We start from the raw sequence: 57,671 nt of genomic DNA, 5'->3' as shown, positions 1-57,671 counted from the left end.
GGCCAGCAGCGCGCGGGACAGGCCCTCCTCGGCCTTCTCGGGCGTGTCGGCGGTGCCCAGCGCCCCCGTGACGGTCTGCGCGAGCAGCGCCAGTTGCGCCGCGAAGCGCGCGGTGAGTTCCCCGCTTCCCAGGCTGCGGCGCTGCCCCTCGGCGCGGGCGCGCACGCCGTTCAGGCGGCCGTACAGCGCCGAGACGCCCTCGACGACCTGGGTGCGCTGCACCGGGTCCTCGGCGGGCAGCGAGCCGAGCAGGTCGGACAGGACGTCCAGTTCGGTCGCCAGGGTGCCCAGCGCCTCCAGCGCGGCGGCGAGGTCGCGGGTGGTGCCCGCCGCCTCCACCTGCGTGTTCAACGTGTCGAGCTGCGCGTGGAAGGGGGCCAGGGCGGCCGGGTCGGCCAGGTAGCTGCCGGTCGCGCCGCCCACCCGCGCGTGCGCCGCCTGCACCTCGCCGAGCAGGGCGTCCACGGCCCCCACGTCGATGGAGCGGGTCTCGCGCACCGTCAGCAGGCGGGCGCGCAGCGCCGTCAGTTCGGCCAGGGCGGTCACGAACTCCGGCAGGCTGCGCCACCCCTCCGGGTCGAGGGTCGTCAGGCGGCGGCGGACCGCCCCCTGCACGTCCGCGAGGGTCTGCGCCGCCTGGGCGCGCAGGGCCTGCACCTTCTCGAACTCGTCGAGGACCGCCTCGGCGGCGGCGGTCACGTCGCGCAGCAGCGTACGCGCGCCGCCCGTGTACTCGTCGTCGAGCCAGTGGTGCGTGTCCGGCAGGCGGCGGGCCTGTTCGGCCAGCGCGGCGTACTGGGCGGCCGTGACCTCCGGCGTCTGCGCGGCCCTTGCCAGGGCGAGCAGGTTCGACACGCCCCGCACGAGTTCCGCGTTCCCCAGTCGGCCCAGGAACGACGTGCCGGGCGGGCGCTGCGCGGCGAACACGTCGCTCGTGAAGGGCGTCTGCCACACCTGCACCGCATGCACCTGGGTGGGTTCGGCCTCGGCCTGGAACAGCACCATGCGCCCGTCGGGCAGCGCGGCGTCCCCGTGGGCGCTGATGGGCGTCTGCACCTCGCGGCGGATCAGGTTGTACACCAGCAGGGCGCTGCGGCCCGAGTCCTGATCGTAGAAGACGAACAGCACGTCCTCACCGTTCGGGCTGCGCACGACCCGCTCGAGGACCATGCCGGGCGTGAAGCCCTCGAAGGCGCGGTGCTCGCCGCCCGGCAGGTAATACCCGCCGGGGAAGACGATCCCGTGCTCCTCGGGCAGCTGCACGCAGCCGCGCGTGAGGGCGTCCTCGCGCGTGACCCGCCCGGTCAGCGTGTCGAAGATCAGGCCGCGCCACGTCTTCTCGCGGTACGGCAGCACGCGCAGCAGGATCAGGCGGCCCACCCGCGCGAACTCGAAGGTCGCGTCGTCCAGACCCTGGGTGCGCTCCTCGACGGGCTCGCTGTAGATGCCTTCACCGGTCTCGGTGTTGTTCTCCACCTTCACGGTCAGCGTGCCGCCCGCCGTCTCCACGAACAGCGTGTCCAGGATGTTCAGGTGCGGGAAGCGCCCGCTGACCTCCTGATCGCGCCCGGCGCGGGTCCACTCGAAATCGAAGGGCGGCAGCGGGTTGAGGTCCCGTTCGCCGCGCGCATCGAGGTAACGCGCGCCGTCCGGCGTGAGGTCCCAGCGGAACACCCGCCGGTCGGTCAGGCGCTCCCCGATCTGGAAGGCCGCCAGCAGCCGCCCGGCGCGGATCTCCAGTTGCAGCAGCCGCGCGTGCCGGTAGTAGGCGTACAGTTCCTCGAAGTCCCGCACGAACGCCGGATCGGTCAGGAACGACCCCTCGACCGGCACGGGCTGCACGTCGAACGCGCCGCCCTCGTGCGTCAGTCGGTACAGCGCGAACACGTCCGCCAGTTCCGTGCGGGCCTTCAGGCCCTGCGTGACGTTGAAGCCGAACAGCATCACGTCCCCGACCTGCACGAGATCCCGGCCCAGGCTGGCCTGCGCGGTGCGGATGTGCGCGCGGCCCAGCAGACTCAGGCGGCTGTCGCCGTACTCCGCGATCCGCGCGGCGTTCAGCTCCTCGGCGGCCGCACGGACCTGCGCGCCCAGCGCGTCCAGGCGGCGGCGCAGCACCTCGAAACTGCCGCCCGTCTCGGTGCCGGGCGTGCCCGCTCCGGCCAGTGGTTCCTGCGTCATCCTCTCCCCCATTCACTCCGGCGCGCGCGTGCGCCACTCGTCCCCACCCGACCACTCCACTCCAGGGAAGGCGCGAGGAGGCTGCATCCGGCCACTACTGCGGTCCGTCAGTGGAGAGGCAGGCCTCTGGCCCGCCCCCCGATCATCCGCCTCAGTTCGGGCGGTTCTCCCGCTGGACATTCACGCCGAAGCGGCCCAGGACGCTCTGGAACAGCGGGCTCTTCTGCGTGAAGCCCTCGACGGCCTTGCCGAGACTCAGCGCCTTGGTGAGCGCCTCGAACATGCCGCCCTCGCCGCCCACGAGGTCGATCTTCGCGTTCTTCAGGGCAGCGGCGATCACCTCGGCGTTCTCGCGGCTGATCTCCTTCCCGGCCTCGATGGACGCCAGGGCCTGCTGGAGACTGGTTTCCAGCGCCATGCGGTATTCCTCGTGGCTGCGGGCGTCGGCGCTCATGCGGTCCATCGCGCCGAACTTGGCGGTCAGGCCCTCGGCCTCGGCGTTCATGCGGTCGCGGGTGGCACTCGCCTCGGCGGCGCCCAGCGCCTCGGTGGCGGTGGCTTTCGCCTGACCGAGGCGGGTTTCGCCCTCGGCCTGCGCGCCCAGCCGCTCGGCGAGCACGCGGGCCTCGTTCTGCCCGAGTTTGAGGTTCGCGTCGGCCTTGACCTCGATCACGCGGGCCTCGGCCACGCCGGTCTTCTCCAGGGCGCTGGCGTTCGCTTCCTGCACCATCACCTGCGCGAGGCCCGGCGCGGCCTGCTCGACCTTGACGGCGTCCGCGAGGATCTTCTTCGCCTCGGCCTGCCGGGACGCGGCGTCGAATTCCGCCTGCGCGATGGTGGTCAGCTCACTGGCGCGGTGGCGGGCGGCGGTCTCGGCGGCCTCGGCGGCCTTGACCTCCTGCACGAGCTGTTCCTGCGCCTGCGCCTCGGCCTGCATGACGCGCACCTGCTTGGCGCGTTCGGCGGCGCTCACCTCGCGCACCTCGTTAATGCGCTCCTCCTCGACGGCGACCGTCTTGTCGATGGCGATGCGCTCACGGGTGATGTTCGCGACGTCCATGACGCCCTGCTCGACGTTCTTGTCGCGTTCGATCTCCTGGAGTTTCACCTCGCGGTCGGTGGTGACGGCCTCCATCTTCGCGGCGCGGGCGACGCGCTCGGCCTCGATGGCGATGGCGCGCAACCTCGCCTGCTCGGCGATCTCAACCTGCCGCTGGCGTTCCTGCTCGCGGATCTCGACCTGCTCGGTCGTCTGGATGCGGGCCTGTTCGGAGATGAGGCGCTGCTCCTCGCGCACGCGCTGCGTCTCGGCGTTCTCGCGGGCCTGGATGGTCTCGATCTCGCGTTTCTGCCGCGCCTCGGCCTCGGCCTGCTGGCGCTCGAGGGCCAGGGTGGCCTCGCGGGTCTCGACGTTCTTCTTCGTGACGGCGAGGTGCTCGTTCTGCGAGAGTTCGTTCGTGACGATGTTCTGCGCGGCGGTCAGCTGCGTGATCTTGCGGATGCCCTCGGCGTCCATGATGTTGTTCTGGTCGAGCATGCTCTTGGGCGTCTGCTCGAGGTAGTCGATGGCGACGTCCTCGAGCACGTAGCCGTTCAGATCGCGGCCGATCACGGCGACCACGGCGTCTCGGAACTCCTCGCGCTTCTCGAACAGTTCGATGAAGTCGAACTTCTTGCCGACCGTCTTCAGCGCCTCGCTGAACTTGGCGTTGAACAGTTCGTCCACGGCGTTCAGGTCGCTCGCGCGGCTCGCGCCGATGGACTTGGCGACCTTCAGGACGTCCTCGGTGGTCTCGTTGACGCGCAGGTAGTACGCGACCGTGATGTCCGCGCGGATGTTGTCCCGGCAGATCAGTCCCTCCTTGCCGCGCCGGTCGACCTGCAGGGTGATCAGGCTGATGCGCATGATCTCGGCCTTGTACAACACGGGCACCACGAGCGCGCCGGTGAAGCGCACCTTGGGCCGGGCGGAGAGGTCGTTCACGATCAGCGCGGTGCCCTGCTCGACCTTCACGTAGAAGGCCCGCACGAGCGAGATGAGGATCATCAGGGCGATCAGGACGATCACGACGCCGATCAGGAAGGGCAGAACTACGGACAGGTCGGGCATACGGCCTCCAGGCAGGACAGGGGGAATTCGGGGATCAGGTGTCGGTCGGGTCGGCGCGGCGGACGGTAAAGACGTGAGTGGCCGGGTCGTGCGCCACGAGGATCACGCGTTCGCCGCGCCGCAGGGGCTCGCCGTCGGTGCGGGCGTCGAGGAGCAGGCCCGCGCCGCCGTCGGGCACGCTCACGCGACCGGTCGAGGCGAGGGTGCCGGATTCGACGACCGCCACGCGGCCCAGCAGCTGGGCGCGGGCCAGGGCGTCCTGCCCCTGCGCGAGGCGCCGCAGCGGGCGTGCCACCGCCCAGCCCGCCAGCACCCCCAGCCCCAGCGAACCGAGCAGCAATGCCACGGCTGCCACGCCACGCCCCGTGGGTGCGATCAGCGGCAGGAGCAGCAGCTGGCCCAGGTAGCAGCTCAGCCAGCCCGTCAGGGTCAGCGCCAGCGCGACGGGCAGCAGCGGCACGCCGTTCAGCCCGACGCGCACGAGCAGACTGTCGAGCAGGCCTTCGCCACCGCCGGAGATCCCGTCGATGGCGCCCAGCAGGGCCAGCAGCGCCGCCGCCGCGATCAGCGTCAGCAGGGCCGTCCAGGGCGCGGTCGGGAACGACAGCACCACGTGCAGGAACTCGGTCACGCCGGTGGGCCAGGGGGAGCCATGCCGGGCACCCTAGCGTCCGGCGCGGCGCGGCGTTGCCTCATCTGAGCACCGGCCAGGGGTGGGTCCATGGCCAGAGAAGGCCAGAACTTCAGGAACCGCCACCGTGAGATGCTCATGCAGCTCAGTACGGTCTCATGCCGCCAGAGGTTCCCGGTCTGGCAGGACTACGGCGTTCCGCGGAGTCGGATGATCTGCGATACCTGCCAGACGGACAGGCTGGCGCGGCTGGCCATGTCACGCTGAGACATTCTGAAGTGCTGGTGCATGGCGAGCACCAGGGCGATCTGGTCATCGGTGGGACCCACGAAAATGGGATTGACGACCCACTGGAGGTTGACGGCGGCGTTGTCCGACCGGTCTCCGTTTCGGTGCCGGACATGTCTGGCGCCCTCTGGCCGCTCCACGAACAGTGTGGCGATCAGGATGTGGACGGCGTAACGTCTGCCGTCGCAGGTGACGGTCCCCAGGCCACTGGGGTTCAGCACGGGCTTGAGGAACCGTCCCTTGACGAACGCCGTCCGATCGCCGGAAACCTGAATGGTTCGGTCAAGGCTACGAACCCGACCGTGATCGCTCGCTTCGTATCTGTTTTCCGCGTCCGGCACAGCTTTCCAGATCTCCGGGGCTGGCATGCTTCGAATTTTGCACTTTTATGTTACGTTCACTCTGTACAGAAGATCTCAGTCTCGATCGACAGACGGTCTGGGCTAGACTGGCGGGGTGGACGCCCGCGAGCACGACCTGCACCTGCTGCACATCACCGGCGACGAACGGCGCTCCTTCGAGGAGAAACGGTGGATCTTCATCTGCCTGACCCTGGTGCCCTTCATCAGCTTCACCGCCACCTACGCCCTGCAGCTCACACAACCCGTGCAGGAACCCTACGTGATCTACGGCTATCCCATCATCATGCCGCTCATGATCGGATCGATCCTGTGGAACCTGCTGGGCGGGTACAGCCGTCTCGCCGAACGTGTCACGGTGGTCATCCTGGTCGTGACGGCCTTCCTGCACAACCTGTCGTTCGCCCTGCAACCGACCCTGCCCGAATCACCGTCTTTCGTGGGGACCGCGTCGTACTGGACACTGGTGCTGGACGCCACCGTCATCATGCTGCTGCTGCCCGCGCGACAGGCGGCGACCCTGATCATGACACTCTACGCCGTGTGCGTCGCGTTGCCCTGGGTGCTGAACTTCGACGCCTTCCGCCCCTACCTGCTGGCGATGATCCGCGCACAGACCGTGACCTTCTCCGTACTGCTGGCCACGCTATGCCTCGCCTGGTACCGGCAGAGGTACGTGGAGCGCGCCCAGGAGGCCCTGATGCTACGTCAACTGGCCACCACGGACCTGTTCAACCTGAGCAGCGCGGCCCCCGCCCAGCCCGGCGGCACCCGGCGCGTCGCACCGCAGGACTGATACGGATTCCGTTTGTTTCGCCAACAATCCGGAACGTCACCGGATTGTTGGCTCCACGTCCGGAACCCGCTTCTCTCCTGCTCGCTTCGCTCGGACTGAACGGGCTTTGCAGCCCATTCAATCGGAGTCCGTATCAATCCGGGCGGATGCGACTGGGAGCAGGAGCGGGCTGCTGGACGTCAATCGGCCGTTCGGTAGAGAGCGGAGAACAGGGGGCCGCTCCTGATTCCCGGGCCACACCGGAACGCCGTCGTCAGTCCTGGGCGAGGGGCAGGCACAGCTGGAAGACCGTCCACGGGTGGTCGGACTCCGTGCGGGCATACGTCACGGTGCCTCCATACTGTTCCGCGATGCGCTGCGTCAGGTAAAGCCCGAAGCCCGTGCCGCTGCCACGCGTGGACGACCGGAACCGCCGGAACAGCTGCGGCACCTGCGACTCGGGCACGCCCGGCCCCTGATCAAGTACCTCGATCAGAGCCGACATTCTCTCCGGGCGGAGCGTCACCCTCACGAACGTGTGCGGCGGACTGAATTTCATGGCGTTTTCCAGCAGGTTCTGCACCGCGCGCCGCAGGTCGTAGGTGTGGCCGATGACCGTGCAGGGGGTCAGGTTCAGTTCGAAGTGAATGCCGCGCTCCCGGCCGCGCAGTTGCACGTCGCTCACGACGCTGCGGATCACGCTGCCGAGTTCCACGGCGCTGCCTGCCTCACCGGTCAGGTCGCCGCTCTCGTACTCGGCGAGCAGCATCAGCTGGTCGGAGACGGTCAGCAGGTCGCGGTTGCCCTGCTGGGAGTGCCGCAGGAACTCTGCCAGGGGGTCGCTCAGCGGACCGTACAGGCCGCTCAGGGCCGCCTCGGCATGCAGGATGTTCGCGGTGATGGGCGTACGCAGGTCGTGCGAGAACGCGTACACGAGGTCGCGCAGCACCTCGCGTTGCAGGTGGACCTGCTCGGTCAGGGCGGCCCGCTCGAGTTGCAGTTGCAGGACGTGCGTGGCGTCCAGGATGAACGCGGGCGGTGCGGACGGCCGGACGAGTTGCACGAGCGCCTCGCCGTGCGTCGGCAGGGTCAGGCGGACGTAGATGTTCCCGCGCGTGTCCTGCCACAGCGGGGCGGTGTTCGCGCTGACCGGAGTGGGCAGGCGTGGAATGCGCCGCTGATTGACCCGGCCGGCCGGGAGCGGCCGGACGTGCGGGGAGCGGGCCAGCCAGTCGCGGATGGAATCCACGCGGTGCAGCTGATGACCGCGCGCGCCGCTCAGGGCTGCGAGCAGGTGCGCGGCCCGTTCGGCTGGCGGGGCGTTCACGTCCGTGTCGGGCAGCCCCAGCGGCTCGTCGGTGGTGTGGTCCGCACGCCGGGCAAGCCACGTGGCGGTGACGCCACCCATGACCGTCAGGGCAGTGACGGCCAGGTGAAGCAGGACCACTTCAGTGTCGTTGCCGCTGCGAAGCACGTTGATCAGGCCCGTCACGACGCTGACGGCGATGGCGGCGGCGGTGAGGCGGGCGGTGAGGCGGTCAGACGCGGCGATGAGGGAAACGAACAGCAGGATGGGCAGGCCGGCGCTCAGCGGCGCGGAGAACGGCGTGAGGACGTCGCCCACCAGGATGACCGCCAGGGTCACGAGACTGGCGCGCCAGACAGGGCCGCGCGCAGGCTGCTGGAGGCGGCGCACCACTTCGGGCGTCGGGGCGGCGCGCATCAGATCAGACCGGCCCGGAAGGCCTTGATGGCCGCCTGGGTGCGGTCCGTGGCCTGGAGCTTCTCGAGGATCTCACCGATGTGTTTCTTGACCAGACCGACGCTGATCCCGAGCGTGGCCGCGATGTCCTTGTTGGCCTGCCCGTCTGCCACGAGGCGCAGAATGGCCATGTCCCGCTCGGTCAGGGGGGCCAGGGGCGCGCTGCCCTGCACGGTATGCAGCAGGTGCCGCGCACTTTCCGGGTCGAAGAACACGGCGCCCGACGCGGCCGAACGGATCGCCTGGAACATCACCTCCGGCGGCGCGGACTTCAGGCAGTAGGCCACGGCACCCGACGCGAGCGCCGCGAACAGCTGGTCGCGCCGGTTGGACGCCGTGAACATCACCACCTGCGCGTCCGGCCGGACCCGGCGCACCTCCTGGGCCGCCTGGATGCCGTCCATGCCGGGCAGGTTGATGTCCATCAGGACGACGTCCACCTCAAAATGCCCCAGTTGCTCGAGGCCCTCCTCGGCGGTGCGTCCTTCCGCAACCACCTGAAAGTCCGGCTGGGCGGACAGCAGCATGCGCAGGCCAAAGCGGGTCAGGTCGTGATCCTCGACGAGTTGAAGGCGGATGGTGCGGTCGGTGGTGTCCATCAGGTGGTCCTTTCCTGGGCTGAGCAGGAAAGCGTTCCGTACTCGGGCGGGTAGAGCGGGGAAAACATCAGACCCCGAGTGTAGAGTCCGGGCGTGTCGGGGAGCGAACCGTCGGGCGGGCCGACAGGAAACCGCGCGGGGGACCGGTGGCGCCGTGGGGCGGACGGTGCTGCCCGCAGCGTCGTTGCAGTCCGGCCGGACCGCGCCCGCCCGGCAGCAGCGCCCTGAGCGGGGTTCCGGCCGGGCGTGTGCGCGTCCGTTCTGCGCCGGCAGCGCGTCCGGGCATAACGCCGTCACAGTAATCCGGCAGCGTGAGGATCAGGCCCTCGCCGGCTGCGGGCACGCCACCCAGCACCAGGAAACGGACGTCCGGCCACCCGGCCAGCGTGTTCGGCAGGGCCGCTGTCAGGGCGTGTGCGGCGCCCGTCAGGATGACCGTCAGGGTCCGGGGCGCAGCCGAGCGGCACGCCCGGGTCAGCTGGTCCTCCAGTTCCTGCGCGGGCCCCTGTCCCCCCACGCCGGGCGGCACGTGCAGGCTCAGGACGCGCTGCCCGTCCGCTTCCAGCAGCGCCCGCACGCAGTCCAGGGACGGTCGCCACTGCGCCGCGTCACCGGCCAGCCAGGTCACGCCGCCTTCCAGCCAGCCGGCCAGCAACGCCTGCACCAGCGGCTCGCGCGTGGGCAGCGTTCCGTCCCACAGATCGGCCAGTTCCTCGCTCAGCGAGCCGTGAAGCGCCGTCCCGGCCCGGCACAGCGACAGGAAGCGCGCCAGCGTGCCCGCCGACGGCAGGGGCGCGTCCGGCAGGTGCCACGCCCGGTCCAGCAGCTCATCCCGGTCGGTGACGAGCGCCGCCTCGCGCAGCAGGGTTTCCTGGGTCTGTGCGGCCAGTTCCTCGCGGCGGCCCAGCACCCAGTCCTCCAGCTCGGGGCTCACGCCAGACAACTCCACTCCCCGCAGGAACCCGGCGCCAGCACCGCAGGCTCCGCCGGTCCGGTGATCGCTCGGATGCTCGGCACTCAGGCAATCCCCGTCCGTGATGACGGTCACGCCCCAGCCCCTGAGTTTACACAGGCTGACGCGCAGGTTGTTCCTGGGATCGCTCGAATCCGGCCAGAGCAGCCGGGCGAGCCGGTCACGCGGCGTGGCGCCCTCGATCAGCAGGTAGGCGAGCAGCAGCAGCGGCTTGGGTTCCTGCACATGCCCCAGTCTCAGACAGCCCCGCGTCTGAAGAGCAACAGCTTGAGAAGAAGAAGTGGGCATGGCGTGAGGACCTCCTCAGCCACCCTAAGAATGTTTTCATTTTTTCTCATGTCCATCTGGTCACGGCCTGTGGCCATCTGGCTACGGCTGGACGACCCGTTCCGCCGCGTCGCTCCCGGCATGGGGTCAGCGAACGGCAGCGGGGCGCCGGTCATCGCCCCCCGGATGGAGCTGTGAGAGGCTCGCCTGCCCTCTCCCAGGGAGACACAATGAGGACGCCGGATACGTCAGGGACGACGTCAGGAGGGCCTTAATGCAGCGGTCTGTAAGGTTTGTGAGCAACTGGCCAACAGACCGTTAGCCAAGGAGTTGCAGGAGAGCCTGATGAAAAACACCATTGCCATGACCGCCCTGACCCTGATCGCCTCGACCGGCATGGCCGCCTCCGTGAGCACCACGTTCACCAGCGCGGCGACCGTCCAGAACAGCTGCACCATCTCCACCGTGGGTCTGGACTTTGGCGGGTACATGGGCGCGTCCACGAATGCCGTGACGGCTGGCGGCAAGGTCACCACCACCTGCACCAAGAACGCTGTCTTCGCCCTGAACTACTCGGGGTTCACCGGCAAGCTGACCAAGGCCGGCGGCACCGACACCCTGGACTACGCGGTGAGCACCTCGAACGTTGAAGGCAACTTCAACTTCCCCCTGACGGCCAACCAGAATGGTAGCGCCCTGCCCTACTGGATTCTGGCGACCGGCACCGATCTCATCTGGCCCGTGACCGGCACCATCGCCCCGAACCAGTGGGGCGCGTCGGCCGGCAACTACAACGAAGTCATCACCTTCACGGTCGACTACTAAATCCGGTACGCCGGGGACCATCTCTCCGGCACACGCGGAGGGGGGATCAGGAGCGCTGCGAACCCGGCAGCTTCCCGTCCCCCCACCTGTCGTTTCCCAGAAACCCAGATGTATAGGAGTGCTCATGTACAGATACGTTTCCCGGATGCTGGCGTTCAGCGTCCTGCTTGGCGGGGTCGGTCAGGCGCAGGTGCAGCCGCTCGCCATCACGGCGCAGACCATCAATGCCTGCTCCATCACGACGCAGAACCTCGACTTCGGCACGTACCGCGCCGCCGATCCCAGTGACCTCAGGGCTTCGGGCACCTTCTCCTTGACCTGCAATCCGGGCGTCACCGCGCAACTGCAGTTCAGCGGCTACAGCACCAGACTCCGCCACGGCAACGACACCCTGGGTTACCGCCTGACGTTCGTGCGGCCCAACGGGTCGTCCGTCACGCCCGCCGAAATCCCCGCCGGAAGCTCTCCGCTGATCGTGACCTCGGCCATCCAGTTCAACGGCACGGCGCAGGTGTATCAGGTGAACGGCCGCATCCCTGCCAGGCAGTGGAACAGCCCGGCCGGCACGTATCAAGAGACGGTCACGCTGACACTGGAGTACTGATTCGTGAAGAAGCTGAGCTTACCGGGCCTGCTCCTGACCCTGCTGGTCACGGCCCTGCCGACCGCCGCACACGCCGCGAGCCTGAACGTCGCGCCCCTGTCGCTCCAGTTGACGCCGCCCGCCGCTCCGACTACGCAGTTCAATGTGGTCAACACGGACTCGGTGGCCAGCGAGTACAGGGTCGAGATCATGGCGTGGCGTCAGGTGAACGGCGAGGACACGTACGAGCCCACCCGTGACGTGGTGATCAACCCGGCCCGCGTGACCCTGCAACCCGGACAGCGGCAGCTGTTCAGGCTCGGCTGGAAAGGACCGGTCGATCTCGCCGCCGAGAAGATGTACCGCGTGTACGTCACTCAGGTCCCGCAGGCGACCGCCGCGACCGGCGTGGTGAGCGCCCTGCGTTTCGGGCTGCCTCTGGCCGTCAGTACCCGCTCCGTTCAGCCGCAGGTCAAGTGGACCGCCCAGCGGCGCGGCAACGACCTGCTGCTTCAGGTGACGAACAGCGGCACCGGGCACGTCCGGTTCTCGAACCTGAAGGTCACGGCGAACAGCAGCGTGGCCGACCTTCCCATCCCGTACTACGTGCTGCCGGGCGCCACCCGGACCATTGTCCTCCCGAACTGGGAACCGCAGCGCCGGGAGTTCCGACTCACCACGGGAACCGCCACCGGAACGGTAGATGAGACATTCACCCTTCCGTAACGCGGTTGTCCTGAGCTGCCTGCTGCTCGGCGCCGGCTCCGCCGTGACCTGCGAAGACCTGCCCGAATCCCTGCTGGACGTTCGCATCGGGGCGGACGCACGGGGAGCGCAGTACGTGAAGATCAACGAGGACACCCGCGCCCTGTGGTTACTGGCTTCGGCGCTGACCCCGGCAGAGCGCCGGGGCTACGGCACGGGCGAAGTCAGTTGCCCCGAGGGGCCGTTCGTGATCCTGTCACCGGACGTTCCCTGGTCCGTGAACGCGGCGGATCAGGTACTGACCCTGCAACCCCGCCCGGAACGGCTGGGACGCCACACCATCAACGTCACCGGGACGCCCGGCCTGCCGGCGACCTCCGGCACGCCCGTCTGGCAGCTCGGGTATACCACCCAGCTGTCGCTTCAGGGAGGCGACCTCCGGGGCGGCGTCACCGTGGAACCCGGTTACCGGCAGGGGCCGTGGGAGGCCAGGGCCACCGCCACGCTGTCCTCAGACGCCAGCCTGAACAGGGCCGGCGCCTGGGCCGCGTGGCAACCCGACGAGACCGTGCGCCTGAAAGCGACGGTCGGCGGCACCTCCGAATTGGGCGCCGCCGGCACGTTCAACGGCGTTCACGCCCGGACGGGACGGACGGTTCCCTTCCTGTGGCCGGAACTGAAACTGACCCTGCCGTTCGACGCGCAGGCGACCGTGCAAACGACCGGGGGATTCCGCCGCGCCCTGAACGTCCCGGCCGGCGAGGTGAGTCTGCTGGGCATTCCCCTGACACAGGGCAGCGGACGGATCGTCGTGACCCTTCAGGACCCGCGCGGTCAGGTCCGTGTGGAACAGCCGTACATCGTCGATTCGCGCGGCCTCGCGGCCGGTTCGTTCGACCTGCAGGCAGAACTGGGGGCCGCCGGGGGCGCGCTGCACACCGGGGTCCGGGGCGCCCTGAACGTGACCGATCACCTGACCGTCGCCGGGACCGCCCAGCTGACCGGCGCGGACGGGAAGGCCAGTGTCACCGTGGATTACGCCGCCGGCCACACGCACTCGACCCTGGGCCTGAACAGCCGGTGGAATGCTGCCGGCAGCACCTGGACGGCCCAGGCGGCGAGCCGCTGGAACGTGGGGCCGGTGACTTTCGGGGTGCGGGCCGACCTGCCGGACTTCGCACCAGGAAACGGGACCTACACCACGCTGATCAACTGGCAGACGCCGGACGTCCTGATCGGCGGGGAACTGGCGTACGTCCCGCAGACGCAGCAGTGGAGCGCGGCGGCCACCGGTACCTGGTTCGTCACCGATCAGGCCCAGGCGTCCCTTCAGGTCAGCCGGAGCGCCGAGCGCCTGCGTGCGCGCGCGCAGGTCCTGCTGCGCCCCTCGGATCAGGTGACGTTACGGGCCGACACCTCCGCCGGCACCATGGCGCTCGGCGCGTACGTGCAGGTCGACCCGCAGCGTTCCGTCGGACTCCATGCCACGGTCACCCCGACCGGTCAACAGGGAGAGATTTCAGTCAGGCAGCAGGGCCCCGCCGACATCACCGGCCGCCTGACGAGCGCCGGGCAGGTGAACGTGGTGGCCAGGGGCACCCTGATCGCGGTGGCCGGGAACGTCTTCGCCGCGACCACCCAGAGCGGCGGCATCCTGCTGGTCAGGACCGGCGTGCCCGGCATCCGACTGAACGTGTCGGCACTGGGCGAGGCGACGACGAACGCCGAAGGTGACGCCGCGTTCCTGGGAGCCGCGCCCGGCGGCGCCTATCAGGTGACGGTCGTGCCGGAAGCCCTGCCGTTCGAAGTGACCGTCGGTGCCGAACGGCAGGAGTTCACGGCCGGGACCGACGCCGTCACCACTCTCGACTGGCGGCCGAACTTTACCCGGAATCTCTGGGTCACGTACGTCTGGCCCGTTCAGCCTCCCGGAGAAACCCCGACCGTGGAGTACGACGGGGAACTCTTCGCCCTGGATGCCGCTGGCGCCACCCTGATTCCCCAGCGTTTCGAGGGCAGGACCGGTATCCTGCGGGACGGCACCTTCACCTGCACGGTTCCGTGGCCGCGAGAAAGGAAGGAACTTTCATGCAGCGACTCGTGACGCGTCTCATCCGGAGCGCGGCCCTGCTGGCCGCCCTGACGGCCGGTGCCGGCGCCCAGGGCGCCTGTACGGTCACGTTCCAGTCCGGCCCGGCCGCGCCATACAGCTGGATCAACGATTCCCTGACGGAGGCTTCCCTGCACATCGAGTGCGGAGCCCAGGAGCGGCCGCCGGCACTCACGGTCAGCCTGCTGCGACCAGGAAACGCACCGCGCGTCCTGGTCATGGACAGCTGGACCCTACGGTACGGCCTGTTCCGCGATCCGGGAAGACAGCTGAGTTTCAGCGATCCTGTCGTGGTCCGGCTGGACACGCAGGGGACCGCACGAATCCCGCTGTTCATCCTGATTGAACGCGGGCAACTGGTCCCGGCCGGACGCTACTCCGCCATCGAGACCCTGACTGTCGAGTACTAGAACCGCCGGAGGTCAGCGAGGGTTGCCGATTCTGCCGCAGGCTCAGGTGCATCAGCGTGCACGGCATACCGCCTCGCTGCTCGCACAGAACCGATGCCAGAACATTCGGTCAGGCTCCAGTCAGCATAGAGCCCAATGGATGTAGGCCGCTCTCCACGCCTCCAGCGTGTCCTCTGGCGTCATGGCGGGCAGGGCAACTTCGAATTTACCGGACATCTTCACGCTCCACTCCCCGTACCGGCGTGTTCATTGACAGGTGGGTGCGGGTGGGTCTGCACACGGTTACGGCCGCCTTCCTTGGCCTCGTACAGCGCGGCGTCTGCCCGCTGCACCACGTCTGGCAGTCCGTCGCTGGTGGCCGCTCCGATCGAGACGGTCACACTTCTGCCCTGGAGTGCCTGGACCGGGTAGGACTCGACGGCCTGCCGGATCCGCTCTGCCACCTGCGTCAGGAAGGCCGGGTCGACGCGCCGCAGGATCACCGCGAACTCCTCACCGCCGTAGCGGTAGGCCGTGTCACGGGCGCGCAGTTGCGCTTCGAGGCAACGGGACACTTCTCTGAGGACGGCGTCGCCGGCCGCGTGGCCGTGCTGGTCGTTCACGCGTTTGAAGTGGTCGATGTCGATCAGCAGCAGGGCGTCCTGAGTGCCCAGTCTCGCCAGGTCAGCGTCCAGCCGCCGGCGGTTGGGAAGCGCCGTCAGGGCGTCCAGTTCGGCCTGACGGGTCAGGCGTTGCAGCGTCCCCAGCGCCTGGAAGCGCCCGACCAGGATGGACGTGCAGATCAGCAGACCTGCCGTGTTGAACACGATCAGAGGCGTGGCCGACTGCGTGAACAGTGCGGCGCCGTCCGGCAGCAGGAGGAGCGGCAGGGGGTAGGGAAGCACCATGACGGGAGCCCAGCGCAGCTGGGTGCTGACCAGTCCCTGCAGGGTCACGCCGAGGCGCCGGGCGAGGGCCGCCATCAGCAGGACGCTCAGAAGGGCCAGCACGGCGGGTTCCACGCCTGCCCCGCCGTGCCAGGCGCGGATCAGCAGGATGGGCACAGCCACCGCCAGTCCCATGCCCGGCCCGTACCGGACCGTCACCAGAATCACCGGGACGACCCGCAGGTCCAGCAGGACACCGGGGCTGATCTCGGCCGGAAAACTCATCAGGGCGGCGCCCATGGCCGTGAAGGCCAGCAGGCGGGTGTATGGCAGGCGGCTGCCGCCCGGCGGCCACTCGCGGTACGTGAGGCTGAGCGCGTACGTGAGCGCCACTAGGACGCAGGTGTTCAGGAACAACGCCCGGAACATCAGGCTCTCCCCAGAGAGTCCGCGTACGGCGCCGGCCGCCCGAGCAGATATCCCTGCCCCCGGCGGACCCCCAGTTCCCGCAGGAGGGTCAGGGTATCCAAGTTCTCGATCCCTTCGGCCACGACCGGGAACCCGAGCTGGGTGGCAAGGACGACGACCTGCGCCAGCACCGACCTCGCCCCCTGTTCCGTCAGGGCCTCGGTCAGGAACGTCCGGTCGAGTTTGATCACGTCGACCGGCAGGCGTGACAGCAGCGACAGGCTGGAGTATCCGGCGCCGAAATCGTCCAGCGCGATCTGAATCCCGGCTTCCCGCAGGGCGTTCAGGTGGGCGGTGGCGAGGTCCAGGTCTCCCAGCACGGCGCTTTCCGTGACTTCCAGCACGAGTTGCGTGGCTGGAAGTCCGAGCTGTGACAGTGCTTGAAGCGTGTCCTGCGCGAACGACGGGCTGAGCAGTTGCAGCGGACTGACATTCACGTTGACTTTCATGGTGGAGCGGCCGGACCTGAGCAGGTCCGACGCGGCCTGACGCAGGACCCACTGACCGACGGCGTAGATGTGACCGCCGCGCTCGGCCAGCGGGATGAACTCGGCCGGTGAGATGAACCCGAGATCCGGGTGTGTCCAGCGCAGCAGCGCCTCGAACGAGACGGGCACCTGTCCGTTCAGGTCCATGATCGGCTGGTAGTGCAGGGTGAACGTCTCGTCCGTGAAGGTCCGCAGGCTGTCCTGAAGGGTGCGGGCGCGTTCCAGGCGCTGCCGGGTCTGGCGGGTGTACGTCCGGGTCGGCTCTCCGAAATCGTGGCTTTCCTGCAGGGCGAGTTCCGCGCATTCGAGCAGAGCGTCAGCGGACTGCAGCTCTTCACTGTCGACCAGTCCCACGTGCACCCGCAGCTGCACCTCGCCCGTGTTCACCGGGTAGGGGGCCGAGAGGGCCTGAACGGCCGGCAGGAGTGTCTCGAGTGGTTGCCCGCACAGCAGCGCGAACGTGTCGGACCGGAGCCGGGCGCAGAAGGCGGAGGGGGCGTGCTCGCGTAGACGCGCGGCGAACTCCAGCAGGAGCCGGTCGGTCCGGACCGCGCCGTACAGCCCGCTGAGGCTCTCGAGGCTGCCGACCTGGATCACGGCGGCGGCGCGGAGTGACTGGGGCATGGAACGGCGAATCAGGCCCTCTCGGTTGAGCAGACCGGTCAGGCCGTCACGCTGGTGCATGATCTGGATCTCGTTGTACTGCCGGCGGTACTGATCGGTCAGGTCATTGATGGTCACGCCCAGGCGGCCCAGCTCGTCGTCGCCGCGAACGGTCAGGCGGTGCCGGCTGTCCCGCTGCATCCGCCGGACGTCCCGGTCGTACTCTTCCACGACCTGTAGAACCTGCCGGCGGATGAACGTCACGCCCAGCAATAGGGTCAGGAGGGTGCTCAGGGCCGTGATCAGGGCAATCTGGAGGATGGCGGCGCGGCCGGCCTCGAGAATGAAACGGGTCTGCGTCAGCCGCAACGTGGCGGACGGTGTGCCGTCGGGAGCCGTGACGGGCAGCGTGAGCCGGTCTGATAGGGGCTCCGGCGGCGTGGTGTCGGCGCCCGGTCCCGCGAGGCTCAACCGGCTGTCCTGTCCCAGGGGAACAATGTCGGCGATGACGCCGGGAGTCAGTTCGCGGGCCAGCAGGAACCGGCCGGCCAGGCCTGTGCCGTCGTCCTGCGTGATGGGCTGTGAGGCAGCGAGGTAGTAGCGGCCGCCGACGGCCACAATCCCGGACGCCGTCCGGGCGGAGTCCTGTGGCATCCGCCGGAGCAGTGCCCGGACGGTCGCGCTGGCCGCCCCGCCGGTCTGGATCGCCTGTGGGGTGTAGGTGGCGGCCGAGAGGATCTGGCCGCTCCGGTCGACGACGCCCCAGATGCTGACGTTCCCTCCTTCGAAGGTACTCGGAACGAGGTTCGAGTTCAGGAATCCCGGGTTGCGCCCCTGCGCGTACCGGTAGGTCTCGTTCCAGGTGGCGAAATTCTTCGTGAAGGCGCGCAGCCGGGCGTCCTCACGGGCGTACGCCTTGGTGAGGGTCTCCCCGTTACCCGCAAGCTGCCGCTTTTCCAGGGAGCGGAAGCGTTGCAGCAGCAGCGTCGGGACGGCGACAGCCTGCAGGACCACGGTGGGCACGAGCACCGCGATGACCAGCAGGTTTGCCTGGCGGCGCAGAGGTTGCGCGCGGAACGAGTGAATCCAGGGGCGACGGGGGCTCGGCATACGACTCCTCCGGAAACGGTGGGAATGATGGGCGTCCTGAGTTGACCGGAAGGTCGCCGGCGCGCCCGCCGTCTGCTGACGGTCGGAGAGCGGCCTGGGGCTGCGGACGAACCCGACAGGTGAAGAGGTGTTCGGGCGACCTGCCCGCGTGCGTCACTGCCCAGCGCAGCCGTCTGTGCGGGTGGGGTCGTCGTACGGTGATCCTGTCGGGGCCTTCTGAAGCGGGTGCGCCCGACTGTTCTGGACAGTCACGGACCTGCCTTTTACATTCATGCCATGATAAAGTGTGAAGGTTTCGCCAGACGCCGCTGAGGTGATTCTCCAGGAGGGACGCCAGCGGGCACTCGCACAACTCGAAGCCCGGTATGCGTTCCGGATTCTGCGCTACCTGTGTCAGGAACCCAGATCCTATGGCGAGATTCGTGACCTGACTGGTGTCGCCAGCACCTCGACCCTGTCGACACGACTGGGAGAACTGCAGGCGATCGGCTGGATAGAGCGCCGGCACCGCCGTTACGCACTGACGGCGCAGGGCGCGCGCCTGTGCCCGGCCGTCCGGCGGGTACTGTCCTGGTACGCGCAGCTCGATCACCGAGCTCCCCTGCTCGGGGATACCCTCCAGCGCAGCGGGAGCCTCGGGATCATCCTGGCCCTGCATGGCGGTCCGAAGAGGGCCAGGGACCTGACCTTCCCGGCCGTGAGCCGCCGGAGCGTCATGGCCCGCCTGCGCGAATTGACGGACCTGGGTTTCCTGACCCGCAGCTCTTCGTCCGTGACCGCGCCGTACGAACTGACAGAGGATGGGCGGGCGTTCGATCCGGCGGCCAGCGCCCTGCTCGTCTGGATCAACGAACAGGACGCGCGCCTGCACCCGCCTGCCGGGCCGGTCGTCACCGGACCACCACCTGAAAGCACACCTGCTGCGTCACGCCGGCCGCGAGGGTCCCGATCCGGTAGGTGAGAAGACCGGCGCCTGCCGGGCCGCCTGCCGAAGTCAGTTCACCCTGGTCACCGTCCGCGCCGCTGGTGAGGACGCCGGTCTCGGCGCCGCCCAGCCGTAATCCGCGGTCCGGTCCGTACGCGGAGGTCCGCGCGGCCGTGTTGCCCGGCACGGCATCCTGGACGGCGAAGTTGTTCACGCTGACCCCCCGGTTCAGGGCCGTGATGCAATATTCGAGTGTCTCCCCGGGCAGTCCGCCGCCCGCTGTGCTGGCCGCCGTGTCACGGGTCACGTTCCGGACGGTTTTCGTCAGTTGCACGAGCACCAGCTGGCTGCTGGCCGCACCCGCGTTGTTGCTGGCCTCACGGTCCGGCTGGTCCGCGCTGACGGTCGCCGTGTTCGTCAGGGTGGCCGGTAACTCGCCGGCCCGGGCGCCCGGCAGGGTCCTGAGAACCAGCGTCAGCGTGCGTGTTCCTGCGGGCACGTCCCCCAGTGTCCACACCACGTCCTGTCCGCTGAGCACGCCGCCGTCGCTGGCGGACACGAACGTCGTGCCGACCGGCAGCGCGTCACGGACCACCACGCCCGACGCGGCCCGGTCACTGGTGGCGGCCAGTGTGTACGTCAGTGCCTGATCGGCGCGGTAGAAGGCCGGACCACTTTTCTGAAGGCGCAGGTCCGGCAGTCTCGGCGTCGGAACGCAATCAAACGCCCTGGTCTGCATGGCTCCGACGGTCAGAAACGCCGTGTTGAACAGGCCGTTCCCCGCCTGACCGGTGCAGACGTCGTTGTCGGTTGCGCCCTGGACGACCGCCAGCGTGACCGTCAGCGTGAACGTGTCGGCGGCGCCGGCCCCCAGCACACGCCCCTGGGCCAGCGTGTACGGTGCCGGTCCGGGCAACGGCACCGGGGCCGCGCCGTTCTCGCTGACGGTCACAGTGCCCACGGTCACGTCCGGATCCAGGGCCGGCGTGTCCTGCAGGGAGTACGTGACCGGGACGCTGCCGGTGTTGCGGACGGTCACCACGTACGTCTGCGCGTAGGGGAACGGGCCGGCACGCAGGGTGGTCGCGCCCGCCACCTTGCTCACGACGGCCACAGGCGTGATCGGTGCGGGCGTCACGCTCGCCTGATCATCCTCTGTGGTCACGCCGTTCCCCGGCGTGGAATCCGGGTCCGGTTGGTCGCTGCTCAGCAGTTGCGCCGTATTGGTGTACGGTCCCGCCGGGTTCACGGTGGCCGTGATGGTCAGGGTCGCCTGGTCGCCGCTGGCCAGCGGCGCGGAGGGCGTGACCGTCCACGCGCCCGTCGTGGGTGCGTACGTTCCCTGTGACGGCGCAGCGCTGATCAGTGTGTATCCGGCCGGGAGTGCGTCGCTGACGGTCACGTTGGTCGTCGCGTCCGGCCCGGCGTTCCTGACGGTCACCGTGAAGGTCACCGTGCTCCCCACGACTGGCGTGGGGTTATCCACGGTCTTCTGCACGCTGAGGTCCGCCGCTTCGGCCACGTCCAGCGTGCTGACCGTGTTGCCGCGCACGAAGGTCCACAGGTCCAGGGCCTTGCCGTCGCCCCAGCCGGCCGTCGCCGCGCAGTCCGTGTTCGAGTTCCCGCCGGAACCCCAGTTGCGGTACGGCACCGCCGAGGAGTCCACGCCGAGCAGGTTCGCCGGGTCGGTCGGCGCCGCGGGAACGGGACCAGGGCAGAGGGTGCCGTTCAGGGTTCCGACGGCTGTTCCGCCCTTCGTGACGTAGCCGCGGTCGTCGTAGAAGACGGTGTTGGGATTGGCGACGCCGGGGGGCGGATTCAGCAGCGTCACGATCGGCCCGGCCCCCGGGTTGTTCTCGGCGTCCACCAGGGGAAAGTGCACCTCGCCGGCATTGAGGACCACCTGATACCGGACGGAACCGGACGCAAACAGTTGCAGGTTGTTGTTCCGGCCGTCCCAGCCGACCGCGTTGCGCCCGATCACGGCGTTGCCGCGCAGCACACGGTTGCGTGTGTTCTCGGGATCGAAGTCGGTGCCGTCGGCGCTCACGACGATCTGGTACGTTCCGGTCTTGTTGCTCGTGAACGAGAAGGTGCCGCTGCCGCCACGCACCAGCCGCGGACCGCCCTGGGCGTTCACGAACGCGGGATCGGTAACGGTCGGCGTGTCCGGCGTGACCGGAATCCCCAGGGTCGTCAGCACCCGGTTGACCTCCCCGGCGTACTGCACCGGATCGACGAAGAACAATGGGAATTCGGCCGCCTGCGCACTGACGGCCGGGGCTCCGAGCGGCGGATCCACCTGGGCGTTGGAGCCGCGCAGGTTCCGGTACAGCGGCGAGTTGTCGAACGTATCGACGAATCCCCTGGAGTTGGCGTACACGGCGTAGCCGTTCGGGTCGACGCCCAGCCCGGTCGGGCCCGCGAAGTTCTCGCGGTAGCGGAAGCCGTCGCGGGTGACTACGTAGTAGTTGCTGGTCACGGGCCGGTTGTTGCCTCCCGTGAAACCGTTGAAGGCGTACGTGAACACCCGGCCGAGCAGGTCGGCGGTGCTCGCCGCGTCGGACCGGACGGTCACCTCCCAGGCGGCGACCGCCTGTCCGGCCCGGTCGAGCGTGGCAACGCTGCCCGTCGGCGATCCGGCGCCCCTGGGCTGAACCGTCACGGCGTACACTCCGGTGCTCGGCGCGGTGTAGACACAGGGCGTCCAGGTATCCGCGCCGCCGTTCCCGCTGGCGCTTTTCGGGCCGGCCAGTTCTGCGGCGCGGCTCGGGATGTAGCCGGGCGTTCCGGCGACCGTGCTGGCGACGGTGCAGGTGTTGACAGGGGTACCGAGCACCTCGTTGCCCGGAGTTCCAAAGTTGCCCGGGGCATAGATGCTGATCAGGGTGCTGACAGTCGTTCCGCTGACACTGCTCGAACCGGTCAGGATCTGCTCTCCGGCCTGCGCGTACGTGTACAGGACGTTCTTGCGGCTGATCCGGCCGACGTAGAGGCCACTGGCGGGCTGCCAGTCGAGGCTGGCACGGGACGCGGTGGCCGGGTAACTGGCCGGGTACAGGTGGCGGCTGCCCTCGGCGAGCGCACCTCCGCCCAGCAGACAGAGCAGACCCAGCAGACTGGAACGGAATCGGAAGAGTGAGCGCAACTGGACCTCTGAGGGTGAACCGGCGATGTGACGGAAGGATGGAAGCGGCCAGGGAGATGAGGGGCGATCCGTCTACCGCAGTGGTGCGGAACAGCATCCCCTCTCACCGTTAAACAGCTCATTGCGTCGGGATAGGAGACAGCCTAGTGCAAAAATTGCACAGTATTATCACCGGTTTTTTCACCTTATTTTCATAAGGTCCCTGTGTCCCACCCGACGTGTCGCGGCCGGCGGGACAGGCCATACGGACGCACGGACCTCCCTGCACCTGAACGGGCCTGAGCGTCGCCATCCAGGTTGATCATCCACCGGCTGACTGGCAGCGTCCGTACCTGAACGCCCGACGGGACACCGGCTCCCGGCGCCGGAACCGGAGAGCGTGGTCATGACGCTGCCCGTCCACAGGCAACGGCGCGCGGCCCTGAACCGGGTGTGGACCCCCACGCCGGTTCCGGCCGGACTGGCGCGGGAACTCGACCGTCTTCCGCATGAGCGGGGTGCAGAGGGGCCGCCAGTGACTCTATGCTCGGGCGGATGGAATCCCTGATCTGCCGGGTCACGCTGCGGGACCGTCCCCGTGTGTCTGGGGGGGCGGCGTGACCCCCCTGCCGCCGCCGCTGGGCGGCTGGGCGGTGGGGACGCCGCTGGAGCCGGCCGGGCGGTGGTCATGGCGTCGGCCGCCGGGCGCGTGGTTGACCCTGCTCGCGGACGGTGGGCGGGGCGTGCCGCAGCGTGCGGCGATTCTGCATGACCTCGGGTGGGCGGCGTTGCTGGCGGGTGAGGTCGCGGCGGCGGCCGGGCAGTTCGAGGAGGGCATGGGGCTGGTGCGGGCGCAGCGTGCGGCGCGGCCGTGGCGGGGGGCGCTGCTGGTGGGACTGGCGACGGTGGACCGGGTGCAGGGCGCGTTCGAGGCGTCCCTGAGCCGCGCGCGTGAGGCGCTGGGCGGGCAGGTGGAGGCGGGCGTGGCGTTCGGGGCGCACCTGACGCTGGCGACCACGACGCGCGTGATGGGCGATCCGCTGGTGTCGGTGCGGCATCATTACGCGGCGCTGCGGTACGCGCCGTCACCGGAGGCGGCGGCGGACGTGCAGGCGCTGCTGGATCTGGTGCATCCGGGGTCGGGACGGCCGGACGAGGCGCGGCTGTCGCCGGGCGTGCAGCTCAGGCTGGCGTTGCAGGACGCCGAGTCGGTGTTGCGTTCGGGCCTGCCGGTGGGGCTGCTGCCGGACGTGTCGGGGTTCAGGTTCGAGGTGCTGGACGAGGCCCGCAGCGTGCCGCATGTGCGCGCGGCGCTGGGCTGGCCGGAACCGCCGGCCGCGCCGGACCGGGCGCGACTGGTGACGCGCGGGCGGCTGGGCGTGCAGCGCGGCCTGACGTTCGTGCCGATGCGCGGCGAGGGCCGCAGCCTGACGCTGCTGGCGTACCTGATCGAGCGGGGCGGCGCGCCGTGGCCGCTGGTGGCGGACGCGGTGCTGGGCGAGGGGACCGAGAAGGCGCTGTACGGGCAGGTGCGGTATCACGTGTCGCGCCTGCGGAGCCTGCTGGGGGATTCGGGCGCGGTGCGCCTGCGGGGCGGGCGGCTGTCGCTGGGGCCGCAGTGGGCGTGGTCGACGGACCTGCGGGACGGTCAGGGGCCGTGCCTGCTGGACGACCCGCTGGACTGGCTCGGGAATGGTGGGCCGCTCAGCGGGCCAGTCGCGTGATCCACTCGCCGTAGAGTTCCGTGAACGGGTCGGGGCCGGGGCGGTCCAGGTCGGTGCTCACCGTCCAGTCGGGTCCCAGCGTGACCGCGCGCCGCCGGGTGACGGTCAGGGTGTCGGTGCCGGTCAGGTCGGTCAGGTCGGTCAGGGCGGCGCGGATGCGGGCCGGGCCGCGCGCGTCCCCGGCGGGCAGGTCCAGCAGCGCCCCGGCCAGCGTGTCGAGCGTGGCGGGGCCCTCGTGGTGCAGGTACGCGACGGCCGCGAGGGCCAGGGGCCGCGCGCCAGGAAAGGGCCGGCCGCACAGGACCGCTGCCGGCGTGCCGCGCGCCGTGACGTGCAGGGTCACCGCCTGCCGCGCGGCGGGCGCCGGGAGGAGCAGTCCGGCGGCCCGGCCGGCGGCGTACAGGTCGGTCAGGGCGGGCGCCTCGTCGAGCAGGACGTAGGGTTCGTTCGCGTCGGTGGCCGCCTAGAGGGTCTGGAGGGCCGCGGCGGTCTGCCCGGCGCGCAGGTCCGCCTGGGCGAGGTGCAGCCGGGCGCGCCAGCCGTCGTACGGCGCGGCGCGCGGCGCGAGGCGGCGCAGGGTGTCGTGGGCCGCCCCGGCGTCCGGGCCGCCGACGTCGATCAGGGCGAGGTACAGGGCCTCGGTGTCGCGGGCGGCGCCGTCCCCGGCCAGCTCCAGGGCGCGCTGCTGGGCCTCGCGGGCGGCGGCGGTCTGCCCGTCGAGGCGCAGGGTGGTGGCCAGGACGTTCCAGGCGTACACGCCGGCGCGGTCGTCCCCGGCGAGGCGGGTGGCGTGCCGGGCGCGTCCGAGTGCGAGGTCGAACTGCCCGCACGCGCGGGCGTGCAGGGCCAGGGCGCAGCAGAACAGGTGGCCGCGCCAGCGCAGGCCGTCCCGGCGGGCGCCGCGCGTCAGGGCGTGGCCTTCTTGCAGCGCGTCGAGGGCGTGGCCGAGGTGCCCGCGGCGCAGGTACGTCCAGCCGAGGTTGTAGAGGGTCGTGGCGCGTTCCTCGGGGTCGGCGGCGTGGGCGAGCGCCTGGTGGTAGAGGCGGAAGCCTTCCTCGAAGCGCTGGTCGCGCATCAGCATGACGGCCCAGTCGATGTACACGGCGCTGCGGTGGCGCAGCCATTCCGTCTCGGCGATCTGCGCGGCCCGTTCGATGTCCGCGTACGCCTCGGCCGCGCGGCCCAGGGGATGCAGGGCGTAGGCCCGCTGCCAGGCGTGATGCAGCGCGTTCACGGTCGGCCGGGAATCCAGGAGGTCCAGGGCGCACCTGTCCGGACGCCCCCGGACGGGCAGGTGGCGTGGAGGGGCGGGGTCAGGCGGGGGACGGGTGGTGAGGCGCCGTGTCGGGCCGGGGGGTCACGGCGCCGTCGTCGCGGGCGTGGGCCTGGGCAGTCAGGGTGAGCAGGGTCAGGATGATGCGCAGGGTGTTCATGCAGTCCTCCGGGCGGCCCGGCCGGGTGAATGGACCGGTGGGCCGTACCTGCATGCGCGGCGCGTGGAGAAACCCGCCCGGAGGGACCGCTGATCGGGAGGCGGTCAGGGAGCAGGCTTGTTATCCGACCGCTGTCAGCGGCCAGTGAGCGCTATGTGGACTTGTATTCGTTCCTGAATATCGGAGGCAGCGGCCTACCGTCAGGGGGTGACGCCCGCATGATCTACGCCAGTTCTCCCCCACCCAACACCGCCGAGGTGACCCTCACAGCGCCCGACCGGGCCGCCGCACTCGAATCACTCCTGAAGACCGGCCTGCACACCCTCGCGCAGAGAACCGCGCCCGGCGACCCCACCCTGAGCGCCCGCATCCCCGCCCACCTGCTGCAGGTCACCCGCGTCCTGCACGACCAACCCGGACCGGACGGCCACACCGTCCGCGCCCAGGTGGCGCTCCCGTACGGCCTGCTCGAACGGGCCGCGCTGCACGCCCGGCCGGACCTCACACTCAGGCCGCTGCACGTCCGCTGCACCGACCACACCCCCGGCGCCGCCCGGCAGGCCCTCGAGCGCGCCCTGACCGACGTCGGCTTCACAGTCACGCCCTCACCGCACCCCGCCGCGCTCACCCTTCACGGCGAGGCGTGGGTGCAGCCCCACGGAACGCTGCACGTCACCTGCGTCGCCGCCGCGCAGGTTCAGTTCGGTTGCCCGGACAGCCCACCGTGAGCCGCGACGCCACCGGCAGCGGCCCCACCCCGCCCCTGGCCGCCGACGCCGCCCTGACGCACGCCGCGAACCTCTGCGCGCACCCCATCGTCCTCACCCTGCTGGAGACCCCATGACCTACCGCACCCTGACCATCGCGGACCTGGCGGCCACCCCGGACGGCACCCTCGTCCTCGTGACCGGCACCTACGCCCGCAGCGTCACCGGCGCCACCCTGAGCGACGCCGACGCCACCATCGAACTGTCCGGCGAACCCTTCGACTGGAGCCCCCGGCACGACACCCGCCTGGACGTCTGGGGGCAGCTCCGGAACGGCCCCGCACCGCGACTGATCGTCCACAACGCCCGCCTGCCCGGCGACGTCCGGCGCCACCCCCGCAGCTCCCCCACCGCGCCCGCCGGCACCACCCTGACCGTCACCGCCCGCGTCCAGCGGGTCGGCGCGGACCTGCTGGCCGTCACCCCCGACCGGCACACCTACCTGCTGCGCGGCCGCGACCTGCCCGACGGCTACCACCACCTGACCGGCACCCTGATCCGCGAATCACCGCCCCTGCTCGACCTCACCAGCCACCACGACCTGAGCCGCGCCATGCTCCCCCCCACCGAGGTGCCGCAGGAGTGACCAGCATCGCCGGGGTGGGGCGCGCCAGCCGGTTCAGCGGGGCGCCGTGAGTCCGGCGAATGTCTGCTCGAAGGCGTGGAGGTTGGTTTCTTCCCAGGGCATGGCGAAAACGGCGAAGACCACTTCCTCGAACGCTCCGCGGTGCCGGCCTGTGGTCAGGAGGGCGTGGAAGGTCCGGGCGACGTGGTGGGGGTCGTTCCGGAACGCTCCGCAGCCCCAGGCGCCCAGGACGAGGCGGGTGCAGCGGGCGTGCCGGAAGGCCGTGAGGACGAGGGAGGCGCGCCGTTCGATGGCCTGCTGCGCCTGGGGGCGCAGGGCGTCGAGTTCTGCGCCGTCCAGACCTCTGAGATTCGGGGCGGCGGCGGTCAGGACGTCGGTGTGGTAGGGCCGGTCCAGCCACGCGCCGTCGTCGTCGCGGAAGACCGGGACGTCCTGCGCGAACATCAGCTGGTCGGTGTACAGGCGGTCGCGCCGGGCGCGGTGGCCCTCGTAATATTCGGGGGCGCGGCTCAGGGCGGCGTACAGGCCGCTGGCGCGGCACAGGCTCTCTTCCTGCGCGGCCGAGCCGGTCAGGAAGCCGCCGCCGGTGGACGTGGCGGACGCGAAGTTCAGCGCAGAGACCGGGCCGGGGCGTTCGCCAAGCAGGCGGCGCGTGGCGGCGAGGGTCGTTTCGCGCGTGACGGCGAAGCGGGTGTCGTGCGGGCCGGGTTCCAGCAGCTGTTCGGCGGCGCGCAGGTGTTCCGGGGTGTACAGCCGCGTGCCGGCGTCCTGGCGGGCGAGGTGCAGGGTCAGATCCACGTGGCCGCGCGGGCCGTCGTACCCGCGTGCGCTCAGCGCGGCCAGGGTGCTGTGGGCGTCCTGAATCAGCTTCGTGCGGTCGAGGGGCGGCATCGGAACCTCCGGGGCGGGTCGGCGGGGGGGTGCGGGGGTCGGGTGCGGTCGGCCGGTCCTGGCGCCGCAGGATACAGCGGGTTCAGGTCGGAGGCCGGGGGGGCGCGCCGTTCCTATACTGCGGGCGATGGCGTCCACTGTTCCGTCCCGACCGGGCATCGTGTCCGTTCACGCGACGGGGGACGGGACGGTGCACGTCTGGCGGCGCGACCCCCACAGCGGCGCGTCGCTGCGGGAGACTACGCGGCAGCGCGGCTGGCTGTACGCGCGGACGCCGGACGACCTGACGCACCTGGGGGACGCCCTGACGGTATCGGCCGGTGAGGCCCCGACGGGGTCCCTGTACCACGCGCGGGACCTCGCGCCGGACCGCCCGGTGGACGCGCGGGCGTACCGGTACCTGCTGAGCGGCCCGTCGCCCCGGCAGCTGGAGGCCGCCGTCCGGCGCGGCGTGGGCCTGAACCGCGGCCTGGACGTTCCGCCGCCGCTGGGGGAACTGAGCGGCTACCTGCGCCTCGGGTACGCCGAGCAGTACCTGATCACCTCCCGGCAGACGTACCATCAGGGCCTGACCTTCGATCAGCCGGTGCGGTTGCAGTTCGACCTGGAGACCACCGCGCTCAGCCCGGACGAGGGCCGCATCTTCCTGATCGCCGTGCGGGACAACCGGGGCCTGGAGACGCTGCTGGAGGCGAGGCGAGCGGCGCAGGAAGGCGAGCTGATCGAGGCGTTCCTGGAACTGGTCCGGGAACGCGACCCGGACGTGATCGAGAATCACTTCATTCACGGCTTCGACCTGCCGTTCCTGGCCGCCCGGGCCCGCCGCTGCGGGATTGCGCTGCGGCTGGGCCGGGCGGGGGACGGCGTGCCCTGGACGGTGGACGACGGGAGCCGCACGCCGCTGTGGGTCTGTCCGGGCCGGGAGGTGCTGGACACGCTCGACGCCGTGCGTCGCCTGAACCTCCCGTCGGGGGGCCTGAAGGCCGCCGCGCGGCACTTCGGGGTCGCGCCGGAGGGCCGGGTGTACCTGGAGGGCGACCAGATCGTGACCACCTACCGGGACCACCCGAAGCTCGTGCGGGCGTACGCGCGGCAGGACGTGCAGGAGGTGGACGCCCTGGCACGGATCATGCTCGCCCCGGCGTTCGCGCTGGCCCGCCTGACGCCCCGCCCGTACCACCGCCTGACGCGGGCCGGGCCGGCCAAGGGCGTGCTGGAACCCATGCTGGTCCGCACGTACGTCGAGGCGGGTCGGCCCTTCCCGGCGTCCGAGCGGGGTCACGCCGGACCGCACCGGGGCGGTCACGTGCAACTGCACGCCGAGGGCGTGCTGCGGCACGTCGTCAAGGCGGACGTGGCCAGCATGTACCCCAGCATCATCCGCGCCGAGGGGATCGGCCCGCGCCAGGACGAACTGGGCGCCTTCCACCGGATCGTGAGTGACCTGACCGCCCGGCGCCTGACGCACAAGCGCGAGGCGCGCAATGCGCTGCTCGGCGAGGCCCAGCGGCGGGAACACCACGCCATGCAGGACGCCATGAAACTGGTCGTGAACGCCGCGTACGGGTACCTGGGCGCCGGGCGGCTGGCACGGCTGGGGGACCGGGAGGCGGCCGACCGGGTCACGGCGCGCGGGCGGGCCATCCTGCAGCAGGTCACGTCGGCGCTGCAGGCGCGCGGCGTGCAGCTGATCGAATCCGACACGGACGGCGTGTACTTCAGCACCGGGCAGGACCTCGGGGAGGCGGCCGAGCGGACGCTGATCGCGCAGGTCGCCGCCGGCCTGCCGAACGGGATCACGCTGGAGTTCGACGGGCGCGCGCGGGCGATGCTGAGCCATCAGGTGAAGAACTACGCCCTGCTGCGGTACGACGGCACGCTCGACCAGAGCGGCGCGTCGTTCGGGTCCAGCCGCTCCGGGCGGTACGGCGCGGCGTTCCTGCGCGCGGCGCTGCAAGCCCTGTTGCAGGGGGACGTGCCGGGCGTGCAGGCGGCGTTCGAGGACACCGTCAGGCGCCTGACGGAGCGGGATTTCACGAACGCGGACGTCAGTACCCGCCTGCGGATCGGGAAGACCCGCGCCGACTACGCCCAGACGCGCGCCCAGCGTCGGGAAACGCACCTGGAAGCGGCGTGGCGGGCCGGACTGGACTTCCGGGTGGGCGACCGCATCGACCTGTACGTCCGCGCCGGGCAGGGACTCACCGCCCTGAGCGACCCGGACGGCCGCGACTACGACGCGGCGCACTACCGGGCGGCCCTCGTGCAGAACTACGCGACGCGGCTGCGAAAGGCGCTGGACGCCGCCGACTGGGAACAGCTGTTCGGCGGGCGGGGAGCCGGACTGTTCGACCGCGACCTGCGGGACATGCCGGTCAGGTGGCGGGCCCTCCAGAGCAACGAACCCGGATGACCGCCGCGCCGCCCCGGAACGGTGTGGCCCGCCAGGGACGCTGCGCCCCCCTCGCCCTCCCCGGCTGGAACGGGCCTTGCAGCCCATTCACTCGGAGTCCGTTTCAGTCGGTCCAGCACCAGCGGTTCCATGGCCGCACGCCGGGCTGGTCGGAGCGCGTGAAGCTGAGCTTCAGGCCGCCCGGCACGGGCGTGGCGCGCAGGGTCAGCGGCCCGAAGGTCGCCTCGCGCCGCTCGTTGTCGGGCAGGCCCTCGCTCAGACCGGCAAGCCAGGACGCCACCGGCGTGCGCCGTTCCGGCAGCAGGTTGAAGCACTGGCTGGCGAGGTTCCACGCGACGTCCTGCACGGTCATCAGCGCCGGGGCGCGCAGCGGAGTCGGGACGCTCAGGTCCGTGGTATGGACGCGGCCCCCGCCGACGCTGCGGACGTCCAGCGTCAGGCGGAGCGCGGCGCTGCCCGAACGGTCACTGACGCGGTACGTGAACAGCCCTTCGAGCAGGTCCACGCGGCTGGTGTTCAGCAACCGCGGCACGTCGTACACGTACGCCATGCCGTTCAGGCTGTTCTGCGCGTGGGCGGCGCCCGGCAGCAGGGCCAGGGCCAGGATGTGGGGAGTCAGTCGGTGCATATTGGACCTCCTCTGGACCCGGGCGGAGGCGGGTGATGCGCCCCGCGCGCCCGGAGTCCGTGTCACAGGGAGAACAGGTAGGAGTTGCCGGTGGCGATCTCGATGCGGATCAGGCCCACGCCGTCGTGCGCGACGATCAGGTTGCCGTCGCGCGGGTCGAGGAACACCCCGCCGCGCAGCAGCGGCCCGACCTCGCCCGGCCCGCGCACGCACTGGTACGTGGCGTCGCTGGGGTTCAGGCAGTACAGGTTCCCGCCCAGGCGGGGTTCCTCGGCCTCGATGGTCACGGGCGCGATGCCGGAGTTGCTGCCGGTGCCGCTGGTCCACAGGACGCGCCGCCGCTCGTCCCAGACGCTGTTGGTGTCGCCGACCTCCTGCTGCACGACCAGTTCGCGGTTGCCGCTCTCCAGGTCGGTGCGCCAGTACGACGCGCCGCTGCTGGCGTACAGCCACGCGCGGCCCTCCTGCTCGCGGTAGTGGAGGTTCGTGGCGTTCAGGGTCATGCCGCTGAAGCCGCTGCCGCGCGGGCCGCTGCCGGTCGGCTGCCCGGAGTCCACCTCGGCGCGGGTCTGCGGCGTGTCCGCGTAGCGGTTGCTGCCCGCCGCTTTCAGGCGCGTCACCCACGAGCACTGTGCGCCGTCCGCGCTGATTTTCAGCAGGCCCTGGGGGCTGGCGTTGTTCGCCTGAATGGGCGCGAGGTAGAACTCGCCGGTGCGGGGGTTCATCTCGAACGGGGAGAAGGCCCCGTTGATCTGCATGGACCGGCGGCCGCCGGCGGCGACACCGTCCTTGCCGGGCGTCTGCCCGTTGTCGCACTGGTCGGCGGGGAACGGGCCGGGCTGGTTGTGCAGGATCGCCCGTTCCTGCCACACCACCCGGCGGTCCCCGCTCTGCGGGTCGATCCGGACGATCGTGGCCGGGTTGCCGGCGTCCATGGTGAAGGCGTACAGCGCGCCGTCCGGGCCGCGCCGGACCGTGCGGACCGTCGAGAGTTTCGGGCCGCTGCCGACGTCCAGGTCCCCCTGGCGGCTGAGGTGCTTGCCGCTGATCACGCGGCGGTTCCCGGCCGTGGGGCCGCTGAAGTCCACGTCCACTTCCAGCAGCAGTCCGAAGTTCTTCAGTTCCGGGTCGCCGTTGCGGTCGCGGTTGTCGCTCCAGGTGGCGCCGATGTACAGCTTGCGGGTGCGTTCGTCGAGGAACCCGCCCCAGTAGCGGACGCTGCCGGGTTTGGTGGGAAAGGCGCTGGCGAGTTGCGCGACGCTGGGGCCGGTGCCCAGGCGGGTGCCCTTGCTCCACTGGTCCGCGACGCGCTGACAGCGGGCGTTCCAGTCCCTGGCGGCCTCCGGGGCGCTGGGGCGGCGGTCCAGGGCGCGGCAGTCGATGGGGAAACTGGTGGGGAGGGTGCGGTTCTGCGCGAACTGCGCGGCGGCCACGCCGGCCAGCGTGACGGTCAGGGTGAGCAGGGCTCGGTTCATGGGTGCCTCCGGCGGGCCGCGCGCAGGGGGGGACGTACGGGGGGCCGCGCCGACAGCCTGCCGGAGCGCCGCAACAGAACCGCAACAGCCCCCCCCACCCGCTGCCCCGGAGTTAGCGGGCGGCCGGGCGCGGTACGATGAGCGGCGTGTCTCATGAGAGCGCGTGGGTGCGGGTGTACGGCTGGCCAGGCGTGCTGGTCGGCGGCCAGGACCTGCGCTTCGCGTCCCGCAAGGGCCTGGCGCTGCTGCTGCGTCTGGCCCTGGACGGCCCGCAGCCGCGCGAGGCGCTGGCCCGGCAACTCTGGACGGACGCGCAGGACCCGCGCGGGGCGCTGCGCAACTGCCTGGCGCAGACCAACCGGGTGCTGCGCGCCGCCGGCCTGCCCGCCGTCACCGCCGACGGCGCCCTGCTGAGCTGGGCCTTCGCCGGGCTGGTGGACACGCTGGGGGAACGGGAAGGCGGCGGCGCCCCCTGGCTCGACGGTTTCGAACTGCCCGGCGCGCCGGGTTTCGCCGACTGGGCGCAGGAGCGCGGCGCGTTCCACACCGCCCGGCGCGCCGCGCACCTCAGGGCGGCCCTGCACGCCGCCCGCGCCGACAGCGACTGGCCGCAGGTCGCGGCGCACGCCGCGGCGCTGCTCGCCACGGACGACCTGCACGCCGGCGCCTTCGCGGCCCTGATCGAGGCGCACGAGCGGCGCGGCCTGAACGCGCAGGCGGCGCAGGTCCGCGCCTGGCGCGACCGGACCCTCCCGGCACCCGACCTGCCCGCCGCGACGGCAGCTCCGCTGGCGGGACGCGCGCGGGAGCAGGCGTGGCTGGCCGGGGCGCGCGGCGGCGTGTGGGTCCTGCGCGGCCCGGCCGGGTCCGGCAAGAGTGCGCTGCTGCGGACCCGGCCGGACGCGGCGCGGCTGTCGGCGCAGCCGGGCGACCCGGCCCGCCCGTACGCCACGCTGGGCCGCGCGCTGGGTCACTGGCACGCCGCCGGCGCCCTGCGGAACCTGCCGCGCTGGGCGGCCCGGCAGCTCGTGAACCTGCTGCCGGCGCTGGACGTGCCGGGCGACCCGCTGCAGAAATGGCAGCTGTTCCCGGCGCTGGACGAGGCCGCGCGGCTCGCCGGGGAGACGCTGACGCTTGACGGCGCGGACTGGCTCGATCCGGTCGCGCTGGAATGGGCGCGTCACGCCGCCGCGCGCGCCGCGGCCGGGACCGGCACCCTGATTCTCGCGGGACGGTTCGACACGCCCGACCCGGACGTGGCGGCGCTGCTCGCGGACCTGCCTGACGCGTCCGTCTGGACGCTGGGGCCGCTGGCCGCGCCGGACGCGGCGGCGCTGCTGGGCGTCTCCCCGCTGGACCCGACCCTGCCGGAAGTCCTGAGCGTGACCGGCGGCTGGCCGCTGCACCTCAGCGAACTCGCGCGGGCGCGGCACGGGGGGGACGCGCCGCGCGGCACGCTCCTGACGCTGCTGGAACGGCAGTTGCGCGCCCTGCCGCCCGACCGGCTGGCCCTGCTGCACCTGATCGAGGTCTGCGGCGCCCTGCCGCCCCTGCCCGTGTGCGCGCAGGTTCTGGGGGTGGGGGTCCTGCCGCTGGCCCGGCACTTGGAGGCGCTGCAACAGGCCCGCTGGGTGAACGAGGGGGCGTTCCGGCACGACCTGATCCGGCAGGCGGCGCGCAGCACGCTGGGCAGGGCGGTCCGCGCCGGGCTGGGCGCCGCGTGGTGGTCGGCGTTGCAGGCCCGCGCCGCGACCGGCGAACCCGTCCCGGCCGCCGAGCGGGCGCAGGCGGCCCACGCGGCCGGGGAACGGCGCGCCGCGGCGCTCGCGCAGCTCGACCTGCTCGACGAGCTGTACGCCGCCGGGTTCGTGGCGGGCGGCCTGACCCGGCTGCTCGACTTGCTCGACCAGGGCGCGCTGCCGCAGCTGGACACCGCGGCGCTCACCCGAACGCTGCGCCGCGCCGGTCAGCTGCTGCACGCCGGGCTGTTCCAGCATCCGCGCAGCGCGCAGCTCGTCGCGGCGCTCTCGCAGCTGGCGCTGACGCGCAGCGACGCGGCGCTGCGGGCCAGCGCGGACTGCCTCGTGGCGGACGAGCAGCGCCTCGCCGGGCGCGAGGACCTCGCCGCGCAGCTGCTGGACCTCGCGCGCCGCCGCGCCCGCCGGCACCCCTGGGCGCAGGGCCTGATCGCCGAGCGGCAGGCGTGGCTGGCCATGAGCGCCGGCGCCTACCCGCAGGTCGTGCGCCGCGCCCGCACCGCCCTGCGGGCCGCCGACACCTGCGGGGACGAGGACCTGGCCGCCGCCGCCCTGGAGGTGCTGTTCGTGGCGCAGCAGCAGCTGGGCCGCTGGCAGGACTGCCGGGCCACCACCGCGCAGGTGGTGCGGCGCGGCGCGGGCCGGTCCGCGCTGAAACTGCCGGTGGCGTACGCCCGCACGATGGGCGCGCTGGCCGCCACCGCGCAGGGGTACGCCCGCGCCGTGACGGACGAACTGCGCGCCCTCACGGACGAACTCGGGCACACCGAGTTCCTGAACGGCCTGGGCGTCGCGCAGCGGACCCTCAGCCTCGCGCTGCTCGACCAGGGTGACGCGCCGGGCGCCCTGGACGCCGCCCGCGCCGCCGTCCCGGTCGCGGCGCGGCTGGGCGGCCTGCACGGGTACGCCGCGCACCGCACCCTGGCCGCCGCGTGGCTGCACCTGGGCGAGCCGCGCGCCGCCCTGCGCACCCTCGACGACGCCTGGGCCGCCATTCCCGCCGACCTCGGCGGCGACGCCGGACACCTGACCCGCGCGACCGTCTGGACCCTGCGCGCCCGCGCCCGCGAGGCGCTGGGGCAGGGCGACCCGGCCGGGGGCGAGGCGCTGCGCGACGTGCTCGCGGCGCGGGACGAGCGGCTGAGGGTCACGCCGGCCCTGCGCGGCAGTGGCCTGCTGCACCACCCCCGCGACCACGAGGTCCGGATCCTGTGGCGCGCCGGACTGCCTGAGGTCGCCGCGCAGGAAGCGGCGGGCCTGAGCGGCGAGGGCAGCCCGCGCCTGCGGGTGCTGCGCGCGGGCAGTCTCGCCGCCCTCCTGGACCTGCAGGGTCAGGCGGACGCCGCCCGGCGCGAACGTCGGCGCGCCCACCGCGAGGCGCAGGCGCTGGGCCTGGACGGCCTGATCCGGCAGGCTCAGCTGGCGCCCTCCTGAACGGCGCCGGGTTGCCGCTGCGCTTCATACGGACTCCGATTGAATGGGCTGCAAAGCCCGGTGGGTCCGAGCGAAGCGACTCGTAGAGCTGCTCCGCAGAGTGGGAGAGGAGCGGGTTCCGGACGTGGAGCCGGCAGGGCGGTGAAGTTCCGGATTGTCGGCGAAACAAACGGCAGTCCGTATCAGTCCGGGGCGGGTGCCGTGGGGGGCGACTCCCGGAACATCCAGCGGGCCGCGAGGGCGGTGCTGACCGGCACGACCAGCACCATACACAGCAGGGCCAGCAGCAGGGCGGTCAGTTCGGTGAACAGGCCCTCGCCGCTCATCTGCACCCACAGCGGCGTGGTGCGGTTGGCGCGCAGCAGCAGCAGGAGCGGCAGGGCGCCGGCAGCGTACACCAGGACCAGCACGTTCACCATGCCGGAGGCGTGGTCCGCGCCGATCTGCATGCCCTGGCGGAACAGGTCGCGGCGGCTGCGGGCGTGGCCGGTGCGGGCGAGCGCCGCGACGGCCGAGGTCTGCGTGATCGCCACGTCGTTCATGGCGCCCAGCGCGGTCAGCATGACGCCCACGACGTACAGGCTGACGGCGTCCACGCCGTAGGAGGCCTGCGCGACGGTGGCGCCACGGTCGGACAGGCCGGTCAGGTGGCCGGCGCCGACCAGCAGGGTCAGCAGGCCGAATCCGGCGGCCGCGCACAGCAGCAGCGCGGCCAGCGCGGCGTGGCTCTTGCGGTTCAGGCCGTGCACGAAGTACACGCTGAGCGCCAGGACCAGCCCCAGGGACGGCAGGAGCGTCAGGGTGCCGGCGCCGCCGGTCAGGCGGGGCAGCAGCACCAGCCAGAGCGCGGCGAGACACAGGCCGCTGCCCAGCAGCGCCCGGAAGCCCTGGAGGCCCGTGACGCTCAGGGTCGCGGCGATCAGCAGGGCCAGCAGGACCAGCAGCAGCGGCCAGCGCAGCGGGCCTTCCAGGACGTGCTGGCCGCCGATCTCCTGAACCACGACCCGCTGGCCGGGGCGCGGCCGGGATTCGGCGTACGTGACGGCCGTGACCACCTGACCGTCGTCCAGCCGGATGCGGGCCTCGCCCGGCGCGGCCGCCTGCTCGTACGTGCCGGCCCCGTAGCCGCTCAGGGTGGGCGGCGCGGGCGGCAGGGGCGCGCGCAGCGTCCACAGCGCGGCCCAGGCCAGCGCGGCGCCCAGCAGGGCAGTCAACCAGGGGTGTCGGCGCAGCGCGGCAGTGAACAGAGCTTTGGACGGGGCAGGCACCGGCCCAGGGTAACAAGCCCCGGCGGGGTCACCGGCGGAGTCACCAGCAGGCTCACCGGCCCGGCGGCGCGGCGCGGGCCGGTCCCGCCGACGGGGCCGGTGCGGGCGGCGGGAGGGTGCTCAGGACGGCGGTGGTGCCCAGCACCGTCACGAGCAGCAGCGCCTCGCGCGCCAGGGCGACCCGCGCCTGCGGTGAGCGGGCCGCGAACGCCCGGCGGACCAGGATGGCCGCGCCGAGCGCCAGGGCGACCAGGGTCACCTTGACGAGCAGCGTCTGCCCGTACAGCGTGCCGGTCCACTGCGCGGGCGAGCGCAGGTGCTCGCCCGCCATGAGCAGGCCGGTGCCGGCCAGGACGGCCACGCTGCCCAGCGCGGCCGGCGTGAACCGCCGCGCCAGGGCCACCGTGAGCGGCCGGGTGGTCACGATGGCCAGCACGCCTCCGACCCACACGGACATGGCCAGCAGGTGCGCGGCGTGCAGGCCGCGCACCCAGGGGCCGTGCCCGGCGCCGTGCCCGGTGCCGGCCGCGCCCCACGCGAGCAGCAGCGCGGCCGCCAGGACCGGCCAGCGCGGGCGGCTGCCCAGTTCGGCGGCGAGCAGCAGCAGCGCGCCGATCAGGCCGCCCAGCATGGCCCGGCCGGTGGAGGTGCCGCTCAGGTAGTCGAGCAGGTCGGTGGGGGCCGTGAACCCCAGCGCGCCCAGGGTCAAGGCCGCCTGCCCGAGCCAGCCGAGCAGCAGCAGCGCCAGCCCCGCCCCCAGGAAGCGCGTGGGGGGGTGGCCCGGCGTGAGCCAGCGGCGGGCCAGCGCCCCGCCCAGCAGCAGGGCCACGCCCGCGAAGCCCAGGGCGGCCAGCGCGGCAGTCACGCGGGGCGGCCCTTCACCGGACCCGGAAGCTGCTGTGGCCCGAGACGGGGTGCCCGTCCTCGGAGAGGATCTTCCAGGCGATCACGTACGCGCCGGGTTTCAGGTCGGCGCGCAGCGGCAGGGTCACGCGGGCCGCCAGGGCGGGAAGGGTGGCGGCGCGGTTGACGAGGCGGGCGCTGCCGGGCTTCTCGGCCAGGGCCAGCGTGGCGGCGGCCTGGGCAGTCCGGCCGGTGGGGACGGCCATCACCCGGAAGGTGGAAAAGCGCGTCTCGACGGCCTCGTTGAAGGTCAGGGTCACGGAGGCCGGGGCGCTCACGGTGGCGTTCAGGGCGGGCGTGACGGACGTGACGGCGGTGTGCGCGCCGGCCAGGGACAGGCTGAGCGCCGCGAGCAGGGCAGTGAGTCGGTGCATGGGAACTCTCCTTGGGTGGTTACTTGACGGTGGTCTTGCCGGCCGGGCCCTTGGCAGGGTCCGCGTCGTCCCACGCCACGACGCTGCCGTCACTGTACGTCTGGTAGATCTTCCAGATCAGTTCGCCCGCCTGCGCAGGGTTGCGCGCCTGGAAGAAGAACCGCGCGTACTCCATGGGGGCCACGCGGCCCTTCCACACGACCTCGGTCACCAGTCCGTCGGCGTTCTTCGTGACGGTGCGGGTGAAGCCGGGCGTCACCTGGAAGCGGCTGATGGTCACGCCGGCCGGCACGACGAGGCGGATCTGCGTGGTCGTGATCTCCTTCTCGGTGGGGACGTTCAGGCGGTACGTCTCGCTGACACCCACCTTGCTCTCGGACAGGCCGCCCTCGGTACGGACGGTCGCGTGCGCCCCCGCCACGGAGATCAGGACGGCGGCGGACAGGGACAGCATGGAACGGATCAGGGTTTTCATGGGGAACTCCTCGGGTGGGGGCAGGACCTGCGGGCCGCAGCCGGCAGACAGGCACCTGCGGAACGGGGGCAGGGGGCCGGCAGTAGGGAGCCGGAAGTGCCGGGCACTCCGGGCAGGGGGGATGGGCCACGGGGGCCGCGGCGGCCGTGGCCGGGAGCGCAGCGCAACGTGTGTCGGCGCAACGTGGTCGTTGCAGCGCGGGCGGCGCTCAGCCCAGGGTGGGGGGCGCACGCGGGTCCGCGTGACGGACGGCAGAAACGGCCGGTCCGGCAGGGCGGACGGCCGCAGGGACGACCGGGGCAGGCACGGTCGGGAGGGTCGTGGCGGGCGCGGCAGCCAGCGCGAAGCCGGCCGTCAGGCAGAAGGGGCAGTGGGGACCGGCGTGCTCCGCGTGTCCGGGCGGGGCGTTCGGGGCGGCGTCGGTCCGCGCGTGGCCCGCGTGACGGTGCGGGGCGTGCCCGGCCGGTGCGTCCGCGACGGACGCCGGGCTGGCGTGCTCGTGGGGCGGGTGTCCGGCGCCGGGGTGGGCGGCGGTGTCGGCCGGGGCGGCGCGCTCACCGGCCGGAAGAACCCGGACGGACGCAGCCGGGCCGGAGGCAGCTAGGGCGGGGCGGGTCACGGCGGGAGGGGTCAGGCCCAGGCCGCCCGCGCCGGGGCTGCGGGTCAGGTGCATCAGGGACGCGACGAGCGTCAGCAGGACCAGCACGCACCGCTCCACGGCACGGACCGTGAAGGGAAGGGGGGCGCGCCGGGCGTGCATCGCGGGTCACCATAGCGCGCCGGGCGGGTGGGAATGTCCTGCCCGGCGCCCGCCCCGACCTTCGGATGCACTTCAGGTACGGGCACCGGGGCGCCGTTCCTCCGTAGACTACAGACCGGTCGGACCGTCACGGTCCGAGGACGACGCGTGGAGCCGAAGGGGGACGGTTCCGGGTGGAGACTGCCTGGCAGCGCACCTGTCGAGAGGAGGCACAGATGAACACACAACCCACCCTCCCGCCCGGAAGCGGCGCGGCGGACGTGACATGGGACTGATGACGGCGGCCGTGGCGCTGCCGTTCCTGATGGCGGCCCTGTGCGCGGCGCTCGCCGGACGCCTGGGCCGCGCGACCGGCGTGCTGGCCGCACTGGCGTTCGTGCCGGCGCTGCTGCTGGCCTCGCGCACGGGCGGCGAAACGCTGAGCGAGACGACCCGCTGGGTGCCGGACCTGGGCCTGAACCTGGTGTTCCGCGGGGACGGCTTCTCGCTGATGTTCGCGGTGCTGATCGGCGTGATCGGCACGCTGGCGAGCCTGTACTCGGTGACGTACCTGTCGGACCGCGAGCGCTTCGGGCGGTTCTACCCGTACCTGCTGGCGTTCGGCGGGTCGATGCTGGGCCTGGTCCTGAGCGACAACCTCGCGGCGCTGTTCGCGTTCTGGGAAATGACCAGCGTCACGAGTTTCCTGCTGATCGGCCTGTGGCACACCCGCAGTTCGGCGCGTGACGGGGCGGTCAAGGCCTTCCTGATCAGCGCGCTGGGCGGCGTGGCGCTGCTGGCGGCCGTGGCGATGCTGGGACTGGCCGGCGGCAGCGCGCAGCTGTCGCAGCTTGATCTGGACGCGGTGCGGGCCTCGCCGCTGTTCGTGCCGGCGCTGCTGCTGACCGTGCTGGCCGCCGCGACGAAGTCTGCGCAGCTGCCGTTCCACCTGTGGTTGCCGACCGCCATGGAAGCCCCGACGCCCGTGTCGGCGTTCCTGCACTCGGCGACGATGGTCAAGGCGGGCGTGCTGCTGGTCGCGAAGTTCGGGCTGATCTTCTCGGTCAGTCCGCTCTGGAGTGGGCTGCTGGTGCCGCTGGGACTGGCGACCATGGTGTGGGGCGCGTGGCTGGCGCTGCGGCAGAACGACCTCAAGGCACTGCTGGCGTACTCGACGGTCTCGCAGCTGGGTCTGCTGGTCAGCCTGTACGGCGTAGCGGACGCCGAGGGTCGCTTCGCGGCGACGACGCACCTGCTGAACCACGCGGCGTTCAAGGCGGCGCTGTTCTTCGTGGTGGGCATCATCGACCACGAGACCGGCACGCGGGACGTGCGGCGTCTGTCGGGTCTGCGCCGGGCGCTGCCGGTCACGTTCGTCGTGGCCGTGCTGGCGGCCCTGAGCATGGCGGGCCTGCCGCCGCTGGGCGGGTTCCTGAGCAAGGAACTGTTCTACGAGACGATGTGGCACCAGGGACCGCTGTTCCTGGCGGTGGCGGTCGCGGGAGGCGCGCTGACCTTCGCGTACAGCGCGCGGCTGCTGCGGGTGTTCACCGGCGAGCTGAGTGCCCCGAAGGTGCCGCATGAGGCCGGCGCGGGCCTGACGGTCCCGGCGGCGCTGCTGGCCGGCGCGGCCCTGCTGATGGGCCTGTGGCCGGCCCTGACCGAGACGCTGACCCGCACGGCGCAGGAGGCGCTGGCCTTCGCGTCGTACGGTGGGCACATCCGCTGGTGGCATGGCGTGACGCCCGCCCTGCTGGGCACGCTGGTCACCTGGGCGCTGGGCGCGGCGCTGGTGTGGCAGGCTCCGGCCGCGCAGCGCCTGCAGGAACGCCTGACGCCGCGCTGGAACGCCAACCTGTCGTACGTGCTGATCCTGACGCTGCTGAACACCCTGGCGAGCCGCGTGACCGCGCGCACGCAGGGGCTGGCGCTGCCGGACCAGCTGCGCCTGAGCCTGGGCGCGTCCGCCCTGATCGGCGGGTACGCCGTGTGGCAGGCGCCGCAGGTGCTGCCCCGGCTGGGGACCGTGCCCCTCGAGGCGCTGCCGGTCGCGGCGCTGCTCGTGGCGGGCGCGGTGGGCGTGGCGCTGTCCCGTAACCGCCTGACGGCGGTCGTCCTGACCGGCCTGACCGGGTTCGGGAGCGCCGTGTCGTTCCTGCTGATGCGCGCCCCGGACCTCGCACTCACGCAGCTGCTGGTCGAGACGGTCACGGTGATCCTGTTCCTGCTGGTGTTCCGGTTCCTGCCGGGCGTGCGGGACCTGCCGCGCACCCGGGGCCGCCTGGGCCTGGACCTGCTGCTCTCGGCGGCCGCGGCGGCGGGCGCCACGCTGCTGGTCATGGCCAGCCTGCGCTTCCTGGCGCCGCCGATCTCGCCGTACTACCTGCTCAACTCGTACAAGGAGGGCGGCGGGAAGAACGTCGTGAACGTCATCCTGGTGGATTTCCGCGGTTTCGACACGCTGGGTGAGATCACGGTCGTGGCGGTCGTGGCGCTCGCCGTGGGCGCGCTTGTGCGCCTGGGGCGGCCCGGACAGGCCCCGCCGGAAGTGGACGCCGAACAGCTGGCCGCGCCGGCCCCCCGGAGGAAACCGTGAGCGGGGGCCGCAAGGGACGCGCCGGGAAACGGCCCGCCGCCCGTCCTGGCCCCGCGGCCCGGCCGAACGCCCTGACCGACGTGGGCGACCCGGTCCTGCGGGTCGTGAGCCGCGCGGCGTTCGCGCTGGTGATGCTGCTCACGGCGCTGCTGCTGTGGCGCGGGCACAACGCGCCGGGCGGGGGGTTCATCGCGGGCCTCATGACCGCCTGCGCGCTGATCCTGCACCGCGTGGCGAACGGACGCTGCGCGCTGAACTTCCCGCCTTTGACCGTGGTGCCGTGGGGACTGGCGCTGTCGTTCACGACCGGACTGGTCCCGTACCTGCTGGGCCGCGCGTACCTGAAAAGCGACTACGGGTACGTCAGCACGCCCCTGACCGGCGAGTTCGAGTGGGCGACCGCGCTGCTGTTCGACGTGGGCGTGTACCTGATCGTGGCCGGCTCGGCCCTGCACATCGCCTACGAACTGATTGACGTGAACCCGCGCGAGCGGGTGGAGGACGACCGATGACCCACCTTTCCCGGACCCCGACCCGCCCGCCGGGCGCGGCGCAGGGCCGCCCGCACCACACCCCCACCCGGAGGCCGACATGGAACCGCTGTTCGCGCTGCTGATCGGCGTGCTGGTCGGCACCGGCGTGTTCCTGCTGCTGTCGCGCACGATCATCCGGGTGGTGCTGGGACTGGCGTTCATCGCGTACGGCGTGAACCTCGCCATCCTGACGGTCGCCGGACTGCGGCCGGACGCGCCGCCCCTGCTGACCCTGAAGGGCCCGTACGTGGACCCGCTGCCGCAGGCGCTGGTCCTGACCGCCATCGTGATCGGGTTCGCCACGACCGCGCTGCTGCTGACCGTCGCGCTGCGCGCCTACCAGGTCGCCGGGCACGACGACGTCGAGGCCTTCGGCGACAGTCTGGCCCGCGACCCGGACAGCCCGGACGGCCTGCACGCGGACGCCAGTCACCTCGGGCCGGACGAGCCGACCGAGGCCCCGACCTCCACCCGCCGCGCGCCCCGGAGGCCCGCGTGAGCGGCGTGACGACCTCCTGGCTGCCGCTGGCGCCCATCCTGGTGCCGCTGGGGATGGGCATCCTGATGCTGGCCCCCATGGGCCGGCGCGCCCGCGCGGGACTGGCGCTCGCGGCGGCGCTGCTGACGCTGCTGTGCTCGGCGCTGCTGCTGTCGGCCGTGTGGAACGGCGCGGTGCTGGTCAGTGAGCTGGGCGCGTGGCCCGCCCCGTTCGGGATCGTCATGACCGCCGACCGTCTAGGCGCGTTCATGAGCGTCCTGGCGTCCGTGTCGGCGCTGCTGGCGACCTGGGCGGCGCTGGTCAACCCGGACCCCGCGCGCGAACGCCACCACCTGTTCACGCTGATGGCCGTGCTGTTCGCCGGCGTGCAGATGTCGTTCCTGACGGGCGACCTGTTCAACCTGTTCGTGGCCTTCGAGGTGATGCTGGTCGCCAGTTACGCCCTGGCGGTCCTGGGCTCCACCCGCGAGCAGCTGCGCGAGGGCTTCCGGTACATCGTGATGAACCTCGCGGCGTCCGCGCTGCTGGTGCTGGCCTGCGGCCTGACGTACGGCGCGCTGGGCACACTGAACTTCGCGCACCTCGCGCAGCGCAGCGCGGAACTCGGCCCGAACGCCACGGTCAACGCCATCAGCGTGCTGCTGCTGCTGGTGTTCGCCGCCAAGGGCGCGCTGTTCCCGCTGGGCTTCTGGCTGCCCGGCACGTACCCGGCGCTGCCCGCCGCGACCGGCACGTTCTTCGCGGCGATCCTGACCAAGGTCGGCGCGTACGCCCTGATCCGGGTGTTCACGACCGTGTTCACGGAGGACCCGGCGCTGCCGCAGACGCTGCTGCTGATCCTGGGCAGCGTCACCATGCTGTACGGCGCGCTCGGGATGCTCAGCCAGCGCGAGTGGCGCTCCGTGCTGTCGTTCGCGGTGGTCAGTTCCGCCGGGTACGTCGCGTTCGGCCTGGGCCTGGGCACGCCGCTGGCGCTGCGCGCCACGCTGTCGTACCTCGCGGTCAGCGTGGCCGTCACGGCCGCGCTGTTCCTGATCGCCGCCGTGGCCGAACGGGCCGCCGGGACCCGCAACGTCCGCGCGCGCGGCTTCCTGGACGAGCGGCCCTGGCTGGCCGGGGCGTTCCTGCTGTGCGCCCTGACGACCGCCGGACTGCCCCCCACCGCCGGGTTCATCGCGAAGTTCGCGCTCGTGCAGGCCGGCGTGCAGAGCGGTACCCCGCTCGCGTGGGTGGCGGTCACCTGCGCGCTGCTGGCGAGCCTCGTGACGCTGCTGGCGCTGCTGAACGTCTGGCGCGGCTTCTTCTGGGGCGAGGCGACCGGCACCCGGCCCGCGCCCGCCCCGCGCGGCACGCGCCTGCCGGCCTACGCGGCGTCCGCGCTCGTCGCGGCGCTCGCCGTGGGCGGCGGCTCCCTGCTGTCCTTCACCGGGGCGGCCGCCAGCGACCTGCGCGGCGACGGTTACGTGCGCGGCGTGCTGGGAACAGGCCCGGTCGTCATTCCCGACGCGCCCGCCGGCGAGCAGTCGGACGCAGGGCAGTCGGACGCAGAGCAACCGGCCGGAGGGCAGCCATGAGGGGCCTGGCACTGAACCTGCTGCTGGCCGTCACCTGGGCGCTGTTCGCCGGGCAGGTCGCCGTGCGCGAACTGCTCGTCGGGTTCCTGGTGGGCTTCGGCATCCTGGCGCTGTTCCCGCGCGCCCTCGGCAGCGCCGGGTACGTGCGGCGCAGCGTCGCCACCCTGCGCTTCACGGGCTTCTTCCTGAAGGAACTGTCGCTCGCGAACGTGCAGGTGGCGCTGCTGGCCCTGCGCCCCCGCCCGCCGCTGAACCCGATGATCGTCGCGTACCCCATGCGCCTCGAGGGCGAGACGGCGCAGACGCTGCTGGCCGCCACCATCACCCTGATGCCCGGCACGGTCGCCATGGGCTTCGACGACGAGCGGCGCGTGCTGTACGCGCACGCCATCGGGCTGCCCGGCGCGGCCGAGGCGCGCGACTCCATCCGCCGGGTCGAGGACGCCCTGCTGCCGGTCCTGACCCGCCGCGCCACCCCGGAGGTCCACCCGTGATCCTGAACCTGGCCCTCGTCATCGTGACGCTCTCCACCCTGCTCGTCGCGGCGCGCGTCCTGCGCGGCCCCAGCTGGGGCGACCGCATCATGGCCTTCGATTTCCTGAGCGTGAACCTGATCGTCCTGATCGTCCTGATCGCCGTGAAGACCCGCCTGCTGGTCCTGCTGGACGCCGCGCTGGTCCTGAGCCTGCTGGGCTTCCTGACCACCGTCGCCCTGACCCGCTACCTGCTGACCGGCCGGGTGATGCGGTGAACGACTTCAGTCCGCTGCGCGACATTCCCATCCTGATCGGGTCGTTCTTCGTGCTGACGGCCGCCGTCGGCGTGCTGCGCTTCCCGGACCTGTACTCGCGGCTGCACGCCAGCAGCAAACTGGTCACGCTCGGCTCGGCCGGGATCTTCCTGGGCGCGGCGCTCGAACTGACCGAGGCGGCCGCCTTCACGCGACTGGCCGCGATCCTGCTGTTCCAGTTCCTGACCACCCCCCTGAGCGCGTACCTGATCGCGCAGGCCGCGTACCTGCGCGCCCTGCCACCCCGCCTGAGCGGCCCGGACGAATGGAACCAGCTGGGCCGCCACCCGCAGCCCGGCGACGAACCCCCCCGCGAGGACCCGGCTGACTGACCCGGACTCTGCTTGGATGGCTTGCAAGCCATTCAAGCGGAGTAACTGCTCAGCAGGGTGATTTCCCGGAGTCGATTGGGTAAGGTAGAGCGATCAGCGAGCCCCCCTGCCCAAACTGTGAACGTCTCGAGGCACGCATCCGTGAGCTCGAAGCGCAGGTTGCGGTCCTCCTGAAACGCCTTCAAGAGCTCGAAGGACGACAGGCCAAGAACAGCCACACGTCCAATCAACCACCCAGTCAGGACAAACCCTGGCAGCCCAAGAGTGAGCGCCAGAAGACCGGCCGGTCTTCTGGCGCTCAACCAGATCATCCCGGCAACACCCTCAAGATGTCAGCGCATCCCGACCACACGGTCCACCTCTCTGTCACGGGACACTGCACCTGCGGACAGGTCTGGGATGACATTCCAGTCGACACTCAGGTTACTCGACAGGTCCATGACCTCCCAGCGTGGCAGCTTCAGATCACCGAATACCGCGCCGACGTCAAAATCTGTCCTGGCTGTCATCACCGGCAACGAGCACCCTTCCCGACGCACGTCACGGGTCAGGTGCAGTACGGCCCACGGGTCCACGCCTTGACGGTGTATCTGAACGTGGCGCACTTCGTGCCCCTCGAACGCACCAGTGAGATTCTGCGTGCTCTCTGCGGGGCGCGACCCAGTGATGGCACCATCGCCCTCAACCTCAACCTCGCGGCCGATCGGCTGCAGGACTTTGAGTCGCACCTCCGAACGGCACTGACGGAGCAACCGGTGCTGCATGCAGATGAGACCGGCAGCCCAGTGAACGGAAAGCTGCAATGGATGCATGTCGTGAGCTGCGCGCAGCTCACGTTCTACGGCCAGCATGCCCGGCGTGGCCGCGCAGCCCTGGAGGACATGAAGATCCTGCCGAACTATACGGGCATCTTGGTCCACGATGCCTGGAGCTCGTACTTCAAACTTCCGGCACAGCATGCGCTGTGCGGTGCTCATCTCCTGCGGGAACTGCGGGGATTGGCCGAACACCATGGGCAGGTCTGGGCTGGAGCACTTCGGGAAGCGCTGAGGACGGTGTATCACGAGCTCAAAGCTGGGACGCTAAGCCCAGAGGCCCGCACAGCGTTTGAACGTCGATTTGATGAGCTGCTCGAGGAGGGCTTGCTGGCCAATCCGGCCGCGCCGCCCGTTCCGGGACGGCGGGGCAGGGCGAAGCAGTCACACGGGCGGAATCTGGCGTTACGGTGCCAGCAGCACCGCTGCGCGGTGCTGCTGTTCCTGCATGATCGCCGGGTGCCGTTCGACAACAATCAGGCGGAACGGGACGTGCGGTCCTGGTGCGTGAAACGCAAGGTGTCTGGGGGATTCCGGTCCGCGGAGGGCGGGCAGAATTTCGCTCGGATCAGGAGCTATATCTCCACGCTGCAGAAGCAGGGTCTCAGCGTCTGGGAGGGTCTGGTCAGCGTGTTTACTGGTGACGTGCTCATGCCCAATTTCAACCTCTGAACTGGCCCTGCTGAGCAGTTACGAATTTGATTGATTAAAAGATTGATCATCATCAGAGAAGCCGTCCGATTTACGTCGTGCGCGCCATTTTCAGATTTTTCCTGGCCGAGATGTCCGAACTCGGGCCGCCAGAACTGACCGAGATGTCCGAACTTTCCTCTTCAAAACTGACCGAGATGTCCGAATACCCTCTCTGCGACTGACCGAGATGTCCGGACAAAACCAACCCAGATGTCCGACCGGGTCTCCACTCAATTGACCGAGATGTCCGAACAGGCAGGAGAGCAAGTGGCCGAGATGTCCGAACTTCTTGAGTTCAACATTACCTGGATCAATTCGGACATCTCGGTCAGTTCCCACGCGACACTTCTTTCTGAAAAATCCACGCTGGCAACGGTCTGCAACTCCTTGCCGCTTCCACAACTGACCGAGATGTCCGAACTCCCGGGTGGCCGAGATGTCCGAACCTCAAGGCAGATGGTCGGTGCAGGTCTTCATCCTCTGTTGAATTCGGACATCTCGGCCATTCCTGCATGTGCGCGTTGCCAGCCAGGCGAGAAGCAGGCACGCTCTTGAAGCGACGCAGCGTCTTCCCCGGCGCCGGCCCAGCAGCGTTCGCTGACAGGTGTTTCACCGAGAAGCTCCGGGGAAGCCCCTAGGTCTGGCTGCTGCCCGGCCGCGGGCAGGTGTAGGCGTGTAATACGGACTGCCGTTTGTTTCGCCAACAATCCGGAACTTCGCCGGATTGCCGGCTCCACGTCCGGAACCCGTTTCTCTCCTTCTCGCATCCGCTCGGATTGAACGGGCTTTGCAGCCCATTCAATCGGAGTCCGTATAACGTCTGCACGAAGTGCGCGGGGCCCGGGTCGCTGGGGAAGGTCGTGGACGGCAGGCTTGCGAAGGACCCGATTCAAGACGATGGGGGCCGCCATGACCCTTCACGCTCATTTGCGCTGACCTGCCGTCCACCTGCGCGGTACGCTGCCCGTCATGACCGAACGGGTCCAGCAAACCAGACGCAAGGCCCCGCTCCCACAGCGGACGCCCGAACAGATGGACGTGCCAGTGGCCATGGAGCCCCTCGCCGTCCAGCGGCAGGCCCTCACAAGGCACGGCACCCGCCCACAGACCGCGCAGCGTCACGCGGCCGGGCCGGTCCTGCGGGCCGCCAGCCTGGACCGCCAGGAACACACCCACCTCGAACAGGAACGCGGCCACGTCCAGCGGCAGGTAGCAGTGCTCGGTGAAGTGACGACTGTGGGGCCACAGGCGGACCCCCGCCCCGTTCCCGATCGGCCCACCACGCCCGCCGAGTGGGTGACTGTGATGCGCGCCCGGGTCGAAGAGGTCCAGGGACAACCGCTGGATTACCGGAGCAGCACAGCCTTCACCTCACTCCAGCGGCAGGTGGCCCAGACGCTCGTGCAGGGTTTCCGCTCGGATCGGGGCGACGCCCAGGCCCGCTACGCCGCGTACGGTGAGCATCTCGCCACCCTGCAGCGTCATCCGGTGAGCGCACCGGTCGCCCGGGTGGTGCTGGGTCTGGTTCCTCCGGCGGAGCGTCTCCCCCTTCAGCGGGCGGTCGACGAGACCCTGCAGCGCTTCCAGGCGCAGGAGCAGGCTGCCCTGAACTTCGACACCCTGCAGACCCTCCAGCGGCAACTCGCGGAACTGGACGCCGAGGCGACCCAGCCCGTGCTGGCCCGCATCCAGGCGCGCAGGGGAGCTGGCAATCCACTCCCGGAAGCCATTCAGCGCCACCTGGAGCAGGGCCTGAACCACGACCTGAGCCGCGTACGGATTCACGATGACGCGGAAGCCGACAAGCTGGCCAAAGGCGTGAACGCCATCGCGTTCACGACGGGCACGGACATCTTCTTCCAGGCGGGGCGCTTCAATCCGAGCACGCAGAGCGGCCTGGAACTCCTGGCGCACGAGGTCACGCACACCGTCCAGCAGAGCCAGGGCCGCGTGGGCACCGGCATCGACCCGGACGCCGGGCTGGAGAGTGAGGCGCGCAGGATGGGCGCACAACTGGCGAGTGCAGGGCCGATCAGGCAGACGGCCGGCCGACTGAAGCCACTCGTTCCGGCCGTGAGTCTGCGGGGCTTACAGCGCGCCCCGGGATCGGCCGCCGGTATCGCCAAGTGGCGCAAGAGGCTGGACAGCCTCAACAAGGAACTTGCGTTGGACCTGACAGACCTCCTGACCGGCGCTCCGGACGCCGCCCGCTGAACGGAACGCACCGGTCCTGCCCGGGCAGTTCGCCAGATCAGTTGCGGTTCATGGGGGGTTTCTGCGGCGCGGTGTGGCACATGAGCTCCTGCCAGTGCCGGTGGTGATCCTGCGTGAATCCGCGAGCAGCGAACACGCCCTCGTCCCACCCGACCGTGAGCAGCACATGCTGGGCGTCCACCAACCCATGCGCGGCCATCAGATCCACCCATCCGAGATCCGCCTGGAGTTCCCCGAGTTCGCTGCTGGGGTACGCCAGCCAGCTGCCGGTCCAGTCGACGTGCGGGCCGTGTACGGCCGACACGCAGTCACTCCACCCGAGCGCGTACCGCTCGTCGGGCTGCAGGAGCGCCTGCACGGGATCCGCATGCCAGTGCGGGTACAGCGGCGGCGTCGCGAGGTGAACGTGCAGGGTGTCTCCAGTCTGCTCACCGAACAGGAGCCCTGAACGCAGGCGACCAGGAACGTACAACTGCTCATGCAGGGACCGGAGGGCCCCGCTGGTGAACGTCACTTGAGCGAGAGGCAGGTGGTCGCCAGTGGAACGGGTGTCAGGCGGATGCCCGAGAAAACGTCGATGTGCGCGCATATATAACTCCTTGTCGTGTGGGTCGTAGTGACAGTTCAGCGGGCACGCCCGCCGGAATGGGATGGTGAATGCCGGGCGCACCCTGCGTGGTTCGCCCGGCTGGAGAGACTCAGAGAGTGACGATGAGTTGTGGGGTTACGACTGACCTGATGCGCCGATCTTTCTGTTCAGGGCGCGTGCTCTTGGCGCGTGCGCAGGCGATCCAGCAGTGCCCGGGCTTCCGGAACGGTGGCGGCCTTGCCGATCCTGATGAGATCCAGGGCGCCCACGAGACCGGCGATGAACGCTTCCACAGCCTCGTCCCGCACCGCCCGTCCATCCGTGGTGGTGTCCAGACGCCGGGACAGCAGCGTCAGTGCGGCCGATGCGGTGCGTTCCACGTCCGGTGGTGGCTCCGGCGAGGCCGGCTGCCTGGTGTTGGGAACTGCGGTTTCCTGCTTGCCGGTACCTGTAGCTGGCGGAGCTGCCGGCGTGGAGGTCCGGGCCGCCGCACCGGGCAGCACGTACCGGTCCGGGTGGGCGAGGATGTCGAGCAGGAGGCCCGCAGGATTCGTGACCCGCTCACGGTACGGCGTGGCACGCAGCGCCGCCAGGGTTCGCACGGCAACCTCGACCTGTGCGAGCGTGAACTGACGGGCCAGTCTGACGGCGCGTCCCGGCGCGACCCCCTCAGCAGTGAGGAGTGTAACCGCATGGGCGTCGAATGGCCGGGTTTCTGGTTGTGAGGGAGAACCGCCAGATCCACTCACCGCGCGGGGATCATCACCTGAACCGGGAACATCCAGTGTGTCAGCGGCGGATGGATAGAACCGGTAGGTGATGACCTGCGCCGTGCCACGACCTTTGAACTCCACGCCTTCCAGTAGCCCGGCGCGTTTCAGCGACTCATGGACGGGCGCCAGAGCCCTTACGACCTTGTCCGGGCGATCCCAGTGAAGGCCGAGGTGCGCGGCCCACCGCATCAGTGGAACTCGGTAGGTGTCAGCGAGGTTTTCATCGTTCTGGAGGCGCAGAACACTGAGCGTCAGAAACGCGTTGCGGGCCATGGGTTGCTTCAGCTGTTCGAGAAGTCGGCGATCCACGGCGCGCAGGTATCCGTCCCGCACGCTCTGCATCACTGTCCGGTCCAGTTGCACTGTGACCTGCGTGTGGGGTTGCCAGCGACCAATAGTTTCACCTATGGCGGCTATTCCGTTCACTTCGACCCGCACGATGATGCTCATCGTTACACTGCGCCACTGTACGCGCCCCTGGTCGAACCAAGAATCCCGAATCTCGTATGAGGTACGCTGTAGCCTCCTCAGGGTTTCGTGAACCTCTTTGTAAGCGCGGGCACTGGGCTGCACGCCACTCATTCGCAGCAGTTCCACTACCGTCATGGTGACCTTGTCGTCATCAGGCATGTCCTGTATCACGGCGGCCGTAACAAGTCCCAGCAGCACGTCATTATCGGTTCCGTGAGGGACGACGTCGCCGGCTGCGGCTGTACATTCAATACGGATCGCCCCATGGCTGTCTAGCTCGACCGTCTTATGCCACTGCGTCTGATGCGTTTGCTTGACACTCTGAATCAGATTCAGCCGCGCCAGATTCCTCTCTATGTGCGTGATGCCCACCGCCCGCTGGGCTGGTTGGTCAGATTGCAGCGAGATTACCTTTTTTCCGCGCATTGTTCAACTTCCTGGTTTATGTGAATGATGATGTTTTTTCTTTTAAATACTTAAAAAACATCATCATCAAAGACGAATTCGTGAAAGCGCTCTAGGACGTTGTTTTTGGACAAACCCCCCAAATCGCCAACGGTGATCGGGGACAAACCCCCCAAATCGCCAACGGTGATCGGGTGCAAACCCCCCAAATCGCCAACGGTGATCGGGTGCAAACCCCCCAAATCGCCAACGGTGATCGGGGACAAACCCCCCAAATCGCCAACGGTGATCGGGGACAAACCCCCCAAATCGCCAACGGTCACTGTGCGGGGGACAGAATCTCGGGACTTCCAGTTACAGGGATGCGTCCACCTCGATGTCGGGTTGCGGGAGCGAGCCCGCCAGTGCCCTGGACTCGAGCGATGTGCTGAACAACCCGTTGAGGTCTGCGAGGAGCGAGCGGTGCGTGGCGACGAGCGCCGCCGTGCCGCCGGCCAGAACGTACGCCAGGGGCGTCTGCCCGTCGAACGGCGGACGGTTGTTCTCACGGGTGAACCAGCGCTCGGGGTAGCGGTTGTAGAGGACGTGGACGGCCTGGGCGATCTCCACGCTCGACCGGATCCTCTGCTGCTGCTCTGGGGAGACGGGCAGCGGGAGGCCGGTCCGGAGCGCGAGTCGCACCGCGCGGGCGTCCAACCCGAGCAGCTGTACCTGCTGCGCCGTGGTGAGGCCGACGGTCGCCAGGAGGTGCAGGTTGGCGGCGAGACGGGTGGCGGGGATGCTGGACGTACCCCGCGTCATGAGCAGATCCTCCCCGAGGTAGGCGAGGCCAGTCCCCGCAGTCCGGAAGTGCGCTCGTCCACTGGCGCACGGACGGATATCAGGAGCGTCATGCCGCACGCCGACGCTGCCGACGCCAGTGGAACGACGGTCGCACACCGTACTGGCGCAGTCCACGGGCATGAACGTTACGGGCGGCGTTGACATCCACGTGCTGAACGCCGACGCACCGCGGGCATACAAATCGTTTCCCGTCGCGTTTTCCGATCGTATCGGGATGGACGTGGCACACCTGACTGGTTCCCCGCGCGTTGACGCGCTCGAACGGCACGCCCGCCCGAAACAGCGCCTGCGGTAACCAGGAGAAATGAAAATCGAGAGTCGCCTGCAGGCGGCCGGTCGCGATAAAACCGCCCCACATGCCCTCGATGGTGAGCTGCTCGGCGTAGACCATGCTCGCGGTACGGGCGAGAAACCGGATGGCGGCCTCCGCCTCCTCGCGTCCGGCGGCGTACGTGAGGAGCCGCAACACCCGCCTCTCCTCCGCGGAGTAGTCGTCGCGGCGGCGCAGCGCGTTGAGCAGCGGGAGGGGCCCGCCGAACATCTCCACGCGGCCGTCACCGCCGGCCGCACAGACGACGGGCGAACTGCCGAGATCCAGCCCGAACGTCGTCAGCTGGGCCGCGGGTTCGAGGTCGGCGGTGGGGGTCAGCTCGAACGCGAGGCGGGTGAACCAGTGGCCGTCGGGCGTGCGGATGAACTGGGTTCGCGCCGGGTGCCACACAGCCGTGAACCCGCTCGACGGCGTGACGAGCTGTGGGGGCTGACCGGCGTGGAGCCCCCGAGCGACGACGTCGGTGATTCGTTCCCGAAACAGTGTGACGTTGGCGTCGGGGTCGCGGAGGATCGTCAGCAGCTCGTCCAGTCCGGTGTACTGCCGGAAATTCGGCGACGCGTCAATCACGGCGATGAGGGGCGCGGAGGGGAGTGCATGCACCTCGGTGCGGATCACGAGGTCACCGATCTGCAGGTAGTTGCTGTCGAGCGCGGTGACGTGCAGACCGGTCGGGAGATCGAAAAGGCGGCCCCGAGGGCCGCATTTGGCCAACTGAGATGGCTGTCCATCAAACAGGGCGTCGAGTTTGGGATAGCTCTCTTTGTGGTTGCGTGTGCTGTACGTGTCCAGATCGTTAAATGCCATGGGAGCCTCCGTGTGGTGGGTGCGTCGTCATGCGACGGCGATGCGATGACGGTCAAACGGGCGTTCGACAGCAAAAAAGGCCGCCCCCGTAAGGGGGCGAATTTCACGGGAAGGTGGCTGCCGAGTGCTCCGTTGATCGTGATCGCAGGTGCGATGTCGTGATGGTCTGCTGTAGCAGGTGAGCCGAAAATAGTCAGAGAATGGTCCGGCTGGATATCTGCAGTGGGAGGCGCCGGCCCCGGCCATAACACGAACGGCACGGATGTGACGCATGGTGGTGTGACCGCCGGTTCTCCATGCGGCTGGATCATCGCCAGGTTTGTGATTGAGCGCATGCCTCCCCGTTTTCACCACCCGCGGGCCCAACGGGCTCCGGGTGGTGTAGAGGTATGTGGGCAGAGGAACGCCACGCCAACGGCACGTCCGTGCCGCCACCTCTGCTGGACGGGTCTATGCCGCCTCCCGGTCCCGCAGCGCCCGCCGCACGTTCACCCACCGGCCCGCGGTGTCCTCCGCCGACAGACTCCATTCACCCGGCGCCCAGTCCGGCCGCCCGAACACCCCACTCCCCACGCCGAACGCCCGCAGAGCCGCCGCCGCTTCCAGCACCACCGACTCGTCCCGCCACGCCCGCGCACTCACCGCGCGGAGCGTCACGCCGTCCACCACCCGCACCGCCGGCGCGATCAGCAACCCCCCACGCCGCGCGTCGAAGATCGTCCGCCACCCGGAACGCAACTCCAGCAGCGCCCGCTCCCCGCCATGCGTGATGGAGACTCCCACGCCCGAAAGAGGAGACAACGCCGACCCGTCCGGCTGCACGTTCCAGCACTCCGGCCCCAACGCTTCATTCAGATTCATCAGCACCCACCTCGCAGCAGAAGAGAAGACACACACCAGCACCCATCGGCGGGCGAGGGTCACCAGACCCCGCCTGCCGACAGGCAGAGAGAGGGCGCGCCTGGCACCGGAGCCGACCTGTGCCGTCGGGCGTCACCTGAGCAGAGAGAGGGCGCGTCAGTCAGCGGAGTCAGCGCGCGAGGTCCGGCGTCCGTCGAACAGCCACCGTCACGTCCCGTTCTCCGCTCCTCAGTCCCGCGCTCCGGCCGTCAACGCCACCGCCGTCATGAGCAGCAGACGCCCCAGGCCACCGGACGACGAACGCCGGACCGGGTCGTCCTCCACCCGGACCGAGAACGGCTCGCCCGCCCGGGCCTGCGACTCGATCACCGTCACGCCCTCCACCCGCACGCCCACCTGATTCAGGTACGGCGACACCAGACTCACCACGCCGCGCGACGAACCCACCCCCGCCACCAGCGCCGCCGCCCGAACCCGGACGTCCGCCCGCCGCAACCACCCCGCATCCCATGAGGTCAACGTCACGTCCCCCACCCGCACCGACGGCGGCCGGACCAACCGCACCCGCCGGCCCACCTCCACCACCGTCCGGGTGCCGGACGGCAACTGCACCAGCACCCGCCGTCTATCCGGAGACAGGGAGACGAACGCTCCCCGCACCGGACACAGGACCCGCCCGCCTCGCTGCACATCCCAACCCGCACAGAGCATCAACGCCCGCAGGTCCGCCACGCCATCAGTCGTCATGCCATCCCTCGTCGGCGGGTGAGGGTCGCCAGACCCCGCCCCGCCGGAAAGCAGAGAGGGAGTGTCAGTAGCCGGAGCCGACCTGTGCCGTCGAGCGTCACCCGAGCAGAGAGAGGGAGCGTCAGTCGCCTGAGGCAGAGCGCGAGGTCGGGCGTCAGTCGAACAGCTCCCGTCACGGTCCCGTCCCTCCTCGTTCAGCGCTAACGGCCAGAGGAGAGGTACGCCTGCGGCGCACCCCTCCCCACATCAACCGTCATCCCCTGTCGGCAGGCGAGGGTCGCCAGACCCCGCCTCGCCGGACCCGCCCATCACCGCCGAGCCGTCACCGGCTCCAACCGCGCGCCCGCCGGAACCCGAGCTGTCAACCAGCACTCACCCGACCGGCCCGCCGGCCACGCACTCACCTGAAGCATCACGCCACGCAACCCGCGAACGAACGCCCCCGACCCCACCTGGTCTCCGCTGCTCGCATGCACCGTCACCCGGGACGGCAGCACACCCGAACACCCGGCCGGCAGGAACAACCCGAACCGCGCCGCGCCCGGCCGGGCGAAACACCGCAACCGCCAACCGCCCTCCGGACTCGCCCATCCCAACCCCACCGGGACGTACCCGCCGTCCGAACCGAGCGCCGTCACGAACACATCCGCCCGCCGACCACTCACGCCCGCACCGCCCGGCTGCGCCTCGGCAAGATCACCAGTTTCGTTTCGCCTGCCGGGATGATCACGTCCAGAGTCGCCAGCACCGCCCGGCCCTCCCGCGACACCCACGCCCGGCCCACCTCGAACCAGTCCGTTCCGCCCGACACCGCCGGACGGGTCACCATCAACCGGAACTGCGTTCCCGGCTCGTACCCGTTCGCGTCTTTGATCACCAGCGTCTCGTCCGGCACGCCACCCTCCAGTTGAATGTTCCACCCCCCGCCGTTGCGATGGCGGAAGGCAACACCGACGTTCCTCCACCGAGCCGACCGATCCCGAACCACCACCGCCGCCTGAGTCATACCACCCTCCACCGAGCGGCGCGGGTCGCCAGACCCCGCCGCTCGCATCACCACGCCGCACGCCAACCGCCACCCATCACACCCAGGCGAACACCCACCACCCACCAACGCCCGGCACCCGTCACGTCCAACCCACCAGGCGACCAGCGAGCGACACCAGACGACCGGCGACCGAGACCGGAGGCCGGAGACCGGCGAGCGACACCAGACGAACAGTCGACCAAGACCGACCAGCATCACCGGCGACCGAGACCGGAGACCGGCGAGCGACACCAGACGACCGGCGACCGAGACCGGAGGCCGGAGACCGGCGAGCGACACCAGACGAACAGTCGACCAAGACCGGCGAGCATCACCGGCGACCGAGACCGGAGGCCGGAGACCGGCGAGCGACCCCGGACGAACAGTCGACCAAGACCGGCGAGCATCACCGGCGACCGAGACCGGCGAGCGACCCCGGACGAGGAGTCGGCGGCAACCGACCAGCATCACCGGCGACCAGCGAACGACACCCCTCCACACCAAACGTCACCCCCCCACCCCTCATTGCGGGACGCGCCCAACGGGCCGGCCCGCAGGCAACCCACCCCTCGACCGTCAGAAAAAAAACACGACCCCCTCTCGCCTCCACGCCAAACGCCACCCCCCACCCCTCATTGCGGGACGCGCCCAACGGGCCGGCCCGCAGGCAACACACCCCCCAGACGCCGCCGCCGACGCCTCAGCCGACCCGAAAAACCGCACTGCGCAACAAACGCAACACCCGAGACGCCCCGCAGGACACACCCAAAAACAGTCCACACCCCCGCAACGCCGAAAGGGACGACGGAAAACATGCGTCGATGAGGAAACCTCTCTGCTTAGGACTGTAGGAAATCGGAGAGAACCTCATTTCCAGATGCGCTCATTCTCGGTACGAGTTACCCCTTGAATGAGGGGCTTTTTTCGAGGCTCCGGGCCTCGTCCGGCCTCGACGCTCGCGCCTCCCAGGCCTCCGTCGACGCTCCGCGCCGCTGCTCAAGTGCGCCGAAATTATTTCTGACCGGTCGTATCGCTCCGAAAAAAAATAAATGACCCGTCAAGAATCATGCGCGCTTCACCCGTCGCGGCGAAAAAGTTCAGCGCAAGTTCACCCCTCCGTCCCCTCGCGGAGCAGTGTAGACAACTGAGATCCGCGTTCAGATTCAGCCCCGCCGCTCCGCATGCACGACCCCCTTCACTCTCAGCCGCGAGGTCAAGCGGGCATCAGACTCCGCCGCAGGTGACTGATCGCTGCCTCTTGCCGGAGGTCAGCGGAGATCAGAGAGTCTGGTCATCAGGAGTCAGTCGCGGGTGGACGTTGGAGGTTCGTGGACTGAACTTCGCGTCACCGCTGCTCCGGTTTTGATGCAACGAGGGTCGCCCGTGGTCGGTCGAGGCGTATCGTCTGAGGTCATCGGAGATCAGAGAGTCTGGTCATCAGGGGTCAGTCGCGTGTGGATGTTCGAGGTTCGTGGACTGAACTTCGCGTCACCGCTGCTCCGGCTCTGATGCCGCGAGGGTTGGCGGTGATCAGTCGAGGCGTGTCGTCTGCGGTCATCGGAGGTTAGAGAGTCTGGTCATCAGGGGTCAGTCGCGCGTGGACGTTGGAGGTTCGTGGACTGAACTTCGCGTCACCGCTGCTCCGGTTTTGATGCAACGAGGGTCGCCCGTGGTCGGTCGAGGCGTATCGTCTGAGGTCATCGGAGATCAGAGAGTCTGGTCATCAGGGGTCAGTCGCG

Annotated in this window: 49 protein-coding genes (1 of these 49 running past the window's edge); 22 read left to right on the top strand and 27 right to left on the bottom strand. The window is 70.4% G+C overall.

The annotated features are described in order from the left end of the window. The 4 genes from CBQ26_RS20980 to CBQ26_RS20965 all read right to left on the bottom strand — a co-directional run. Positions 1-2,181 carry the start of a DNA repair ATPase gene (locus CBQ26_RS20980; protein ID WP_216360390.1) on the bottom strand. The gene continues 3,027 nt to the left of window position 1, outside the view, so the window shows 2,181 of its 5,208 coding nt (coding positions 1-2,181); its start codon is at positions 2,179-2,181; the stop codon falls past the left edge of the window. Between the two features lie 151 nt (positions 2,182-2,332). Further along, positions 2,333-4,291, bottom strand: a complete 1,959-nt coding sequence (locus tag CBQ26_RS20975) for a flotillin family protein (protein ID WP_088250313.1) — start codon at positions 4,289-4,291, stop codon at positions 2,333-2,335. Between the two features lie 34 nt (positions 4,292-4,325). Continuing rightward, a complete protein-coding gene (locus CBQ26_RS20970; RefSeq protein ID WP_088250312.1) occupies positions 4,326-4,922 on the bottom strand; it encodes an NfeD family protein in 597 nt (198 codons plus the stop codon). 188 nt (positions 4,923-5,110) lie between these two features. Beyond that, positions 5,111-5,578, bottom strand: coding sequence for an NUMOD4 domain-containing protein (locus CBQ26_RS20965; protein ID WP_088250311.1), 468 nt, complete (start codon positions 5,576-5,578; stop codon positions 5,111-5,113). A gap of 88 nt (positions 5,579-5,666) precedes the next feature. Here CBQ26_RS20965 and CBQ26_RS20960 point away from each other — a divergent pair, with 88 nt between their 5' ends. After that, entirely contained in the window at positions 5,667-6,365 is a 699-nt protein-coding gene (locus CBQ26_RS20960) for a hypothetical protein (protein WP_088250310.1), read from the top strand. A 253-nt stretch (positions 6,366-6,618) separates the two neighbouring features. Here the strand turns inward: CBQ26_RS20960 and CBQ26_RS20955 are convergent, their stop codons facing one another. The 3 genes from CBQ26_RS20955 to CBQ26_RS20945 all read right to left on the bottom strand — a co-directional run bounded on the left by CBQ26_RS20955 (position 6,619) and on the right by CBQ26_RS20945 (position 9,903). Continuing rightward, positions 6,619-8,067, bottom strand: a complete 1,449-nt coding sequence (locus CBQ26_RS20955; RefSeq protein WP_088250309.1) for a sensor histidine kinase — start codon at positions 8,065-8,067, stop codon at positions 6,619-6,621. Then, positions 8,067-8,705 (bottom strand): response regulator, encoded by a 639-nt coding sequence (locus CBQ26_RS20950; protein ID WP_088250308.1) that lies wholly within the window; start codon positions 8,703-8,705, stop codon positions 8,067-8,069. Before CBQ26_RS20950 ends, CBQ26_RS20955 begins: the two co-directional genes overlap by 1 nt. Before the next feature lie 67 nt (positions 8,706-8,772). Further along, positions 8,773-9,903, bottom strand: coding sequence for a hypothetical protein (locus tag CBQ26_RS20945; protein WP_088250307.1), 1,131 nt, complete (start codon positions 9,901-9,903; stop codon positions 8,773-8,775). 387 nt (positions 9,904-10,290) lie between these two features. Here CBQ26_RS20945 and CBQ26_RS20940 point away from each other — a divergent pair, with 387 nt between their 5' ends. The 5 genes from CBQ26_RS20940 (at position 10,291) to CBQ26_RS20920 (ending at position 14,578) form a co-directional block, all read left to right on the top strand. After that, positions 10,291-10,770, top strand: coding sequence for a spore coat protein U domain-containing protein (locus CBQ26_RS20940; RefSeq protein WP_143342216.1), 480 nt, complete (start codon positions 10,291-10,293; stop codon positions 10,768-10,770). A 124-nt stretch (positions 10,771-10,894) separates the two neighbouring features. Beyond that, positions 10,895-11,374, top strand: a complete 480-nt coding sequence (locus CBQ26_RS20935; protein WP_088250305.1) for a spore coat protein U domain-containing protein — start codon at positions 10,895-10,897, stop codon at positions 11,372-11,374. A 3-nt stretch (positions 11,375-11,377) separates the two neighbouring features. After that, a complete protein-coding gene (locus CBQ26_RS20930) occupies positions 11,378-12,079 on the top strand; it encodes a fimbrial biogenesis chaperone (RefSeq protein ID WP_088250304.1) in 702 nt (233 codons plus the stop codon). Further along, positions 12,057-14,162 (top strand): fimbria/pilus outer membrane usher protein, encoded by a 2,106-nt coding sequence (locus tag CBQ26_RS20925; RefSeq protein WP_143342215.1) that lies wholly within the window; start codon positions 12,057-12,059, stop codon positions 14,160-14,162. Before CBQ26_RS20930 ends, CBQ26_RS20925 begins: the two co-directional genes overlap by 23 nt. Further along, a complete protein-coding gene (locus tag CBQ26_RS20920) occupies positions 14,159-14,578 on the top strand; it encodes a Csu type fimbrial protein (protein ID WP_088250302.1) in 420 nt (139 codons plus the stop codon). Before CBQ26_RS20925 ends, CBQ26_RS20920 begins: the two co-directional genes overlap by 4 nt. Positions 14,579-14,796: 218 nt before the next feature. Here the strand turns inward: CBQ26_RS20920 and CBQ26_RS20915 are convergent, their stop codons facing one another. Next, complete coding sequence (locus tag CBQ26_RS20915; RefSeq protein WP_088250301.1) at positions 14,797-15,873, bottom strand: diguanylate cyclase; 1,077 nt, start codon at positions 15,871-15,873, stop codon at positions 14,797-14,799. Further along, positions 15,873-18,113 (bottom strand): putative bifunctional diguanylate cyclase/phosphodiesterase, encoded by a 2,241-nt coding sequence (locus CBQ26_RS20910; RefSeq protein ID WP_088250300.1) that lies wholly within the window; start codon positions 18,111-18,113, stop codon positions 15,873-15,875. The genes CBQ26_RS20915 and CBQ26_RS20910 overlap by 1 nt, the downstream gene beginning before the upstream one ends. Positions 18,114-18,399: 286 nt before the next feature. Between CBQ26_RS20910 and CBQ26_RS20905 the strand changes: the two genes are divergently transcribed. Continuing rightward, entirely contained in the window at positions 18,400-19,074 is a 675-nt protein-coding gene (locus CBQ26_RS20905) for a winged helix-turn-helix transcriptional regulator (RefSeq protein ID WP_088250299.1), read from the top strand. Here the strand turns inward: CBQ26_RS20905 and CBQ26_RS20900 are convergent. Then, positions 19,004-22,186, bottom strand: coding sequence for a DUF11 domain-containing protein (locus tag CBQ26_RS20900; protein WP_088250298.1), 3,183 nt, complete (start codon positions 22,184-22,186; stop codon positions 19,004-19,006). The two genes, CBQ26_RS20905 and CBQ26_RS20900, sit on opposite strands and share 71 nt — an antisense overlap. Positions 22,187-22,782: 596 nt before the next feature. Between CBQ26_RS20900 and CBQ26_RS20895 the strand changes: the two genes are divergently transcribed. Further along, positions 22,783-23,889: a hypothetical protein gene (locus CBQ26_RS20895; protein WP_088250297.1), complete on the top strand. Its 1,107-nt coding sequence runs from the start codon at positions 22,783-22,785 to the stop codon at positions 23,887-23,889. Here CBQ26_RS20895 and CBQ26_RS20890 read toward each other — a convergent pair. Together CBQ26_RS20890 and CBQ26_RS20885 are read right to left on the bottom strand one after the other, a co-directional pair. After that, entirely contained in the window at positions 23,870-24,232 is a 363-nt protein-coding gene (locus tag CBQ26_RS20890) for a hypothetical protein (protein WP_088250296.1), read from the bottom strand. The genes CBQ26_RS20895 and CBQ26_RS20890 overlap by 20 nt on opposite strands. A 120-nt stretch (positions 24,233-24,352) precedes the next feature. Next, positions 24,353-25,123, bottom strand: coding sequence for a tetratricopeptide repeat protein (locus CBQ26_RS20885; protein ID WP_088250295.1), 771 nt, complete (start codon positions 25,121-25,123; stop codon positions 24,353-24,355). A 417-nt stretch (positions 25,124-25,540) separates the two neighbouring features. On the opposite strand from CBQ26_RS20885, the gene CBQ26_RS20880 reads away from it, so the two are divergent. Further along, positions 25,541-26,050 (top strand): hypothetical protein, encoded by a 510-nt coding sequence (locus CBQ26_RS20880; RefSeq protein WP_088250294.1) that lies wholly within the window; start codon positions 25,541-25,543, stop codon positions 26,048-26,050. Between the two features lie 112 nt (positions 26,051-26,162). Then, positions 26,163-26,675 (top strand): hypothetical protein, encoded by a 513-nt coding sequence (locus tag CBQ26_RS20875; RefSeq protein ID WP_088250293.1) that lies wholly within the window; start codon positions 26,163-26,165, stop codon positions 26,673-26,675. 33 nt (positions 26,676-26,708) lie between these two features. On the opposite strand, the gene CBQ26_RS20870 is transcribed toward CBQ26_RS20875, so the two are convergent. Further along, on the bottom strand, positions 26,709-27,566 hold the full coding sequence (locus CBQ26_RS20870) for a TIGR02452 family protein (RefSeq protein ID WP_172418183.1): 858 nt from the start codon (positions 27,564-27,566) through the stop codon (positions 26,709-26,711). Between the two features lie 127 nt (positions 27,567-27,693). On the opposite strand from CBQ26_RS20870, the gene CBQ26_RS20865 reads away from it, so the two are divergent. Then, complete coding sequence (locus CBQ26_RS20865) at positions 27,694-29,979, top strand: DNA polymerase domain-containing protein (RefSeq protein WP_088250291.1); 2,286 nt, start codon at positions 27,694-27,696, stop codon at positions 29,977-29,979. Between the two features lie 103 nt (positions 29,980-30,082). Here CBQ26_RS20865 and CBQ26_RS20860 read toward each other — a convergent pair whose 3' ends face one another. Both CBQ26_RS20860 and CBQ26_RS20855 read right to left on the bottom strand, forming a co-directional pair. After that, positions 30,083-30,607 (bottom strand): hypothetical protein, encoded by a 525-nt coding sequence (locus CBQ26_RS20860; RefSeq protein ID WP_088250290.1) that lies wholly within the window; start codon positions 30,605-30,607, stop codon positions 30,083-30,085. A 62-nt stretch (positions 30,608-30,669) separates the two neighbouring features. Next, on the bottom strand, positions 30,670-32,082 hold the full coding sequence (locus tag CBQ26_RS20855) for an SMP-30/gluconolactonase/LRE family protein (RefSeq protein ID WP_088250289.1): 1,413 nt from the start codon (positions 32,080-32,082) through the stop codon (positions 30,670-30,672). A gap of 146 nt (positions 32,083-32,228) precedes the next feature. Between CBQ26_RS20855 and CBQ26_RS20850 the strand changes: the two genes are divergently transcribed. Continuing rightward, positions 32,229-35,273: a hypothetical protein gene (locus tag CBQ26_RS20850; protein ID WP_143342214.1), complete on the top strand. Its 3,045-nt coding sequence runs from the start codon at positions 32,229-32,231 to the stop codon at positions 35,271-35,273. Between the two features lie 182 nt (positions 35,274-35,455). Here the strand turns inward: CBQ26_RS20850 and CBQ26_RS20845 are convergent, their stop codons facing one another. The 5 genes from CBQ26_RS20845 to CBQ26_RS20825 form a co-directional block, all read right to left on the bottom strand. Further along, the gene (locus CBQ26_RS20845) at positions 35,456-36,541 is read right to left on the bottom strand and encodes a YibE/F family protein (protein ID WP_244898094.1); all 1,086 of its coding nucleotides are present in this window, start codon (positions 36,539-36,541) and stop codon (positions 35,456-35,458) included. A 52-nt stretch (positions 36,542-36,593) separates the two neighbouring features. After that, entirely contained in the window at positions 36,594-37,406 is an 813-nt protein-coding gene (locus tag CBQ26_RS20840) for a CopD family protein (RefSeq protein WP_088250287.1), read from the bottom strand. A 13-nt stretch (positions 37,407-37,419) separates the two neighbouring features. After that, entirely contained in the window at positions 37,420-37,818 is a 399-nt protein-coding gene (locus tag CBQ26_RS20835; protein WP_088250286.1) for a copper resistance CopC family protein, read from the bottom strand. 19 nt (positions 37,819-37,837) lie between these two features. After that, complete coding sequence (locus tag CBQ26_RS20830; protein WP_088250285.1) at positions 37,838-38,293, bottom strand: DUF1775 domain-containing protein; 456 nt, start codon at positions 38,291-38,293, stop codon at positions 37,838-37,840. A 208-nt stretch (positions 38,294-38,501) separates the two neighbouring features. Then, positions 38,502-38,999, bottom strand: a complete 498-nt coding sequence (locus CBQ26_RS20825; RefSeq protein WP_244898093.1) for a hypothetical protein — start codon at positions 38,997-38,999, stop codon at positions 38,502-38,504. Between the two features lie 319 nt (positions 39,000-39,318). On the opposite strand from CBQ26_RS20825, the gene mbhE reads away from it, so the two are divergent. From mbhE to CBQ26_RS20775, 10 genes are all read left to right on the top strand, one after another. Then, the gene (gene mbhE, locus CBQ26_RS20820; RefSeq protein ID WP_342351789.1) at positions 39,319-41,628 is read left to right on the top strand and encodes a hydrogen gas-evolving membrane-bound hydrogenase subunit E; all 2,310 of its coding nucleotides are present in this window, start codon (positions 39,319-39,321) and stop codon (positions 41,626-41,628) included. Further along, positions 41,625-42,140 carry an MnhB domain-containing protein gene (locus tag CBQ26_RS20815; RefSeq protein ID WP_244898092.1) on the top strand — a complete coding sequence of 172 codons (516 nt, stop codon included), beginning with the start codon at positions 41,625-41,627 and terminating at the stop codon, positions 42,138-42,140. The genes mbhE and CBQ26_RS20815 overlap by 4 nt, the downstream gene beginning before the upstream one ends. Before the next feature lie 79 nt (positions 42,141-42,219). Then, positions 42,220-42,660 (top strand): Na+/H+ antiporter subunit C, encoded by a 441-nt coding sequence (locus CBQ26_RS20810; protein WP_088250283.1) that lies wholly within the window; start codon positions 42,220-42,222, stop codon positions 42,658-42,660. After that, positions 42,657-44,234 (top strand): complex I subunit 5 family protein, encoded by a 1,578-nt coding sequence (locus CBQ26_RS20805; RefSeq protein ID WP_244898091.1) that lies wholly within the window; start codon positions 42,657-42,659, stop codon positions 44,232-44,234. Before CBQ26_RS20810 ends, CBQ26_RS20805 begins: the two co-directional genes overlap by 4 nt. Further along, positions 44,231-44,728 (top strand): Na+/H+ antiporter subunit E, encoded by a 498-nt coding sequence (locus CBQ26_RS20800; RefSeq protein ID WP_088250282.1) that lies wholly within the window; start codon positions 44,231-44,233, stop codon positions 44,726-44,728. The genes CBQ26_RS20805 and CBQ26_RS20800 overlap by 4 nt, the downstream gene beginning before the upstream one ends. Continuing rightward, positions 44,725-44,985: a monovalent cation/H+ antiporter complex subunit F gene (locus CBQ26_RS20795; protein ID WP_088250281.1), complete on the top strand. Its 261-nt coding sequence runs from the start codon at positions 44,725-44,727 to the stop codon at positions 44,983-44,985. Before CBQ26_RS20800 ends, CBQ26_RS20795 begins: the two co-directional genes overlap by 4 nt. Beyond that, on the top strand, positions 44,982-45,356 hold the full coding sequence (gene mnhG / locus CBQ26_RS20790) for a monovalent cation/H(+) antiporter subunit G (protein ID WP_088250280.1): 375 nt from the start codon (positions 44,982-44,984) through the stop codon (positions 45,354-45,356). The genes CBQ26_RS20795 and mnhG overlap by 4 nt, the downstream gene beginning before the upstream one ends. Positions 45,357-45,448: 92 nt before the next feature. Beyond that, a complete protein-coding gene (gene tnpC / locus CBQ26_RS20780; protein WP_425319432.1) occupies positions 45,449-46,843 on the top strand; it encodes an IS66 family transposase in 1,395 nt (464 codons plus the stop codon). Between the two features lie 231 nt (positions 46,844-47,074). Further along, on the top strand, positions 47,075-47,419 hold the full coding sequence (locus CBQ26_RS21630) for a hypothetical protein (RefSeq protein WP_143342236.1): 345 nt from the start codon (positions 47,075-47,077) through the stop codon (positions 47,417-47,419). A 414-nt stretch (positions 47,420-47,833) separates the two neighbouring features. Beyond that, entirely contained in the window at positions 47,834-49,078 is a 1,245-nt protein-coding gene (locus CBQ26_RS20775) for an eCIS core domain-containing protein (protein WP_088250515.1), read from the top strand. A 37-nt stretch (positions 49,079-49,115) separates the two neighbouring features. On the opposite strand, the gene CBQ26_RS20770 is transcribed toward CBQ26_RS20775, so the two are convergent. The 7 genes from CBQ26_RS20770 to CBQ26_RS20740 form a co-directional block, all read right to left on the bottom strand. After that, positions 49,116-49,550, bottom strand: a complete 435-nt coding sequence (locus CBQ26_RS20770) for a hypothetical protein (RefSeq protein WP_216360397.1) — start codon at positions 49,548-49,550, stop codon at positions 49,116-49,118. A gap of 284 nt (positions 49,551-49,834) precedes the next feature. Beyond that, entirely contained in the window at positions 49,835-51,337 is a 1,503-nt protein-coding gene (locus CBQ26_RS20765) for a replication initiator protein A (protein WP_088250514.1), read from the bottom strand. Between the two features lie 333 nt (positions 51,338-51,670). Continuing rightward, the gene (locus CBQ26_RS20760; RefSeq protein ID WP_088250513.1) at positions 51,671-52,117 is read right to left on the bottom strand and encodes a hypothetical protein; all 447 of its coding nucleotides are present in this window, start codon (positions 52,115-52,117) and stop codon (positions 51,671-51,673) included. 88 nt (positions 52,118-52,205) lie between these two features. Then, the gene (locus CBQ26_RS20755) at positions 52,206-53,297 is read right to left on the bottom strand and encodes a zinc ribbon domain-containing protein (protein ID WP_088250512.1); all 1,092 of its coding nucleotides are present in this window, start codon (positions 53,295-53,297) and stop codon (positions 52,206-52,208) included. Between the two features lie 450 nt (positions 53,298-53,747). After that, positions 53,748-54,158 (bottom strand): hypothetical protein, encoded by a 411-nt coding sequence (locus tag CBQ26_RS20750; protein ID WP_143342235.1) that lies wholly within the window; start codon positions 54,156-54,158, stop codon positions 53,748-53,750. Between the two features lie 228 nt (positions 54,159-54,386). Next, entirely contained in the window at positions 54,387-54,683 is a 297-nt protein-coding gene (locus CBQ26_RS21625; protein WP_143342234.1) for a hypothetical protein, read from the bottom strand. An 883-nt stretch (positions 54,684-55,566) separates the two neighbouring features. Further along, entirely contained in the window at positions 55,567-55,800 is a 234-nt protein-coding gene (locus tag CBQ26_RS20740) for a hypothetical protein (protein ID WP_088250509.1), read from the bottom strand. Between the last annotated feature and the right edge of the window lie 1,871 nt (positions 55,801-57,671).

This window comes from Deinococcus indicus (assembly GCF_002198095.1).
GTDB classification, from domain to species: domain Bacteria; phylum Deinococcota; class Deinococci; order Deinococcales; family Deinococcaceae; genus Deinococcus; species Deinococcus caeni.
This window is presented reverse-complemented; position numbering and strand designations above follow the sequence as displayed.

Excerpts from the sequence above, each read along its gene's own strand:
- CBQ26_RS20810 (WP_088250283.1), top strand. The coding sequence starts at position 42,220 with ATGGAACCGCTGTTCGCGCTGCTGATCGGCGTGCTGGTCGGCACCGGC.
- CBQ26_RS20870 (WP_172418183.1), bottom strand. The coding sequence starts at position 27,566 with ATGCCGCCCCTCGACCGCACGAAGCTGATTCAGGACGCCCACAGCACC.
- CBQ26_RS20955 (WP_088250309.1), bottom strand. The coding sequence starts at position 8,067 with ATGCGCGCCGCCCCGACGCCCGAAGTGGTGCGCCGCCTCCAGCAGCCT.
- CBQ26_RS20800 (WP_088250282.1), top strand. The coding sequence starts at position 44,231 with ATGAGGGGCCTGGCACTGAACCTGCTGCTGGCCGTCACCTGGGCGCTG.
- CBQ26_RS20965 (WP_088250311.1), bottom strand. The coding sequence starts at position 5,578 with ATGCCAGCCCCGGAGATCTGGAAAGCTGTGCCGGACGCGGAAAACAGA.
- CBQ26_RS20880 (WP_088250294.1), top strand. The coding sequence starts at position 25,541 with ATGATCTACGCCAGTTCTCCCCCACCCAACACCGCCGAGGTGACCCTC.
- CBQ26_RS20950 (WP_088250308.1), bottom strand. The coding sequence starts at position 8,705 with ATGGACACCACCGACCGCACCATCCGCCTTCAACTCGTCGAGGATCAC.
- CBQ26_RS20940 (WP_143342216.1), top strand. The coding sequence starts at position 10,291 with ATGAAAAACACCATTGCCATGACCGCCCTGACCCTGATCGCCTCGACC.
- CBQ26_RS20915 (WP_088250301.1), bottom strand. The coding sequence starts at position 15,873 with ATGTTCCGGGCGTTGTTCCTGAACACCTGCGTCCTAGTGGCGCTCACG.
- CBQ26_RS20875 (WP_088250293.1), top strand. The coding sequence starts at position 26,163 with ATGACCTACCGCACCCTGACCATCGCGGACCTGGCGGCCACCCCGGAC.
- CBQ26_RS20775 (WP_088250515.1), top strand. The coding sequence starts at position 47,834 with ATGACCGAACGGGTCCAGCAAACCAGACGCAAGGCCCCGCTCCCACAG.
- CBQ26_RS20760 (WP_088250513.1), bottom strand. The coding sequence starts at position 52,117 with ATGACGCGGGGTACGTCCAGCATCCCCGCCACCCGTCTCGCCGCCAAC.
- CBQ26_RS20860 (WP_088250290.1), bottom strand. The coding sequence starts at position 30,607 with ATGCACCGACTGACTCCCCACATCCTGGCCCTGGCCCTGCTGCCGGGC.
- CBQ26_RS20750 (WP_143342235.1), bottom strand. The coding sequence starts at position 54,158 with ATGAATCTGAATGAAGCGTTGGGGCCGGAGTGCTGGAACGTGCAGCCG.
- CBQ26_RS21630 (WP_143342236.1), top strand. The coding sequence starts at position 47,075 with ATGTCCGACCGGGTCTCCACTCAATTGACCGAGATGTCCGAACAGGCA.
- CBQ26_RS20835 (WP_088250286.1), bottom strand. The coding sequence starts at position 37,818 with ATGCACCGACTCACTGCCCTGCTCGCGGCGCTCAGCCTGTCCCTGGCC.
- CBQ26_RS20865 (WP_088250291.1), top strand. The coding sequence starts at position 27,694 with ATGGCGTCCACTGTTCCGTCCCGACCGGGCATCGTGTCCGTTCACGCG.
- CBQ26_RS20755 (WP_088250512.1), bottom strand. The coding sequence starts at position 53,297 with ATGGCATTTAACGATCTGGACACGTACAGCACACGCAACCACAAAGAG.
- CBQ26_RS20765 (WP_088250514.1), bottom strand. The coding sequence starts at position 51,337 with ATGCGCGGAAAAAAGGTAATCTCGCTGCAATCTGACCAACCAGCCCAG.
- CBQ26_RS20935 (WP_088250305.1), top strand. The coding sequence starts at position 10,895 with ATGTACAGATACGTTTCCCGGATGCTGGCGTTCAGCGTCCTGCTTGGC.
- CBQ26_RS20855 (WP_088250289.1), bottom strand. The coding sequence starts at position 32,082 with ATGAACCGAGCCCTGCTCACCCTGACCGTCACGCTGGCCGGCGTGGCC.
- CBQ26_RS20975 (WP_088250313.1), bottom strand. The coding sequence starts at position 4,291 with ATGCCCGACCTGTCCGTAGTTCTGCCCTTCCTGATCGGCGTCGTGATC.
- CBQ26_RS20830 (WP_088250285.1), bottom strand. The coding sequence starts at position 38,293 with ATGAAAACCCTGATCCGTTCCATGCTGTCCCTGTCCGCCGCCGTCCTG.
- mbhE (WP_342351789.1), top strand. The coding sequence starts at position 39,319 with ATGGGACTGATGACGGCGGCCGTGGCGCTGCCGTTCCTGATGGCGGCC.
- CBQ26_RS20910 (WP_088250300.1), bottom strand. The coding sequence starts at position 18,113 with ATGCCGAGCCCCCGTCGCCCCTGGATTCACTCGTTCCGCGCGCAACCT.
- CBQ26_RS20925 (WP_143342215.1), top strand. The coding sequence starts at position 12,057 with ATGAGACATTCACCCTTCCGTAACGCGGTTGTCCTGAGCTGCCTGCTG.